Origin of the sequence: Citrobacter tructae (assembly GCF_004684345.1) — a bacterium.
GTDB classification, from domain to species: domain Bacteria; phylum Pseudomonadota; class Gammaproteobacteria; order Enterobacterales; family Enterobacteriaceae; genus Citrobacter; species Citrobacter tructae.
The window spans coordinates 3216256-3273926 of sequence record NZ_CP038469.1; the positions used below are offsets into that span (position 1 = coordinate 3216256).

At 52.5% G+C, this 57671-nt stretch carries 56 protein-coding genes and 1 pseudogene; 25 read left to right on the forward strand and 32 right to left on the reverse strand.

Translation table 11 applies throughout. The annotated features are described in order from the left end of the window. Positions 1-273: 273 nt before the first annotated feature. The 4 genes from E4Z61_RS16075 (at position 274) to fpr (ending at position 4605) form a co-directional block, all read left to right on the forward strand. The gene (locus E4Z61_RS16075; protein WP_032490558.1) at positions 274-1119 is read left to right on the forward strand and encodes an MIP/aquaporin family protein; all 846 of its coding nucleotides are present in this window, start codon (positions 274-276) and stop codon (positions 1117-1119) included. 23 nt (positions 1120-1142) lie between these two features. After that, a complete protein-coding gene (gene glpK / locus E4Z61_RS16080) occupies positions 1143-2651 on the forward strand; it encodes a glycerol kinase GlpK (RefSeq protein ID WP_135323634.1) in 1509 nt (502 codons plus the stop codon). A gap of 101 nt (positions 2652-2752) precedes the next feature. Continuing rightward, complete coding sequence (glpX, locus tag E4Z61_RS16085; RefSeq protein WP_135323635.1) at positions 2753-3763, forward strand: class II fructose-bisphosphatase; 1011 nt, start codon at positions 2753-2755, stop codon at positions 3761-3763. Positions 3764-3858: 95 nt separating this feature from the next. Continuing rightward, positions 3859-4605, forward strand: a complete 747-nt coding sequence (gene fpr, locus E4Z61_RS16090) for a ferredoxin--NADP(+) reductase (RefSeq protein WP_135323636.1) — start codon at positions 3859-3861, stop codon at positions 4603-4605. A 44-nt stretch (positions 4606-4649) separates the two neighbouring features. Here fpr and E4Z61_RS16095 read toward each other — a convergent pair whose 3' ends face one another. Further along, positions 4650-5081, reverse strand: coding sequence for a DUF805 domain-containing protein (locus E4Z61_RS16095; protein WP_135323637.1), 432 nt, complete (start codon positions 5079-5081; stop codon positions 4650-4652). A gap of 100 nt (positions 5082-5181) precedes the next feature. Here E4Z61_RS16095 and E4Z61_RS16100 point away from each other — a divergent pair, with 100 nt between their 5' ends. After that, entirely contained in the window at positions 5182-5781 is a 600-nt protein-coding gene (locus E4Z61_RS16100) for a YiiQ family protein (RefSeq protein WP_135323638.1), read from the forward strand. A gap of 109 nt (positions 5782-5890) precedes the next feature. Next, positions 5891-6658: a triose-phosphate isomerase gene (gene tpiA, locus E4Z61_RS16105; RefSeq protein WP_135323639.1), complete on the forward strand. Its 768-nt coding sequence runs from the start codon at positions 5891-5893 to the stop codon at positions 6656-6658. 41 nt (positions 6659-6699) lie between these two features. On the opposite strand, the gene E4Z61_RS16110 is transcribed toward tpiA, so the two are convergent. The 7 genes from E4Z61_RS16110 to cpxP all read right to left on the reverse strand — a co-directional run bounded on the left by E4Z61_RS16110 (position 6700) and on the right by cpxP (position 14406). After that, a complete protein-coding gene (locus tag E4Z61_RS16110; RefSeq protein ID WP_135323640.1) occupies positions 6700-8172 on the reverse strand; it encodes a DASS family sodium-coupled anion symporter in 1473 nt (490 codons plus the stop codon). Between the two features lie 113 nt (positions 8173-8285). Next, positions 8286-9590 (reverse strand): SLC13 family permease, encoded by a 1305-nt coding sequence (locus E4Z61_RS16115; protein ID WP_135323641.1) that lies wholly within the window; start codon positions 9588-9590, stop codon positions 8286-8288. Positions 9591-9662: 72 nt separating this feature from the next. Next, positions 9663-10412: a CDP-diacylglycerol diphosphatase gene (locus E4Z61_RS16120; protein WP_135323642.1), complete on the reverse strand. Its 750-nt coding sequence runs from the start codon at positions 10410-10412 to the stop codon at positions 9663-9665. Between the two features lie 103 nt (positions 10413-10515). Then, entirely contained in the window at positions 10516-11505 is a 990-nt protein-coding gene (gene sbp, locus E4Z61_RS16125; RefSeq protein WP_135323643.1) for a sulfate/thiosulfate ABC transporter substrate-binding protein Sbp, read from the reverse strand. Between the two features lie 203 nt (positions 11506-11708). Then, the gene (gene pfkA, locus E4Z61_RS16130; protein WP_117343655.1) at positions 11709-12671 is read right to left on the reverse strand and encodes a 6-phosphofructokinase; all 963 of its coding nucleotides are present in this window, start codon (positions 12669-12671) and stop codon (positions 11709-11711) included. A 184-nt stretch (positions 12672-12855) separates the two neighbouring features. Then, positions 12856-13758: a CDF family cation-efflux transporter FieF gene (gene fieF / locus E4Z61_RS16135; protein WP_135323644.1), complete on the reverse strand. Its 903-nt coding sequence runs from the start codon at positions 13756-13758 to the stop codon at positions 12856-12858. Positions 13759-13905: 147 nt separating this feature from the next. Beyond that, on the reverse strand, positions 13906-14406 hold the full coding sequence (gene cpxP, locus E4Z61_RS16140) for a cell-envelope stress modulator CpxP (RefSeq protein ID WP_135323645.1): 501 nt from the start codon (positions 14404-14406) through the stop codon (positions 13906-13908). A gap of 150 nt (positions 14407-14556) precedes the next feature. On the opposite strand from cpxP, the gene cpxR reads away from it, so the two are divergent. After that, the gene (gene cpxR / locus E4Z61_RS16145; RefSeq protein WP_135323646.1) at positions 14557-15255 is read left to right on the forward strand and encodes an envelope stress response regulator transcription factor CpxR; all 699 of its coding nucleotides are present in this window, start codon (positions 14557-14559) and stop codon (positions 15253-15255) included. After that, complete coding sequence (gene cpxA, locus E4Z61_RS16150; protein WP_135323647.1) at positions 15252-16625, forward strand: envelope stress sensor histidine kinase CpxA; 1374 nt, start codon at positions 15252-15254, stop codon at positions 16623-16625. Before cpxR ends, cpxA begins: the two co-directional genes overlap by 4 nt. A 63-nt stretch (positions 16626-16688) precedes the next feature. On the opposite strand, the gene yiiM is transcribed toward cpxA, so the two are convergent. Beyond that, positions 16689-17363: a 6-hydroxyaminopurine reductase gene (yiiM, locus tag E4Z61_RS16155; RefSeq protein WP_135323648.1), complete on the reverse strand. Its 675-nt coding sequence runs from the start codon at positions 17361-17363 to the stop codon at positions 16689-16691. Between the two features lie 151 nt (positions 17364-17514). Between yiiM and E4Z61_RS16160 the strand changes: the two genes are divergently transcribed. Continuing rightward, on the forward strand, positions 17515-18411 hold the full coding sequence (locus E4Z61_RS16160) for a dihydrodipicolinate synthase family protein (protein WP_135323649.1): 897 nt from the start codon (positions 17515-17517) through the stop codon (positions 18409-18411). Between the two features lie 42 nt (positions 18412-18453). Here the strand turns inward: E4Z61_RS16160 and kdgT are convergent, their stop codons facing one another. Together kdgT and sodA are read right to left on the reverse strand one after the other, a co-directional pair. Continuing rightward, positions 18454-19437 carry a 2-keto-3-deoxygluconate transporter gene (gene kdgT, locus E4Z61_RS16165; RefSeq protein ID WP_135323650.1) on the reverse strand — a complete coding sequence of 328 codons (984 nt, stop codon included), beginning with the start codon at positions 19435-19437 and terminating at the stop codon, positions 18454-18456. Between the two features lie 236 nt (positions 19438-19673). Then, complete coding sequence (gene sodA / locus E4Z61_RS16170) at positions 19674-20294, reverse strand: superoxide dismutase [Mn] (protein WP_096758838.1); 621 nt, start codon at positions 20292-20294, stop codon at positions 19674-19676. 256 nt (positions 20295-20550) lie between these two features. Here sodA and E4Z61_RS16175 point away from each other — a divergent pair, with 256 nt between their 5' ends. Together E4Z61_RS16175 and rhaT are read left to right on the forward strand one after the other, a co-directional pair. Further along, entirely contained in the window at positions 20551-21972 is a 1422-nt protein-coding gene (locus E4Z61_RS16175; protein WP_135323651.1) for an L-fucose/L-arabinose isomerase family protein, read from the forward strand. A 203-nt stretch (positions 21973-22175) separates the two neighbouring features. Beyond that, complete coding sequence (gene rhaT, locus E4Z61_RS16180) at positions 22176-23210, forward strand: L-rhamnose/proton symporter RhaT (protein ID WP_135323652.1); 1035 nt, start codon at positions 22176-22178, stop codon at positions 23208-23210. Here the strand turns inward: rhaT and rhaR are convergent. Beyond that, positions 23207-24055, reverse strand: coding sequence for an HTH-type transcriptional activator RhaR (rhaR, locus tag E4Z61_RS16185; protein ID WP_135323653.1), 849 nt, complete (start codon positions 24053-24055; stop codon positions 23207-23209). The two genes, rhaT and rhaR, sit on opposite strands and share 4 nt — an antisense overlap. Before the next feature lie 84 nt (positions 24056-24139). Further along, entirely contained in the window at positions 24140-24988 is an 849-nt protein-coding gene (rhaS, locus tag E4Z61_RS16190) for an HTH-type transcriptional activator RhaS (protein ID WP_135323654.1), read from the reverse strand. A gap of 303 nt (positions 24989-25291) precedes the next feature. Between rhaS and rhaB the strand changes: the two genes are divergently transcribed. From rhaB to rhaM, 5 genes are read left to right on the forward strand one after another with little or no spacing between them, the layout of a single operon-like run. Continuing rightward, positions 25292-26761 carry a rhamnulokinase gene (rhaB, locus tag E4Z61_RS16195; protein WP_135323655.1) on the forward strand — a complete coding sequence of 490 codons (1470 nt, stop codon included), beginning with the start codon at positions 25292-25294 and terminating at the stop codon, positions 26759-26761. Then, complete coding sequence (gene rhaA / locus E4Z61_RS16200) at positions 26758-28017, forward strand: L-rhamnose isomerase (RefSeq protein ID WP_135323656.1); 1260 nt, start codon at positions 26758-26760, stop codon at positions 28015-28017. Before rhaB ends, rhaA begins: the two co-directional genes overlap by 4 nt. 58 nt (positions 28018-28075) lie before the next feature. Then, positions 28076-28903 (forward strand): rhamnulose-1-phosphate aldolase, encoded by an 828-nt coding sequence (gene rhaD, locus E4Z61_RS16205; protein ID WP_135323657.1) that lies wholly within the window; start codon positions 28076-28078, stop codon positions 28901-28903. Positions 28904-28947: 44 nt separating this feature from the next. Continuing rightward, the gene (fucO, locus tag E4Z61_RS16210; RefSeq protein WP_135323658.1) at positions 28948-30096 is read left to right on the forward strand and encodes a lactaldehyde reductase; all 1149 of its coding nucleotides are present in this window, start codon (positions 28948-28950) and stop codon (positions 30094-30096) included. Beyond that, positions 30093-30407: an L-rhamnose mutarotase gene (gene rhaM, locus E4Z61_RS16215; RefSeq protein ID WP_135323659.1), complete on the forward strand. Its 315-nt coding sequence runs from the start codon at positions 30093-30095 to the stop codon at positions 30405-30407. Before fucO ends, rhaM begins: the two co-directional genes overlap by 4 nt. 47 nt (positions 30408-30454) lie before the next feature. Here rhaM and E4Z61_RS16220 read toward each other — a convergent pair whose 3' ends face one another. Then, positions 30455-31003: a helix-turn-helix domain-containing protein gene (locus E4Z61_RS16220; RefSeq protein WP_135323660.1), complete on the reverse strand. Its 549-nt coding sequence runs from the start codon at positions 31001-31003 to the stop codon at positions 30455-30457. A gap of 101 nt (positions 31004-31104) precedes the next feature. On the opposite strand from E4Z61_RS16220, the gene E4Z61_RS16225 reads away from it, so the two are divergent. Further along, on the forward strand, positions 31105-31764 hold the full coding sequence (locus E4Z61_RS16225; RefSeq protein WP_135323661.1) for an AzlC family ABC transporter permease: 660 nt from the start codon (positions 31105-31107) through the stop codon (positions 31762-31764). Further along, the gene (locus tag E4Z61_RS16230) at positions 31764-32087 is read left to right on the forward strand and encodes an AzlD domain-containing protein (RefSeq protein WP_135323662.1); all 324 of its coding nucleotides are present in this window, start codon (positions 31764-31766) and stop codon (positions 32085-32087) included. Before E4Z61_RS16225 ends, E4Z61_RS16230 begins: the two co-directional genes overlap by 1 nt. A 42-nt stretch (positions 32088-32129) precedes the next feature. Here the strand turns inward: E4Z61_RS16230 and E4Z61_RS16235 are convergent, their stop codons facing one another. Both E4Z61_RS16235 and fdhD read right to left on the reverse strand, forming a co-directional pair. Continuing rightward, on the reverse strand, positions 32130-32342 hold the full coding sequence (locus E4Z61_RS16235) for a YdgH/BhsA/McbA-like domain containing protein (RefSeq protein ID WP_045449244.1): 213 nt from the start codon (positions 32340-32342) through the stop codon (positions 32130-32132). Positions 32343-32494: 152 nt separating this feature from the next. Then, complete coding sequence (fdhD, locus tag E4Z61_RS16240; protein ID WP_135323663.1) at positions 32495-33331, reverse strand: formate dehydrogenase accessory sulfurtransferase FdhD; 837 nt, start codon at positions 33329-33331, stop codon at positions 32495-32497. Between the two features lie 194 nt (positions 33332-33525). On the opposite strand from fdhD, the gene fdnG reads away from it, so the two are divergent. The 4 genes from fdnG to fdhE are packed head-to-tail and all read left to right on the forward strand — an operon-like array spanning position 33526 to position 39049. Next, positions 33526-36576: a formate dehydrogenase-N subunit alpha gene (fdnG, locus tag E4Z61_RS16250; RefSeq protein ID WP_167817560.1), complete on the forward strand. Its 3051-nt coding sequence runs from the start codon at positions 33526-33528 to the stop codon at positions 36574-36576. 12 nt (positions 36577-36588) lie between these two features. Continuing rightward, the gene (gene fdoH, locus E4Z61_RS16255; RefSeq protein WP_135323665.1) at positions 36589-37491 is read left to right on the forward strand and encodes a formate dehydrogenase O subunit beta; all 903 of its coding nucleotides are present in this window, start codon (positions 36589-36591) and stop codon (positions 37489-37491) included. Then, positions 37488-38123, forward strand: coding sequence for a formate dehydrogenase cytochrome b556 subunit (fdoI, locus tag E4Z61_RS16260; RefSeq protein ID WP_135323666.1), 636 nt, complete (start codon positions 37488-37490; stop codon positions 38121-38123). The genes fdoH and fdoI overlap by 4 nt, the downstream gene beginning before the upstream one ends. Further along, positions 38120-39049, forward strand: a complete 930-nt coding sequence (gene fdhE, locus E4Z61_RS16265) for a formate dehydrogenase accessory protein FdhE (protein WP_135323667.1) — start codon at positions 38120-38122, stop codon at positions 39047-39049. The genes fdoI and fdhE overlap by 4 nt, the downstream gene beginning before the upstream one ends. A gap of 36 nt (positions 39050-39085) precedes the next feature. Here fdhE and E4Z61_RS16270 read toward each other — a convergent pair whose 3' ends face one another. Together E4Z61_RS16270 and E4Z61_RS16275 are read right to left on the reverse strand one after the other, a co-directional pair. Beyond that, the gene (locus E4Z61_RS16270; RefSeq protein WP_135323668.1) at positions 39086-39460 is read right to left on the reverse strand and encodes a type II toxin-antitoxin system VapC family toxin; all 375 of its coding nucleotides are present in this window, start codon (positions 39458-39460) and stop codon (positions 39086-39088) included. Then, complete coding sequence (locus E4Z61_RS16275) at positions 39460-39696, reverse strand: ribbon-helix-helix domain-containing protein (protein WP_205746870.1); 237 nt, start codon at positions 39694-39696, stop codon at positions 39460-39462. The genes E4Z61_RS16270 and E4Z61_RS16275 overlap by 1 nt, the downstream gene beginning before the upstream one ends. A 206-nt stretch (positions 39697-39902) precedes the next feature. Here E4Z61_RS16275 and E4Z61_RS16280 point away from each other — a divergent pair, with 206 nt between their 5' ends. Next, positions 39903-40817, forward strand: coding sequence for an alpha/beta hydrolase (locus tag E4Z61_RS16280; protein WP_135323669.1), 915 nt, complete (start codon positions 39903-39905; stop codon positions 40815-40817). Between the two features lie 39 nt (positions 40818-40856). Here the strand turns inward: E4Z61_RS16280 and fabY are convergent, their stop codons facing one another. The 10 genes and pseudogenes from fabY to yihU form a co-directional block, all read right to left on the reverse strand. Then, on the reverse strand, positions 40857-41798 hold the full coding sequence (fabY, locus tag E4Z61_RS16285) for a fatty acid biosynthesis protein FabY (RefSeq protein WP_167817561.1): 942 nt from the start codon (positions 41796-41798) through the stop codon (positions 40857-40859). Between the two features lie 44 nt (positions 41799-41842). Next, positions 41843-42280, reverse strand: coding sequence for a D-aminoacyl-tRNA deacylase (gene dtd, locus E4Z61_RS16290; protein WP_135323671.1), 438 nt, complete (start codon positions 42278-42280; stop codon positions 41843-41845). Next, positions 42277-43149, reverse strand: a complete 873-nt coding sequence (locus tag E4Z61_RS16295) for a virulence factor BrkB family protein (protein WP_135323672.1) — start codon at positions 43147-43149, stop codon at positions 42277-42279. Before E4Z61_RS16295 ends, dtd begins: the two co-directional genes overlap by 4 nt. Further along, positions 43143-43742 (reverse strand): glucose-1-phosphatase, encoded by a 600-nt coding sequence (gene yihX / locus E4Z61_RS16300; RefSeq protein ID WP_135323673.1) that lies wholly within the window; start codon positions 43740-43742, stop codon positions 43143-43145. The genes E4Z61_RS16295 and yihX overlap by 7 nt, the downstream gene beginning before the upstream one ends. A 75-nt stretch (positions 43743-43817) precedes the next feature. Beyond that, positions 43818-44711, reverse strand: coding sequence for an aldose epimerase family protein (locus E4Z61_RS16305; RefSeq protein ID WP_135323674.1), 894 nt, complete (start codon positions 44709-44711; stop codon positions 43818-43820). Continuing rightward, positions 44701-46067, reverse strand: a pseudogene (locus E4Z61_RS16310) (MFS transporter). Before E4Z61_RS16310 ends, E4Z61_RS16305 begins: the two are co-directional and overlap by 11 nt. Positions 46068-46170: 103 nt before the next feature. Continuing rightward, entirely contained in the window at positions 46171-47604 is a 1434-nt protein-coding gene (locus tag E4Z61_RS16315) for an MFS transporter (protein WP_135323676.1), read from the reverse strand. A 71-nt stretch (positions 47605-47675) separates the two neighbouring features. Then, complete coding sequence (locus E4Z61_RS16320; protein ID WP_135323677.1) at positions 47676-48686, reverse strand: zinc-dependent alcohol dehydrogenase; 1011 nt, start codon at positions 48684-48686, stop codon at positions 47676-47678. Positions 48687-48718: 32 nt separating this feature from the next. Beyond that, a complete protein-coding gene (locus E4Z61_RS16325; protein WP_135323678.1) occupies positions 48719-49606 on the reverse strand; it encodes an aldolase in 888 nt (295 codons plus the stop codon). 25 nt (positions 49607-49631) lie between these two features. Further along, positions 49632-50522 carry a sulfolactaldehyde 3-reductase gene (yihU, locus tag E4Z61_RS16330; protein ID WP_135323679.1) on the reverse strand — a complete coding sequence of 297 codons (891 nt, stop codon included), beginning with the start codon at positions 50520-50522 and terminating at the stop codon, positions 49632-49634. Between the two features lie 172 nt (positions 50523-50694). Here yihU and E4Z61_RS16335 point away from each other — a divergent pair, with 172 nt between their 5' ends. Beyond that, a complete protein-coding gene (locus E4Z61_RS16335) occupies positions 50695-51591 on the forward strand; it encodes a sugar kinase (protein WP_135323680.1) in 897 nt (298 codons plus the stop codon). Positions 51592-51630: 39 nt separating this feature from the next. Then, complete coding sequence (locus tag E4Z61_RS16340) at positions 51631-52419, forward strand: DeoR/GlpR family DNA-binding transcription regulator (protein ID WP_135323681.1); 789 nt, start codon at positions 51631-51633, stop codon at positions 52417-52419. A gap of 64 nt (positions 52420-52483) precedes the next feature. Here the strand turns inward: E4Z61_RS16340 and E4Z61_RS16345 are convergent, their stop codons facing one another. The 4 genes from E4Z61_RS16345 to typA all read right to left on the reverse strand — a co-directional run bounded on the left by E4Z61_RS16345 (position 52484) and on the right by typA (position 57612). After that, positions 52484-53749 (reverse strand): MFS transporter, encoded by a 1266-nt coding sequence (locus E4Z61_RS16345; RefSeq protein WP_135323682.1) that lies wholly within the window; start codon positions 53747-53749, stop codon positions 52484-52486. Positions 53750-53852: 103 nt separating this feature from the next. Further along, the gene (locus tag E4Z61_RS16350) at positions 53853-54833 is read right to left on the reverse strand and encodes a sugar phosphate isomerase/epimerase family protein (protein WP_135323683.1); all 981 of its coding nucleotides are present in this window, start codon (positions 54831-54833) and stop codon (positions 53853-53855) included. An 8-nt stretch (positions 54834-54841) separates the two neighbouring features. Beyond that, positions 54842-55552: a GntR family transcriptional regulator gene (locus E4Z61_RS16355; RefSeq protein ID WP_135323684.1), complete on the reverse strand. Its 711-nt coding sequence runs from the start codon at positions 55550-55552 to the stop codon at positions 54842-54844. 236 nt (positions 55553-55788) lie between these two features. Further along, entirely contained in the window at positions 55789-57612 is a 1824-nt protein-coding gene (gene typA / locus E4Z61_RS16360) for a ribosome-dependent GTPase TypA (protein WP_135323685.1), read from the reverse strand. Positions 57613-57671 lie beyond the last annotated feature (59 nt).

The following is a 57671-nucleotide window of genomic DNA, read 5'->3' on the forward strand; positions in this document are numbered from 1 at the left end:
CTTTTAATCTTTGTCCTGGCGACAAACCCCTTATAGCTCCAAAGTGTTAACATATTGGTTAATGAAATGATTCAGCTCACACTAATTATGTATAACAAATACCTCGTTGTGGCGCGAAAACGCTCATTTTGTTGATGCAGTACACACATTTTAATTTCGATATTTCTCGTTTTTGCTCGTTAACGATAAATTAACAGTGTGCCTACCGGGCTCCGGGGATGTCAGTGACCTTCTCGCACACAATAAACATTAATCTCTCTTCAGGATCCGATTATGAGTCAAACATCAACCTTGAAAGGCCAGTGCATTGCTGAATTCCTCGGTACCGGGTTGTTGATTTTCTTCGGTGTGGGATGTGTCGCTGCACTCAAAGTGGCTGGGGCTACTTTTGGTCAGTGGGAAATCAGTATCATCTGGGGTCTGGGGGTAGCGATGGCTATCTATCTGACAGCAGGTGTTTCTGGTGCACACCTGAATCCAGCGGTAACCATCGCACTATGGCTGTTCGCCTGTTTTGATAAACGCAAAGTTGTTCCTTTTATTATTTCGCAAATTGCCGGCGCCTTTTGCGCAGCGGCATTGGTTTACGGGCTTTATTACAATCTTTTCATCGACTTTGAACAAACCAACCATATCGTGCGCGGCAGTACAGAGAGCCTGGGTCTGGCTGGCACTTTCTCCACCTATCCGAACCCGCATATCAATTTTGTGCAGGCCTTCGCGGTTGAAATGGTCATTACCGCTATTCTAATGGGGCTGATTTTGGCGCTGACTGACGATGGTAACGGTGTACCTCGTGGTCCGCTGGCACCACTGCTGATCGGCTTATTGATTGCCGTTATTGGTGCTTCCATGGGCCCTCTGACCGGTTTTGCGATGAATCCGGCACGTGACTTTGGACCGAAACTCTTCGCCTGGATGGCTGGTTGGGGTGAGATTGCCTTCACGGGTGGTCGCGATATCCCTTACTTCCTGGTACCAGTGTTTGGCCCGATTACCGGCGCAATTTTGGGCGCATGGGCATATCGCAAACTGATTGGTCGTCATTTACCGTGCGATGTCTGCGCGATTGAAGAGAAAGACGCTGCGGCCAACACTCAACAAAAAGCTTCGCTGTAATGTGACTACGGGACAAAAAAATCATGACTGAGAAAAAATATATCGTTGCGCTCGACCAGGGCACCACCAGCTCCCGCGCGGTCGTAATGGACCACGATGCGAACATCGTTAGCGTTTCGCAACGCGAATTCGAGCAAATCTATCCGAAAGCAGGTTGGGTAGAACACGACCCAATGGAAATTTGGGCGACCCAAAGCTCCACGCTGGTAGAAGTGCTGGCGAAAGCCGATATCAGTTCCGATGAAATTGCAGCGATCGGGATTACCAACCAGCGTGAAACCACCATTGTCTGGGAACGCGAGACCGGCAAACCTATCTATAACGCCATTGTATGGCAGTGCCGTCGTACTGCGGATATTTGCGAGAAGCTCAAGCGCGACGGCATGGAAGAATACGTCCGCAACAACACCGGACTGGTCATTGACCCGTACTTCTCTGGCACCAAAGTGAAGTGGATCCTCGACCACGTAGAAGGCTCGCGTGAGCGCGCTCGTCGCGGCGAACTGCTGTTCGGTACCGTAGACACCTGGCTTATCTGGAAAATGACCCAGGGGCGCGTACACGTGACGGATTACACCAACGCCTCACGTACCATGCTGTTCAACATCCATACTCTGGACTGGGACGACAAAATGCTGGACGCGCTGGACGTTCCGCGTGCCATGCTGCCGGAAGTGCGTCGTTCTTCTGAAGTCTACGGTCAGACCAACATTGGCGGTAAAGGCGGCACACGTATTCCTATCTCCGGTATCGCCGGTGACCAGCAGGCAGCGCTGTTTGGCCAGCTGTGCGTGAAGGAAGGGATGGCGAAAAACACTTACGGTACCGGCTGCTTCATGCTGATGAATACCGGTGAGAAAGCCGTTAAGTCTGAAAACGGGCTGCTGACCACCATCGCCTGCGGCCCGACCGGGGAAGTGAACTACGCGCTGGAAGGGGCCGTGTTTATGGCTGGCGCATCCATCCAGTGGCTGCGTGATGAAATGAAACTCATCAGCGATGCGTTCGACTCCGAATATTTCGCCACCAAAGTGAAGGATACCAACGGTGTGTACGTGGTTCCGGCCTTCACCGGTCTGGGTGCGCCGTATTGGGACCCGTATGCGCGTGGCGCCATCTTCGGCCTGACCCGTGGCGTAAACTCCAACCACATCATCCGTGCAACGCTTGAGTCTATCGCTTACCAGACCCGCGACGTACTGGAAGCGATGCAGGCCGACTCCGGTATTCGTCTGCACGCGCTGCGTGTTGATGGCGGCGCGGTCGCCAACAACTTCCTGATGCAGTTCCAGTCCGACATCCTCGGTACCCGCGTTGAACGCCCGGAAGTTCGCGAAGTCACCGCGCTGGGTGCCGCGTATCTGGCGGGGCTTGCCGTCGGTTTCTGGCAGAACCTGGATGAGCTGCAGGAAAAAGCGGTCATCGAGCGTGAATTCCGCCCTGGCATCGAAACAACCGAACGTAACTTCCGTTACAGCGGCTGGAAAAAAGCGGTTAAACGCGCCCTGGCGTGGGAAGACCACGAAGAGTAATTAAGGTAACACAAGTGCGGGGGCAACCCCGCACACATCAATAATCCCCCTCCCTCCCCTGTGCTACACTTCGCGCCATTCCTTTCTGCTACGAGTTTGCAATGAGACGAGAACTTGCCATTGAATTTTCACGCGTCACCGAAGCGGCGGCGCTAGCTGGCTATAAATGGCTGGGTCGCGGCGATAAAAATACCGCTGACGGCGCGGCGGTGAACGCCATGCGTATTATGCTCAACCAGGTCAATATTGACGGCACCATCGTGATTGGCGAGGGTGAAATTGATGAAGCGCCGATGCTGTTTATCGGTGAGAAAGTCGGTACCGGTCTCGGCGACGCGGTAGATATTGCTGTCGACCCTATCGAAGGTACGCGCATGACAGCAATGGGTCAGGCGAATGCGCTGGCGGTCCTAGCGGTCGGTGACAAAGGCTGCTTCCTCAACGCGCCGGATATGTACATGGAGAAGCTGATTGTCGGGCCGGGTGCAAAAGGGGCTATCGACCTGAACCTGCCGCTGGAAACTAACCTGCGTAACATCGCCGCTGCACTCAACAAGCCGCTTAGCGAACTGACCGTGACGATTCTGGCCAAGCCTCGCCACGATGATGTTATCGCCGAGATGGCGAAGCTGGGCGTGCGCGTGTTTGCCATTCCCGACGGTGACGTTGCGGCCTCCATTCTGACCTGTATGCCAGGCAGCGAAGTTGACGTGCTGTACGGCATTGGCGGTGCGCCGGAAGGTGTGGTTTCTGCCGCTGTTATCCGCGCGCTGGATGGCGACATGCAGGGTCGTCTGCTGGCACGTCATGATGTCAAAGGTGACAGCGAAGAGAACCGCCGTATTGGTGAACAGGAACTGGCTCGCTGCCAGGCCATGGGTATCGAAGCCGGTAAAGCGCTGCGTCTGGACGAAATGGCACGCAGCGATAACGTTATCTTCTCCGCGACCGGTATCACCAAAGGCGATCTTCTGGATGGGATTAGCCGTAAAGGCAATATCGCCACCACCGAGACGCTGCTGATCCGCGGCAAGTCACGCACGATCCGTCGTATTCAGTCTATTCACTATCTCGATCGCAAAGATCCCGATGTGCAGGCGCACATCCTGTAATTGATTTGATCAATAGAGCCTTCCAGCCCATCCGGGCTGGAAATCTTTCGTGCAACGAACGAAGATAAGGCAATCAAAGCAAACAGGAGAACACCATGGCTGATTGGGTAACAGGCAAAGTCACTAAGGTACAAAACTGGACCGACGCCCTGTTTAGTTTAACCGTGCGCGCGCCGGTTCTCCCCTTCACTGCGGGTCAGTTTACCAAGCTTGGCCTTGAGATCGACGGCGAGCGCGTCCAGCGCGCCTATTCCTACGTGAATGCCCCTGACAATCCCGATTTAGAGTTTTACCTGGTGACGGTGCCTGACGGAAAGCTCAGCCCGCGTCTGGCCGCGCTTAAGCCTGGCGATGATGTACAGGTGGTGAGTGAAGCTGCAGGTTTCTTTGTGCTGGATGAAATTCCCGATTGCGATACGCTGTGGATGCTGGCAACCGGTACGGCGATCGGCCCCTATCTGTCCATTCTGCAACTGGGCAAAGATCTCGATCGCTTTAAAAATCTGGTGCTGGTCCATGCTGCCCGTTATGCCGCCGATTTAAGCTATTTGCCGTTGATGCAGGCGCTGGAAAAGCGTTACGAAGGGAAATTACGCATCCAGACGGTTGTTAGTCGTGAAATGGCCGCAGGCTCGCTTACTGGCCGAGTCCCCGCACTGATTGAAAGCGGTGAGCTGGAAAACGCGGTTGGCCTGTCCATGGATACCGCCACCAGCCATGTAATGCTCTGTGGGAACCCACAGATGGTGCGCGATACCCAGCAGTTGCTGAAAGAGACCCGGCAGATGACCAAACACCTGCGTCGTCGACCGGGCCATATGACTGCTGAGCATTACTGGTAAAGGTTTTTTGCCGGATGGCAGCGTAGCCTTACCTGGCCGACAATCTATTTCTGATCGGCTTTATACTTCACGTCCTGAGTATCCTTACCAAACTTATTCTCGCCCTGGGTGCCAACAAATGCGCCCAGGTCAATAAGCATGCCGACCAGAATCAGCGTGGGCACAAAACGTCCCACTATCCACGACAAGATACCAGGTAACATCACCCAGTTTCCCGCCAGCAGCATCCACGCCAGAACCATCAATAACGCCCACGCGCCAGAACGTCCCCGGTCATGCAGACGTTTTACTGTCACTGCCGCCGTCGGCCACAACAAACACACCAGGCAAAAGGCCGCCGTCTGAATATCGAGTAGTTTTTTACTCGCCAGCGAGAACAGAACCAGCATACCGACAATCCAGAGGCCGACCCAAATCCAGAAATCGCGGCGTCCGATACGCCCTTTAATTGAGAATAACCACTGCTGTATGGTCATGTAAGTTCCTTTATTATTACCTTCCAGAACAGTTTACCCTTTTGACAAGCCCGGCAGTTATCGTTTTAATCGTGGTCAGTCATAATGAAAGGTACGATTGATGAAGCAAGGATTTACTCTGTTTTTATTATTGTTTTCAGCCCTGACCGTAAGCACTGCGGCGCTGGCGGAAGAGCCCTCGGCGGCAACCACAGCCCCCTACCTGCTGGCGGGCGCGCCGACGTTTGATCTGTCGATCAGCCAATTTCGTGAAAACTTTAATACGCAGAATCCGAAGCTTGCATTGAATGAGTTCCGCGCCATCGACAGCAGTCGCGATAAGGCAAACTTGACCCGCGCTGCCAGTAAGATCAATGAAAACCTGTATGCGTCATCGGCCCTTGAGCGCGGGACGTTGAAAATCAAAAGCATGCAGATAACCTGGCTGCCGATTCAGGGGCCGGAACAAAAGGCCGCCAAAGCGAAAGCGCTGGAATACATGAGCGCCGTTATCCGCACCGTGGCGCCGCTATTGACCAAAGAACAAAGCCAGAAAAAGCTGCAAAAATTGCTCACCGCTGGAAAAGGTAAGCACTATTACGCAGAAACCGAGGGCGCAATTCGCTATGTCGTCGCAGATAATGGTGAAAAGGGGCTGACCTTCGCTGTTGAACCGATTAAGCTGGCGCTATCTGAAAACCTCGAAGGGTCGAATAAATGACAAAAAGCAAAGCCTTCGTGATGATCAATCTCTATACTGTTTCACAGACCATGCTGCCCTAAACGGGTGGCCATCTTCCTTAATTCGCTGACAAGCGTGGAGAAATGAAATGCGACATCCTTTAGTGATGGGTAACTGGAAACTGAACGGCAGCCGCCACATGGTAAACGAACTGGTTGCTAACCTGCGTAAAGAACTGGCTGGCGTTGCTGGCTGTGCAGTAGCAATCGCTCCGCCGGAAATGTATATCGACCTGGCGAACCACGCCGCTGCCGGTAGCCACATCATCCTGGGTGCGCAGAACGTTGACCTGAACCTGTCTGGCGCATTCACCGGCGAAACGTCTGCTGAAATGCTGAAAGATATCGGCGCGAAATACATCATTATCGGTCACTCTGAGCGTCGTACTTATCACAAAGAGTCTGACGAACTGATCGCTAAAAAATTCGCTGTGCTGAAAGAGCAGGGTCTGACTCCGGTTCTGTGCATCGGTGAAACCGAAGCAGAAAACGAAGCAGGCAAAACTGAAGAAGTGTGCGCACGTCAGATCGACGCAGTACTGAAGACTCAGGGCGCGGCAGCATTCGAAGGCGTGGTTATCGCTTACGAACCTGTATGGGCTATCGGTACCGGCAAATCTGCAACTCCAGCACAGGCTCAGGCTGTTCACAAATTCATCCGTGACCACATTGCTAAAGCTGACGCGAAAATCGCTGAACAAGTTATCATCCAGTACGGCGGTTCCGTAAACGCAGCTAACGCGGCAGAACTGTTCGCACAGCCGGACATCGACGGTGCACTGGTGGGTGGTGCTTCTCTGAAAGCAGACGCCTTCGCTGTGATCGTTAAGGCAGCTGAAGCCGCTAAACAGGCTTAAGTTGTTGCAAGGGGGGCATTGCCCCCCTTCTCATATCCGCGTTACCAGTATCCCAGCCAGTGCCACCAGAAAGCCCCCGTTATCCCCCAGATAGTCAGGTTAGCCACACTCATCACCAGTCCTGTTTTCCACCACTCAGCCAGCGTGACGTAACCCGATCCAAAAATGATGGGCGCGGTACCCGTACCATAGTGCGTGAGCGACATCATCAACGAGGATGAGAATCCCAGCATCAGACCAAGCAGCGCCGGAGGCGCACCGAGACCTAATCCCGCGGCGAAGAAAGCTGCAAACATGGCCGTAATATGCGCGGTTGTGCTGGCAAAAAAGTAGTGCGAATAGACGTAAAGCAGGATCAGCAACAGCGTGGCGATACTCCAGTGCACACCGAGATGATCGATGGCGCTCCCCACGCTGGTCGCCAGCCAGCCGACCAGACCCAGTTTACTCAGGAAGTCCGCCATCATGACCAGCGCGGCAAACCAGACTATCGTATCCCATGCCCCACGGCATTTTAGAATATCGTCCCAGCTTAATACGCCGGTCACTAACAGAATCGATAAGCCGATTAACGCTGCACTGGTGGGGTTCACGGTCCAGGCACTGCCCATGATCATCGCAGGAACCCCTGCCCACAGGCACAGCAGCAAAATAAAGACCGCAAGGGTGATTTTCTCTGCCAGTGAAAGTGGGCCCAGCGCACCCAGTTTTTGCCGGGCGAACTGCGGCGCATTCGGCGTGCGTGTAATGGCCGGTGGATAGAGCCACCAAATAATAATGGGCATCACGATCAGTGAGACGACCGCAGGAAGGAGTGCGGCGATGGCCCACATCCCCCAGGTCATATTCAGAACTCCATCCGTCCCCTTGGTCAAAAAGCTGACAATTAACGGGTTAGGCGCGGTTGCGGTAATAAACATCGCCGACGTGATCGGGTTAATGTTGTAGTTCACCAGAGCCAGATAGCGCCCCGTAGAACCATTTTCCTTATCTCCCGGCTGAGAACCCAGGCTCTCGGCAATCGCACGCATCACCGGGTGAATAATCCCGCCGCCGCGCGCGGTATTACTCGGTGTCACAGGAGCTATCAGCGTTTCCGCCAACGTTAACGCCCAGGCAATACCCAGCGTTCTTTTGCCAAACAGAGCAATAAACCCATAGCCAATTCGCGCACCCAACCCCGTTTTCAACAGGCTTTGCGACAGCATGATGGAGATACCGATCAGCCAGATCAGTTGGTTAGAAAAGCCACTCAGCGCATCACTCAGCGCCGCGGTAGGTTTACCAGGGTGCGTCACACCGGTCATTGCTACCAGCATAATCGCCACAATCGCGATAGCGCCAATGGGCATGGCTTTCCCGATAATCGCCGCGATAGTACCGATAAACAACGCCAGCAGGTGCCACGCCTCAGGGGTAACATCAGTGGGACAAGGGATAACAAACCAGATGATCAGCGTAATAACGATCGAAAAAATGGCGGGCCAACAGCGGATGGGGGTCAATCTGTCCATGAATCAATCCTTGAGTTTCCAGCACGCAAATCTGCGCTCCGGTATTAACCGGTATTGGCACGCATAATACAATTCACTCACTCACAAAACAAAAAATTAACATTATGGTAAAACTATAAGTTCCCCAGCACGCTAAACCACAGATAATCGAGCGGCAACAGAACCAAGTACGTTGCCGCAGCCAGCGTGATGCACAGCAGCATCCCGGTCCTTGCAGGCACTTTCCCGAGCGCCATTGCCACCACGATCGGCGAAGCCTGATACGGCAGTAGCGGCGTGGAATAGCCCAGCACCTGAATCATAATCACCGACAGCAGCGGAAACCCCGTCGCATCGGCAAAGCTCTGCGCCAGCGTGGTATACAGCGCCGGGACGCCGTTGGCGGTCATAATAAAATTGAGCGCGGTGGTAATGCCGGTTAGCGCCAGGAAGCTGGTAAACGGTTTTTCGGCATCCAGCGGCATTACCTGTAACAACGCCTCACCCACCGCGCGACCAATACCGGTTTGCGTGACGGTAATCGCCAGCCCCAAAATCCCCGCGACGTAAATACAGGTGCGGATGTTCACCCCGCTGGAAAACTCTTCCCCATTGATAAAGCCAACCCGAGGTAGCAGCGTAATGATCGCTGCCACTAACCCGGTCCACGCCGGACCGATGCCGTGCCAGCTTTCGCTGATCCACATCAGCAGCACCACTGCCAACATCCAGGCCAGCCGTTTTTCTTCACGGCTCATCGGCGCAGGCGGCGTGACATCGCGCGGGGCATGGGGCTTACCGGGAAACAGCCAGCAGATAAGTACGATGAGTACAGCGCCTTTAAGCCAGCCCAAAACTGGCGTATGCAGCAGCAAATAGGGAAGATAATTGAGATGGATACCGTAAGAGCCTTCCGCTGCACCGCTCATCACCAGATTCGGCACGTTAGCGGGTAAAATCGTCGCGGAAAGCTGGAAGGTACCAAAACCCACGGCCAGCGCCAGGCCATACCAGGCGCGTGTACCGTCGATAATGCCGGCACGTTTCGCCATTGCCGCGACAATCGGCATCAGCAGCGCGATACGCCCCATGTTGGACGGCATCACAAACGCCAGCGCGTAGCTCAGCAGCACCACGCTCGCCACCATTAACGGCCAGGAGTCGGTCAACCGGGATGACAACGCACGCGCCGCCCTGTCCGCCAGCCCCGTTTTACGGATCGCGATACCCAGCACAAAACCACTGAACACCAGCCAGAACGCCGACGAGGCAAAACCGCCGAAGATCACCTCCGGTGGCGCGATTTTGGCCACCATCGCCACGGCAAAGAAAATCAGCGCCGTGATGAACTCGGGCAGCAGCGAGGTCGCCCAGAGCAGGATGGTGATGCCAACCACCAGTGAAGGGATGAACAGCGGATGTGTAAACCAGAGCGACATGCCTGTCTCCTGTTGTTTTTTTCAACAAGAATACGGGGACAGGCAGAGCGAGTAAACGCCAGAATAGGTGGGTTACTGCAGGATCTGGCACTGATGATCCTGAATCTCCTCGGCGGAAGCGAGATTGAGCGACAGCAGATTGCGCTGGGTCGCCAGCAGAACAAAGGACTCATCGCTCTGGCGTACCATCGCCAGCGCATAACGGCCCATATGCTCACGCGCTTCCGGCACCTCTTCGGCCAGCATCATAAATGGGCTGCGTTGTGCCAGTTCATTTTCCGTGACGCGACGCGCCAGATACTCGTGCCCGCGCAGCCCGCCAGGTAACGGCAGCCAGCGGGTGCTGATTCTCGCCAGATTGTCATCCAGCTGCGCTCTGACATCGGTTCGCAGGCAGGAGATATGAATGTGGAAATGGTTTTGCGTACGGCCCGTCGGCGAGTTGATCGTCAGTGATACCGCCTTGTCCGGGATCTCCTGACCGTATTTTTGGCTCATGAAACTCCGCGCCTGCCAGGCGAGCCAGAAAAAGTTCGGCGTGCCTGATTGCAGCAGCAGCGGGCTTTCCGTGCCGTTGATGCGGTAAGTGGGCATCAACAAATATTGCAGAGGGCCATTACGGTCTTTGAACACCACGTACCCGGCCTCCGGCTTCACCTCCGCACACGGCGCAGGATTATGCCGTTGCAGCTGGTTCGGCAAGCATTGTCTAAGAACAATCTGGCGTAATGCATCCGGGTTGCCAGCAAATTTCCAGTAACCTATGCCCGCAGCGGCGGCGATAACCATCACCGCCAGTAAAAGATAACCTGCTTTTTTCATTACGCGTTTCCTGTATCCCATTGAGGGATAAGCGTAACGTAAAATGATGACAAATAAAAAAGCCCGGTCGCGTTATGCCACCAGGCCTATAAACACATCTGCCTTAGCGTTTACTGATTTGGTCAAACGTACCGCCGTTAGAGAAGTGTTCTTTCTGCGCTTTGGTCCAGCCACCAAACTCGTCGTCGATAGTGAACAGCTTCAGCTTCGGAAACGCATTTTCGTATTTCTTCGCCACGTCAGCATCACGCGGACGGTAATAGTTTTTCGCCGCGATTTCCTGGCCTTGTGGCGAGTAGAGATACGTCAGGTAGGCCTCTGCCACAGCTTTGGTGTCTTTCTTTTCCACGACTTTATCGACAATAGAAACGGTCGGTTCTGCCAGGATGGATTCACTCGGAGTGACGATCTCAAACTTGTCTTTACCCAGTTCGTTCGTCGCCAACAGAGCTTCGTTCTCCCACGCAATCAGCACATCGCCAATTCCGCGCTCAACAAAGGTATTGGTTGAGCCACGCGCGCCGGAATCCAATACTTCCACGTTTTTAAACAAAGCTTTGACGAAGTCCTGGGCCTTGGCCTGATCGTTGTTGTTGTGGTGCAGGGCGTAACCCCATGCCGCCAGATAGTTCCAGCGGGCACCACCGGAGCTTTTCGGGTTTGGCGTAATGACCGACACACCCGGTTTGATCAGATCGTTCCAGTCATGAATTTGCTTTGGATTACCTTTGCGAACCAGGAAGACGATGGTGGAGGTGTAAGGTGCAGAGTTGTCCGGCAGGCGTTTAATCCAGTTTTTATCGATACGACCACGCTCAGCAATGGCATCCACGTCGTAGGCCAGCGCAAGGGTAACCACATCGGCTTCGATACCGTTGATGACGGAGGTCGCCTGTTTACCGGAGCCACCGTGTGACTGGCGGATCACCACGTTATCACCTGTTTCCTGCTTCCAGTGCGCTGCGAATGCTTTGTTGTACTGTTCGTACAACTCGCGCGTTGGATCGTACGATACGTTAAGTAACTGAATATCCTTTGCCAGAACGCTGGTCGATGCCAGCAATAATGTTAACCCCACGCCCCATTTGTTCATCGCCCAGCTCTCTTATGTCATGTTGTGATGAGCAGAGCGTGCCAGAAAGAGATCCAAACATTAAAGAATAAAAAAAGATTTGCTATAACTTAGGGGAATAAATGAGGTAGGGGTTTACCTGATGGCGACTAGCGTCTTATACGGCTTATGCCGCGTACTCTTGTATGCCCGGTAAGCGAAGCGCCACCGGGCAATAAAAACAATCAGTACAGTTTTTTCGCGCAGTCCAACCAGTCACCTTTGAACGGACGCTTCATGTTCTCGATAGCATCGATGATGTCGTGGTGAACCAGTTGTTCGTTCTGAATACCGACGCAACGACCACCGTGACCTTCCAGCAGCAGATCAATGGCATACGCGCCCATACGGGATGCCAGAATACGGTCGTAAGGCACCGGAGAACCACCACGCTGGATGTGACCCAGTACGGTTGAACGCGTTTCACGGCCAGTTTCTTTCTCGATGTAGTGCGCCAGTTCGTCTACGTCACACATATGCTCAGTGATCGCAACGATTGCGTGTTTCTTACCTTTCGCGATGCCGGCTTTGATTTCAGCGACCAGATCGTCACGGCTGAATTCAACTTCCGGAACCACCACAAATTCACAGCCGCCAGCGATTGCTGCCGCCAGGGTCAGATCGCCGCAGTAGCGCCCCATCACTTCAACGATGGAGATACGCTGGTGAGAAGAAGAAGTGTCACGCAGACGGTCAATCGCTTCTACTACGGTACCCAGTGCGGTGAAGTAGCCGATGGTATAGTCGGTGCCTTTAATATCGTTGTCGATAGTGCCTGGCAGGCCGATGCACGGGAAGCCCATTTCAGTCAGACGTTTTGCACCCAAATACGAACCGTCACCACCGATAACAACCAGCGCGTCAATACCACGCTTCTTCAGGTTTTCGATAGCCACAGCGCGCACGTTTTCGTCGCGGAATTCCGGGAAGCGGGCAGAACCGAGGAAAGTACCGCCACGGTTGATCATGTCGGACACGCTGTAACGGTCAAGCTGAACCATACGGTCTTCATACAAACCCAGGTAGCCATCATGGATCCCCATGACTTCCAGTCCTTCCGTCAACGCTGCACGTACAACACCACGGATTGCTGCGTTCATGCCCGGCGCATCACCGCCGCTTGTCAACACACCGATTTTCTTAATCATGACTACCTCTGAACTTTGGAATGCAAAATGAAATCTACTGCCGGAAGTCGATTCCGCATATCGAAACGATCCAACGAATATGCAGATAGTATAACAATCACTTCCTGCTGAATTGATTCAGGTCAGGCCAAATGGTGGTAATTTATACACAAAATGCTGGCCCTGCTCACTTTTTAACAACGAATTATGAAAGCTCGAACATCTTGCCTTCCTTGGGTACGACTGAACAGGGGTCCTGATGAATAATGACATCCGATCCCGGAAAACGCCGCAAAATTGCCTGCTCAACCTGTTCAGCCACTAAATGCGCCTGAACGAGCGGCAGATTATCTTCCATTTCCAAATGGATCTGAATAAAGCGGGTCGGCCCTGACTGCCGCGTGCGAAGATCGTGAGCGCCGCTGACTCCCGGCCATGACGTCACAATATCAATAATTTCCTGACGTTCTTCATCAGGCAAGGCGCGATCCAGCAAGGATTGCACCGCCTCGTAGCCCATACGCAATGCGCTATATAAAATATAGATGCCAATCCCAAGCGCAAACAAGGCATCCGCACGATGCCAACCGTACCAGGCCAGGCCAAGCGCGACGAGAATCGCACCGTTCATCATAACATCAGACTGATAATGAAGCATATCTGCCCGAACAGCCTGACTTTGCGTACGCTTTACCACCCAGCGCTGAAACGTGACCAGTATGATAGTACAAATTAGCGCAATGACGGTGACGATCACCCCGACGCCCGGATCTTTCATCGGCATGGGTTGGACCAGATGCTGAATACCGGTCAAAAATAAAAACAGCGCCGAGCCAGAAATAAACATACTTTGCGCCAGTGCCGCCAGCGATTCAGCCTTCCCGTGTCCGAACGTGTGCTCATCATCAGCGGGTTGCAACGAATAACGCACCACCAACAGATTGGTTAATGACGCAGCGATATCGACCAAAGAGTCCACCAGTGCCGCCAGAATACTCACCGACCCGGTGTACCACCACGCAAAAATTTTGATCAAAAGTAACAGTGATGCCATCACTGTTGCCGCGATTGCCGCCCGACTCACCAGCCGGCCATAGTTTTGATTCATAAACACTCCTGCCAGGATATGCCGCTAGTATAACGGATGAAGTAAAACAGTCAGGCAATAACCGAGTGTCAAATTTTGGGCAAAAAAAACCCCCACATCATGTGGGGGAAGACAGGGATGGTGTCTATGGCAAGGAAAACAGGGTTACTACTGGGAACGTGAGTTGCTACTACTCAATAAATTCAACGATGAGCTTTTTTGCCATTGCGCCACGTCGCGCAGCTGCTCCATTCGTTGTTCATGTTTCTCATTTAAAACCGCTTGCTGCTCGGGCGTTAACAGGCGATACATCTGATTGCGAACCTTGGCTATTTCAACCTGGCGGGCAACCTGCTGTTGTGCCATCTTTTCTGCCTGAGCGCGCACAGCGCTTTCATCAAAATTCTCTGCGGTGACAAGACGATGCATTGTCTCCATTTCGCTAACATTAACAGGAGGCTGCTCATGTCTGGCCTGCTGCATTAAATCTCGCATCTGTTGACGTTGATGTTCGGTTAAACTGATACCGTCAAACATGTGGCTCTGCGCATTGCGTTGCGAAGAGTTTTCACCCAGGTGCCAGTGATCGCCTGTGACGACTTCAGCTGCATGGCTTAACGTACTGAGTGCCAGCGTTGAGGCCATGACGGCAGCGGTAACTTTGCCCATCACTTGCTCCCAAAATCTTTTCTGTCGCGATTCAACGAGAGACAGTTTACGATTCGGGCTGCAAACATGCGTCAGGGGGTGTAAAACAACGTAAAGTCATAGATTAGCGCCGCCTGATGACGTAATTTCTGCCTCGGAGGTACGTAAACAATGAATAAAATACTGCTAGTTGATGATGACCGAGAGCTGACATCCCTGTTAAAGGAGCTGCTCGAAATGGAAGGTTTCGATGTGCTGGTTGCCCATGACGGGGAGCAAGCGCTTGAGCTTCTGGATGACAGCATCGATTTACTTTTGCTCGACGTTATGATGCCGAAGAAAAACGGTATTGATACACTGAAGGCGCTTCGCCAGACACACCAGACACCCGTAATCATGCTGACCGCTCGCGGCAGTGAACTGGATCGCGTACTCGGCCTTGAGCTGGGCGCGGACGACTATTTACCCAAACCGTTTAATGACCGTGAACTGGTCGCGCGCATCCGCGCTATTCTGCGCCGCTCTCACTGGAGCGAACAACAGCAGAACAGCGACAACGGTTCGCCAACGCTGGAAGTGGACTCGCTCAGCCTCAATCCAGGTCGCCAGGAAGCCAGCTTTGACGGGCAAACGCTGGAGTTAACCGGCACCGAATTCACCCTGCTCTATTTGCTGGCGCAGCATCTCGGCCAAGTGGTTTCCCGTGAACATTTAAGCCAGGAAGTGCTGGGTAAACGCCTGACGCCTTTCGATCGCGCTATCGATATGCATATCTCGAACCTGCGTCGTAAGCTGCCTGAGCGTAAAGACGGACACCCGTGGTTTAAAACCCTGCGCGGTCGCGGCTACCTGATGGTTTCAGCTTCATGATAGGAAGTTTAACCGCACGCATCTTTGCCATCTTCTGGTTGACGCTGGCACTGGTGCTGATGCTGGTATTGATGTTACCCAAGCTCGACTCACGCCAGATGACCGAGCTACTGGACAGCGAACAGCGCCAGGGGTTGATGATTGAGCAACACGTTGAAGCTGAACTGGCGAACGATCCACCCAATGATTTGATGTGGTGGCGTCGCTTGTTTCGTGCGATAGACAAGTGGGCGCCGCCGGGACAACGGTTATTACTTGTTACGACGGAAGGACGCGTGATCGGCGCAGAACGCAACGAAATGCAGATCATTCGTAACTTTATTGGTCAGGCCGATAACGCCGATCATCCGCAAAAGAAAAAATACGGTCGCGTTGAAATGGTGGGGCCTTTCTCCGTCAGAGATGGCGAAGATAACTACCAGCTGTATCTCATTCGACCTGCCAGCAGTTCACAATCTGACTTTATCAACTTGCTGTTTGACCGACCGTTGTTGTTGCTGATCGTCACCATGTTAGTCAGCTCTCCATTGCTGCTTTGGCTGGCCTGGAGCCTGGCGAAACCGGCACGTAAGCTGAAAAACGCGGCGGATGAAGTGGCACAGGGGAACCTGCGTCAGCATCCCGAACTGGAAGCTGGCCCGCAGGAATTCCTGGCGGCAGGTGCCAGTTTTAACCAGATGGTGACGGCGCTGGAACGCATGATGACCTCACAGCAACGCCTGCTGTCGGACATCTCTCACGAATTGAGGACGCCGTTAACGCGTCTGCAACTGGGTACTGCGTTGCTGCGCCGTCGCAGTGGTGAAAGCAAAGAGCTGGAACGTATTGAAACGGAAGCGCACCGACTGGACAGCATGATCAACGACCTGCTGGTCATGTCGCGCAATCAGCAAAAAAATGCGCTGGTCAGTGAAACCGTGAAAGCGAACCATCTGTGGGGTGACGTGCTGGATAACGCCGCCTTTGAAGCTGAGCAAATGGGCAAGTCGTTAACGGTTAACTTCCCGCCAGGACCGTGGCCGCTGTACGGCAACCCGAATGCGCTGGAAAGTGCGCTGGAGAACATTGTTCGCAACGCCCTGCGTTACTCGCACACCAAGATTGAAGTGGGCTTCGCGGTGGATAAAGACGGGATCACCATCACTGTAGACGATGATGGCCCGGGTGTGAGTCCCGAAGACAGAGAACAGATTTTCCGTCCGTTCTATCGTACCGATGAAGCGCGCGATCGCGAATCCGGCGGTACCGGTCTGGGTCTGGCGATCGTTGAAACCGCCATCCAGCAGCACCGTGGCTGGGTGAAGGCAGAAGACAGCCCGCTGGGTGGTCTGCGTCTGGTACTCTGGCTGCCGCTGTATAAACGCTCGTAATTAAACCTGTTGTGCCGGGCGGCGACTTCGCCTTACCCGGTCTACGCTTCCTGCTGGGGGGAATTATTTCCCCCACAATCTCCGCGAATTGTCTTCGATTTTGCCGCTTAAACGGCGTTTCTGCATCGTTCTGGTCCAGCTTTTCGATAACCCCGCAGTCGACAGCAAACGGTGATACTGGTCGTTATCAAACGGCATATGCCAGGCAATGGCAATCGCCTCCTGCACGCTGACATCGCTCACACGAGACGCCAGCACCAGCGGCGCATCCGCCGACACCATGCCCGCCGCAATCACGCTGCACAACCAGCCGGTCTTGCCCGCATCCTGCATCTGGCTTGCCATGTCGCTAATGCCAAAATGGAAATTCAGCTTAAAGCATGGCGAGCGAGGCTGCGTGACCTGAATCAGCGCCTCTCCCCACTGGAAGATATCGCCGATATAGACATTCTCCTCCGTCAGCCCCTCTGTGGAGAGGTTCTCACCAAAAGCAGGGGCGACAAATAACTCCGCCTGTTCAGGAAAGGCTTGTCTCCAGTGCTGATAATGTTCACGCGGATAATGGCACAACGCGCGATCTGGCCCGCCGTGGATTTTCGTTTCCGCCTGTTCATCCCCCGTCAGACCCAGCTCAGTCAGCATCAGTTCGCCATCAACCTGGACCTTCGCAATTGCACTCGGACGGCTTCCCGTGTAATCCCGAATCTTGCCTGCAAATACATCAACCGGATATCGCATTTGTTCCCTCTCCCGATAACTTTTCCCCATTACACCATATTTATTTTACCCCAGTCGCTCAAAATGAGAGCACGGTTCACATGAAACTTAGGGACACATGCTATCAATGTAATCTTGTTTTGAAACATCATTTCAATTAAGGAGTCAACACGTGACGGGTCAATCGCAATTTGCTGGCGTCTGGTGTCCTTCCATTACGCCAATGGACAATGATGGCAAGATCGATTTCAACGGTCTAAGCCAGCATCTCAAACGCCTTACCGAGGCACAGATCGACGTTATTTTGCTGATGGGCAGTATTGGGGAATTTGCCTCCTTTACGCTCGAAGAGAGGCTGCTACTGATCCGCGAGGCCCGCGCTATGAGCTCGCTGAAGATGGTCGCCAACGTCTCATCCACCTGCCAGAATGATGTGCTGTTGATGGCGCAAGAGGCGCATCGCGCAGGATACGATGCCGTCATGATCCTGCCGCCTTACTATTACGGACAAACCGCTAAACAGCTACTGAGCTACTTCCGCCAGCTAGGGCAGAAGATTAGCGGCAAATGGTTTGCCTATAACTTCCCGGCACGTACCGGCTGTGATTTAACGCCTGAACTGGTTGCCACACTCGCCGCTGAGTTCCCGAACTTCGCCGGTATTAAAGACACAGTGGACTGCCAGTCGCATACCCGCAGCATGATCCAGACAACCCGCGCCGTGCGGGAAGATTTTGCTGTGCTCTCCGGCTACGACGAATATTACATTCCCAACCTGCTGGCAGGTGGCGCGGGGATTATTTCCGGTTTAAATAACGTGATGCCAGAGCTGTTTGTCCGCGCGCGTGAGGCGTTTAAGCAGGGCGACCTGGCGGCGTTGCGTGATATTCAGGATAAGATTGGCACCTACATGTCCATCTACGCCATTGGTGAGGATTTTGTCACCACCATTAAAACCGCAGTCTCACGTAAGTTTGGCTATTGCACCGGGGTTTCGCGTAATGCAGGTGGGGAGCTGAATGAAAGTGAGTGTCGAACTATTGATGAGGTGTTTGTAGTCAAAGGGTAAAACGGTTAAGCCGGACGGTACAGACCATCCGGCTTAATATCGTTACTTCACCGCACTGCGCATATCAATTGCCGCCGCCCTGGCTTTAGCTCTTTTCGACCAGATGGAGGTGATAATCGGTACGAGGATTGAGGTTACAATCACCGACGTCGCCACCAGAGAGGTAGCCGCCGGAGCCATTGGTTTAAACGCCGGGACCATTTCCGCAATCAGCACCGGCGTGGCGACCGCCGCACCTGCAGAACTGGAAGCCGCAATCCCCGCCGTGCCATCCCCTCCGCCGATCAGTTTATCAGCGATTATCAGCGGAATACCGGTGATAATAATCACCGCCACGCCCAGTAAGATCCCCAGCACACCAGTCTGAGCAATCACACTTAAATCAATGGTGTTACCCAATGCGAATGCAAAGAAAGGGATGAGTGTTTGTACCGCTTTACTGAAGAACTCGCGCAACTCAGGGTCCAGATTCCCCAGCGCGAAGCCAATCAGGAACGGCAATACCGCGCCGACAAACACATGCGGTTCAAACGAGGCAATCCCTGCGGTTCCCAGAATCACCATGGTCATCAGTGGGCCCGATTCCAGCGACATCAGGACAAACGCCCCAGCCTCTTCTTTGGTGCCGTACTGTTGCATAATCGATGCGTACAGCCCGCCGTTGGTCATATCCATGGCAGCCACCAGCGCCAGCGTGGACAACCCAGCGAAGAAACCCACTTCTACCCCATGCTCCGGAAGAATGCGTGAGGCTATCGCCGCAACCACCCATGCCACCAGAATCTTGGTTATCACTAACGTGCCAGATTTACGCAGCACGGTGCCGGTGGCGCTTAGCTTTATTGACGCCCCCATGCAAAAAAACCAGACGGCCAGAATCGGCACCGTCCCGGTGATCATACCGTTCGTAAAGGAGCCGAAGTATTTCCCGGCGCCGGGGGAAAAGGTGTGACACAGTGCGCCCAGAAAAAGCGGCACCAGCATCATTCCGCCAGGGATTTTCTCTATCGTACGTTTGATCTGCATTTCCATCACCTGTAGACATAAAAATGGGGCATTTTTTATGGGCGATTGCATCTTGCTTTTGAGATGCGCCCGTCTCGATGAAAAGAAGATAGACATTCGTAGAGATTATAAAAGTGATCCCACCCGCATAATAAAACCTTGTTTCAATTTAAGTGGATCATTGTTTTTATATTGATTTTGATCACAAAAAAACCCCCACAAGCATCGCTTGCAGGGGCATCATTAAAACGTAGAACTTATTTCTTCGCGGCGAAACGCGCTGCAGCTTCGTCCCAGTTCACTACGTCCCAGAACGCTTTGATGTAATCCGGGCGACGGTTCTGGAATTTCAGGTAGTAAGCGTGTTCCCAGACGTCCAGGCCCACGATCGGGAAGCCAGAAGCGCCAGAGATAGCCTCACCCATCAGCGGGGAGTCCTGGTTGGCGGTAGAAACCACAGCCAGTTTGTCACCTTTCAGTACCAGCCACGCCCAGCCGGAACCGAAACGGGTCGCAGCCGCTTTTTCAAACTCGGCTTTGAAGTTATCAACGGAGCCAAAGTCACGTTCGATAGCCGCTTTCAGGTCACCCTGCAGCGTAGTGCCGGTTTTCAGACCTTTCCAGAACAGGCTGTGGTTAGCGTGGCCGCCAGCGTTATTACGCAGTACGGTTTTCTTGTCTGCTGGCAACTGATCCAGTTTGGTGATCAGCTCTTCAACAGGCAGGCTAGCGAATTCAGGCAGGCTTTCCAGCGCAGCGTTAGCGTTGTTTACATAAGCCTGATGGTGTTTGGTATGGTGGATTTCCATCGTCTGCTTATCGAAGTGCGGTTCAAGGGCATCATAAGCGTACGGCAAGGATGGCAGTGTATAACTCATAATCATCTCCAGTATTGTCGGGCGGCCAGGTGTTAACGCCGCGTAAGCAGTTGGGACATTATAGTTAATTAAATGATATTGAAAATGATTATCAATGCCGTACTTTTTACATGGCTATTATGAAATGAAAGTGTGAGCATCACCGGGAAAATCAGGCGAATTTTGCCAACCCGCGCAGAAAACAGGCAGCAACATAAAGGACATGGGAGACAAAGCACGAGATAGTCTGCGGATTATCTCACGAGGAAATATTGCTATGTCTGTCAAAATCGCCCTTTTCGGCATCGGCCTCGACACATACTGGCCCCAGTTTACTGGTCTGGAGTCACGTCTTCAGGGGTATCTGCAAACGATTGATGAGCGCCTGACAGCGCAACACGCCACCGTCATTAACGGCGGCCTGATTGATAACGTCGACAAAGCCGATGCCCTTATCAGGCAATTGCAACAGCAGCCGGTCGATGCTGTCTGCCTGTACATCAGCACCTATGCACTCAGCGCAACGGTGCTGCCCCTGGTGCAGAGTATCAATAAGCCGGTCATTATTCTGGCCCTACAGCCGGAGCCTGGCCTGCCCTATTCGACGATCCGTCAAATCCCGGATCGGGGCGGGCGTACCGGAGAATGGCTGGCGCACTGCCAGGCCTGCAGCGCACCCGAGCTGGCAAACGTGTTTAACCGCGCGAACATCCATTTTCAGCTGATTGTTGGCGCATTGCAGGGCGATGAGTACGTTTGGCAACAAACGGCGCAGTGGTTACAGGCCCTGAACGCTCGTCAGATGCTGGCAAACTGTCAGGTCGGCGTACTTGGACACTACTATGACGGCATGGTGGACGTTTACAGCAATATGACGAATTTGTCCGCCAAATTGGGCGTGCGCTTTAAGCCGCTGGAAATGTGTGAGCTGGCGGAATATCGCGAGCAGGTCAGCGAGGCCGATCTCAGCGTCAAACGACAGGAAATGAACCGCGTGCTACAGGTGGACGCAGCATGTGAACCCGCAGAGCTTGACCGCGCGCTCGCCACAGCCTGCGCCATGGATAAACTCATCGACCAGAATACACTTGGCGCACTGGCCTATTACTACGAAGGCCGAAACGGTAATGCTTACGAGAATATCATCACCTCAATAATCCTCGGCAACACGCTGCTTACGCACCGTGGTATTCCCGTGGCAGGAGAATATGAAATCAAAAACGTGCTGGCGATGAAGATCCAGCAGCTTCTGGGCGCTGGGGGATCTTTCTCGGAGCCATATGGAATTGAATTTACTGATAATGTTGTATTGTGGGGACATGACGGTCCGGCACACCCGTTGATGGCGGACGGTCCGGTGAGTCTGGTGCCGCTACCGGTTTATCATGGTAAGCCCGGTAAAGGTGTGTCTATCCAAATGACCGTAAAACCGGGTCCGGTCACCTTTCTTTCGGTGATTGAAGATGCCGAAAACGGGGTGCGTTTGCAGTATGCCGAAGGTGAAGCGGTGGCGGGCGAAGTACTGGATATCGGCAACACCAACAGTCGCTATCGTTTCCCGTTATCGGCTCGTGAATTTACCACGCAATGGTGCCTGGGCGGTCCAGCCCACCATTGCAGTATTGGCCTTGGTCATCATGGCGACGTGCTGGAAAAACTCGCCTGGTTGCTGGGCATTCAGGCAGTAAAAATCGGCTAACCCGCGACATTTCCGCCCTTCTCAAAAAAGAGGGGCGGAACGGCAATTTGTGATCAACATCCCTTTCATCCCCTGAATTTTGCCAGCATTACCCATCCTGCGGCAGCATGCTGAAGGTTAATTCATTGCTCACTCTTTAGACTTTTGATCATCAAAACGGGTGATTTTCATCCAGCCAGATCGATAATTCAAAAGGAAACAGAATGGGTAACGCAATTACGATGGGGATATTCTGGCATCTTATCGGTGCCGCTAGTGCCGCTTGTTTCTATGCCCCTTTTAAAAAGGTACAACACTGGACCTGGGAAACCATGTGGTCCATAGGCGGCATTGTTTCATGGCTTATCCTTCCCTGGCTCGTCAGCACGATCCTGCTGCCGGATTTCTGGGCCTATTACAGTTCGTTCAGCGCGTCCACGCTGCTGCCGATATTTTTATTCGGCGCGATGTGGGGGATCGGTAACATCAACTATGGCCTGACCATGCGCTATCTCGGCATGTCGATGGGGATCGGTATCGCCATCGGCATTACACTGATTGTTGGCACCTTAATGACGCCAATCATTGCCGGTAAATTTGATGTACTCATCGGTACACCGGGTGGTCGTATGACCCTATTCGGCGTGCTGGTCGCCCTGATCGGTGTGGCGATTGTCACCCGTGCCGGACAGCTAAAAGAGCGCAAAATGGGTATCAAAGCCGAGGAGTTCAACCTGAAAAAAGGTCTGATACTGGCGGTGATGTGCGGCTTTTTCTCCGCCGGGATGTCCTTTGCCATGGATGCGGCTAAACCAATGCACGAAGCAGCCGCAGCACTCGGTATCGATCCGCTGTATGTCGCTCTGCCAAGCTACGTGGTCATCATGGGCGGCGGCGCGGTGATCAACCTGGGATACTGCTTCATTCGTCTGGCTAAAATGAAAAACCTGTCGGTAAAAGCCGACTTCTCGTTAGCAAAACCGCTGATTATCAGCAATATCCTGTTCTCAGCGCTCGCCGGTTTGATGTGGTATCTCCAGTTCTTCTTTTACGCCTGGGGCCATGCCAAAATTCCGGCGCAGTATGACTACATGAGCTGGATGCTGCACATGAGTTTCTACGTCCTGTGCGGCGGTATCGTAGGCCTGATCATGAAAGAGTGGAGTAATGCGGGTCGCCGCCCGGTCAGCGTGCTGAGCCTCGGCTGCGTGGTGATTATCGTCGCCGCCAACATTGTCGGTATGGGGATGGCAAGCTAGTCCTGTCGATTACTGAGATGACGCCACTGGCTGGGCGTCATCCCGGTTTCCCGCGTGAATACCACCGAAAAGTAGTTACTGTCCTCAAAGCCACAGCGCATAGAAATCTCACTAATCATCAACCGACTGTGCGTGAGCAGATACTGAGCATGGCAGACCCGCACCTGGCGAAGGTATTGGTTGATGGTCATCCCGGTTTGGCTGCGAAACTGCTGGCGCAAAACCCGCTCGCTACACTGTTCGCGCTCACAAAATTTGTCCAGTTCAAAGGCATGTTCATGGCTGCCGGCCAACGCGGTGATCAGTTTATCCAGCAGCGTTTCACTCGATGTCGCCGGGAGCGTATCCGTGGCATAACGATGACGTTTGAGGAGAGTCACCAGTTGCCCAAACAGCAGTTCTGCCATGTCATTACTTAACGGATCGCGCTGTTGGCTTTCATGCTCCAACTGGCTAATCACCTGTCGGACCAGGGTCATGCCGACACTGCCGAGCCGCCAGTGGGGCTGCCGCTGCGAGCCGTTAAACCCGGGGATCGCACCTTCCCACCCCAGGTTCAGCGTCAGCCGCTCCGGGCAGTAGATGATATTCTGCAAGACGAGGTCGTTAACGGAGGTATACGAGTGTTTATCTTCGGCGCGAATGTAAAACAGATCGCCACGGGTTATCCGGTACGGGCGATCGTTGAGAACATGTAGACCATTGCCGCGCCACACCATCACCAGTTCGCAAAACTCATGAGTGTGCTCGGCAAAGACATCCTGCGGATAACGATCAGCCACCGCGACGGCCTGCTGGTCATGGGCAAAGAATTCTGATTTTAGAAGGACTAGCTGATTCGTCACCACAATATTCCCTGCCGGATAGCGGCTTCTTAAGCCAATCATTACTAACAAATACGGCGGCAAAAAACGGTGATAGCTTTCGCGTTACTGGAGGCTGCTTCCCGTTATGACGTCACGGCCCTGGCGAATATCACGTGGCGACCAGTCAAACTCTCGGCGAAACAGCGTCGAAAAGTGATTACTGTCGCCAAAACCACAGCAATAAGCAATGTCCGTTACACTATCGTCACTGTGACGCAGTAAATGTCGTGCCTTGATTAACCGTAGACGATTGAGATAGCGCTGCGGCGTCAGCCCAGTTTGCTGCTTGAGCTGACGGTGCAGAGTGCGTAAAGAGAGTGAAAACTGTTCAGCCACCGTTTCCCAGCATACTTCGTCGGCAAAGTGATCTTCCAGCCACGCCATCAGGCGATTAATCCGCGCGTCGTTATCCGCTGCCGTGTCCATCAGGCTGCTTTTGCGTAACAACACCAGCAACTGCATAAACAGGATCTCGCGATTTGCCGCGGTCGGCGTATCCATCTCTTCACCAAGATGTACTATCTGCCCTATTAAATAATGAACTTGTTGCAATACGTTCTGATTCACGCGCCAGTGGGACGGATACTGACCATCTTGTTCCTGAGGCAACAGCTGGTTTAATCCGGACAGAAACTGAAACGCATCTGGGGAACGATACAGCACGTTCGTCAGACACAGGTTGTCAGTATGTTCATATAAATGTCTGTCATGATCGCGGACAAAGCATACCGTTCCGCCGCTAATGGTGTAGGGCTGCCCATTGAAAACATGAATACCTGTTCCATGCTCAACTATCACAATTTCATGAAAATCATGATGATGCTCGGGGAAAGCGGCTTGAGGAAGCCGCGGTTCAATAGCGACTGGCGCTTTACCTGCCGGAAAAAAATCCACGCAATGCAGTACGGTCATGATGACTTCCTTCCTGATCAAATGAACATAGCTGAATAGTAATTAAGCGTTATCCCCCTCACCTTAAATTTTTGACGCCAAAGTGCGTAAACACGGTTAATTCTTCAAGAAATGGCGGGAAACATCAGGAATTGCGGAAGGGGTCACATCAGGTAAAAACCGTCTCATTACCTCAAATTGTGAACACTATCACGTTCACCTTTGCCATGTTGCCAGCCGAGAATTGTGGCTGTCACTGGCGAGAAGGTACGTGTTTTCGCGGGTTCTTAGACTGAGTGCAATAAAACTCAGAAGGACCTCGCTATGACTCTTCGCCATTGTGTCGCTGTCGATCTCGGCGCATCCAGTGGACGCGTAATGCTGGCGCGTTACGACAGTGACCACCGCACTCTGACGCTGCGTGAAATCCATCGCTTCGTTAACTGTCTGCAAAAAACAGACGGTTTTGACACTTGGGATATCGACAGCCTGGAAAACGACATTCGTCTGGGGCTGAAGAAAGTCTGCGATGAAGGCATTCTCATTGACAGTATCGGCATCGATACCTGGGGCGTGGACTACGTCCTGATCGGTAAAAACGGTCAGCGCATCGGCCTGCCGGTTTCTTACCGCGACAGCCGCACCACCGGCGTAATGTCGCAGGCCTTAGCACAGCTTGGTAACAGCGAGATCTATCGCCGCAGCGGCATTCAGTTTCTGCCCTTTAATACCTTGTATCAGCTGCGCGCGCTGGTCGAACAGCAGCCAGAACTGATCCCACAGGTAGCGCATGCCCTGCTGATCCCCGATTACTTCGGCTACCGTCTGACCGGCGAAATGAACTGGGAATATACCAACGCCACCACCACGCAGTTGGTCAATATCAACACTGACGACTGGGATGACACCCTGCTGGCATGGACCGGCGCGGACAAAACCTGGTTTGGTCGGCCAACGCATCCCGGAAACGTAATTGGTCACTGGATCTGCCCGCAGAAAAATCAAATCCCGGTAGTTGCCGTCGCCAGCCACGACACCGCCAGCGCGGTAATCGCCTCACCGCTGGCCGATAACAACTGCGCCTATCTCTCATCCGGTACCTGGTCACTGATGGGTTTTGAGAGCAAAACACCGTATGCCAACGAGGCTGCGTTGGCGGCAAATATCACCAACGAAGGAGGCGCGGAAGGACGTTACCGCGTGCTGAAAAATATTATGGGGCTGTGGCTGCTACAACGGGTATTAAAAGAGCGGCAGATTACCGACCTGCCCGCGCTTATCGCCCAAACCGAAGCGCTACCGGCCTGCCGGTTCCTGGTTAACCCGAACGACGATCGTTTTATTAATCCCGCCAACATGAGCGCAGAAATTCAGGCCGCGTGTCGTGAATCCTGCCAACCCGTCCCGGTTCAGGATGCAGAGTTAGCACGCTGTATTTTCGACAGTCTGGCGTTGCTGTACGCAGATGTCTTGCAGGAACTGGCGAACCTGCGCGGCGAAGCGTTTAACCAACTGCATATTGTTGGCGGCGGCTGCCAGAACACCCTACTCAACCAGCTTTGCGCGGATGCCTGCGGTATTCGCGTCATGTCCGGGCCTATTGAGGCCTCCACGCTCGGCAATATTGGCGTCCAGTTAATGACGCTGGACGAGCTTAACAACGTCGATGATTTCCGCCAGGTGGTACGAGCCAACTACGACCTGACAACCTTCATCCCAAATCCTGAAAGTGAAATTGCCCGCTACCAGGCGCAGTTTCAATCAACACGACAGACTAAGGAGCTTTGCGCATGACCACTCAACTTGAACAAGCCTGGGAACTGGCAAAACTGCGTTTCGCCGCGATAGGCATCGATGTCGAGGCGGCATTACGCCAGCTCGATCGTCTGCCTGTCTCCATGCACTGCTGGCAGGGCGATGACGTCGCCGGATTCGAAAACCCAGAAGGCTCGCTCACCGGCGGTATTCAGGCTACCGGTAACTATCCAGGCAAAGCGCGTAACGCTACCGAGCTGCGTGCCGATCTGGAGCAGGCGCTGAGCCTTATTCCTGGCCCAAAACGTCTGAACCTGCACGCGATTTATCTGGAGTCCGACACCCCGGTTGCCCGCGACCAAATCAAACCTGAACACTTTAAAAACTGGGTGGAATGGGCGAAAGCGAACCAGTTAGGTCTGGATTTCAACCCATCCTGCTTCTCGCATCCGCTGAGTGCCGACGGCTTCACGCTGGCACACGCTGACGACAGCATCCGCCAGTTCTGGATTGACCACTGCAAAGCCAGCCGTCGCGTATCCGCGTATTTTGGCGAGCAACTGGGCACGCCGTCGGTGATGAACATCTGGATCCCGGACGGCATGAAAGACATCACCGTTGACCGCCTGGCACCGCGCCAACGCCTGCTTGAGGCGCTGGACGATGTCATCAGCGAGAAGTTCGACCCGGCGCATCATATCGATGCCGTCGAGAGCAAATTGTTTGGTATCGGCGCAGAAAGCTACACCGTCGGCTCCAACGAGTTTTACATGGGCTATGCCACCAGCCGCCAGACCGCGCTGTGCCTGGATGCGGGTCACTTCCACCCAACTGAAGTAATTTCCGACAAGATCTCCGCCGCCATGCTGTACGTCCCGCGCCTGCTGCTGCACGTCAGCCGTCCGGTGCGCTGGGACAGCGACCACGTGGTACTGCTGGATGATGAAACCCAGGCGATTGCCAGCGAGATCGTGCGCCATAACCTGTTCGACCGCGTACACATTGGCCTCGACTTCTTCGATGCTTCGATCAACCGCATCGCCGCCTGGGTTATTGGTACCCGCAATATGAAGAAAGCCCTGCTGCGTGCGCTGTTAGAGCCAACCGAACAGCTTCGTCAGCTCGAAGCCAGCGGCGACTACACCGCCCGTCTGGCCCTGCTGGAAGAGCAAAAATCGCTGCCGTGGCAGGCCGTCTGGGAAATGTATTGCCAACGTCACGACACCCCGACAGGCAGCCAGTGGCTGGACAGCGTCCGCGCTTATGAAAAAGAGATTCTAAGCAAACGTAGCTAACCCTTTTTGCCGGATGGCGACTTCGCGTATCCGGCATTGAATAAGACAGGTATAAACCATGCAGAACATTACTAATTCCTGGTTCGTCCAGGGGATGATCAAAGCCACTTCCGATGCCTGGCTGAAAGGCTGGGATGAGCGTAACGGTGGCAACCTGACGCTGCGCCTGGATGATGCAGACATTGCGCCATTTAGCGACAATTTCCACGAAAAACCGCGCTATATCGCCCTGAGTCAGCCGATGCCGCTGCTGGCCAACACGCCGTTTATCGTCACTGGTTCCGGCAAATTCTTCCGTAACGTCCAGCTCGATCCGGCGGCCAATTTGGGCGTGGTAAAAATCGACAGTGACGGCGCGGGCTACCACATTCTTTGGGGTCTGACCCACGAAGCCGTACCGACCTCTGAACTGCCCGCGCACTTCCTTTCCCACTGCGAACGCATTAAAGCCACCAATGGCAAAGACCGTGTGATCATGCACTGCCATGCAACCAACCTGATCGCCCTGACCTATGTGCTGGAAAACACCACTGCGCTGATAACCCGCAAGCTGTGGGAAGGCAGCACCGAATGCCTGGTGGTATTCCCGGATGGCGTCGGTATTCTGCCGTGGATGGTTCCAGGCACCGATGAAATCGGTCAGGCTACCGCACAGGAAATGCAAAAACACACACTGGTACTGTGGCCGTTCCACGGCGTATTCGGCAGCGGACCGACACTCGACGAAGCGTTCGGTTTGATAGACACCGCCGAGAAGTCTGCTGAAGTTTTAGTCAAAATTTATTCAATGGGCGGTATGAAGCAGACCATCACGCGCGAAGAACTGATTGCACTCGGTAAACGTTTTGCCGTGACGCCGCTGGCCAGCGCCATAGAGCTGTACTGATACCTCCCACCGCAGACAGGACGTTATATTTAAGGAGAATACTTATGAGCTTTATGTTGGCACTACCAAAAATCAGTCTGCATGGCGCTGGTGCAATTGGCGATATGGTCAACCTCGTGGCGAACAAGCAATGGGGTAAAGCGCTGATCGTCACCGATGGCCAACTGGTCAAACTGGGCCTGCTGGACAGTCTGTTTACTGCCCTGGATGCGCATGAAATGTCGTATCACCTGTTCGACGAAGTGTTCCCGAACCCAACGGAAGAACTGGTACAGAAAGGTTTTGCGGCATACCAGGATGCACAATGTGATTACATTATCGCTTTCGGCGGCGGCAGCCCGATCGATACCGCTAAAGCGGTGAAAATCCTGACCGCCAACCCAGGTCCGTCTACCGCCTATTCAGGCGTGGGCAAAGTCAAAAACGCGGGTGTACCGCTGATTGCCATTAACACTACCGCCGGTACGGCAGCAGAGATGACCAGCAACGCGGTGATCATTGATTCCTCGCGCAAAGTAAAAGAAGTCATCATCGATCCGAACATTATTCCGGATATCGCCGTGGATGACGCCAGCGTCATGCTGGACATTCCGGCCTCCGTCACCGCAGCCACCGGTATGGATGCCCTGACCCACGCGGTGGAAGCCTATGTTTCCGTCGGCGCACATCCGCTCACCGACGCCAACGCGCTGGAAGCCATTCGCCTGATCAACCTGTGGCTACCGAAAGCGGTCGATGAAGGTCACAACCTCGAAGCCCGTGAGCAAATGGCGTTTGGTCAGTATCTGGCGGGGATGGCCTTCAACAGCGCCGGTCTCGGTCTGGTGCATGCGCTGGCGCACCAACCGGGCGCGACGCACAACCTGCCACACGGCGTCTGCAACGCCATCCTGCTGCCGATTATCGAAAACTTTAACCGCCCGAACGCCGTCGCGCGCTTTGCTCGCGTAGCGCAGGCAATGGGTGTTGATACCCGTGGAATGAGTGATGACGCAGCAAGCACGGAAGCCATCAACGCTATCCGCGCACTGAGCAAGCGTGTGGGCATTCCGACGGGCTTCAGCCAGCTAGGCGTGACCAAAGAAGACATTGAAGGGTGGCTGGACAAAGCCCTCGCCGATCCGTGCGCGCCGTGTAACCCGCGCACCGCCAGTCGCGACGAGGTCCGCGCGCTGTATCTGGAGGCGTTATGATCCGCAAAGCCTTTGTGATGCAGGTGAATGCTGACGCCCACGTTGAGTATCAGCGTCGTCATAATCCCATCTGGCCGGAACTGGAAGCCGTACTGAAAGCCCACGGCGCCCATCACTACGCGATTTATCTCGACCAGGAACGCAATCTGCTGTTCGCCACCGTCGAGATTGAATCAGAAGAGCGTTGGAATGCCGTCGCCAGTACCGACGTGTGCCAGCGTTGGTGGAAGCATATGCGTGACGTGATGCCCACCCACTCGGACAACAGCCCGGTAAGCGCAGAGCTGAAAGAAGTGTTTTATATGCAGTAATTTGGTGAGCCGGATAAGGCGCTTATGCGTCGCATCCGGCATAACAATTAATTCTGTTCGGCTACCAGAATCGCCTGGGTATCAGGCTCCAGCGCTTTAAAGATATGCGCCTGGTCAGCGGGATAACAAATGTAATCCCCTTCACCTAACTCTTCCGGTGCGTCGATCAGTCCCACCAGCGCTTTACCTTGCGTCACAATAATGTGCTCAATCGATCCCGGCGGATGCGGGTGTGAAACGCGGTCGGCACCCGGCTGTGTCAGCAACAGATAGATATCCCGCCTGGCACCCGGTGGGCAGGCTGCCAGTAAAATTGCCTGATAATGAGCCTGTTCCGCCACCACTTTTGTTCCTTCACCCCGGCGTATCACCTGAGTCTTTTGCTCCAACGGCTCCAGCAGTCGCGCAAAGGGAATATCCAGCGCCACACACAGCGACCACAGCGTTTCCAGGCTAGGATTGCCATTGCCTGCTTCCAACTGCGAGAGCGTCGATTTTGCAATTCCCGCGCGACGGGCAATTTCTGCGAGCGACAGTCCGGTACGCTGACGCTCACGGACCAGGCTTTTCGCAATCATACTGATGGGTTGGGTCATACACGACTCCATGTTTTATATATCGAACGAAACGTTCGACTTGTAAATCAAACTGGTCGCGTTCATTATAATGGAAATTCGTTCGATATGGCTAAAGTAGGATGAAACATTATTTTTCCAGTCTCAAAGGCGACACCATAAAAGCGATCCTTTTAGTGTGTCTGGCGGTCGGTGTGGTGGGGATGTCTTATGGTTCGCTGGCGATGGCCTATGGCTTTCCGCTGTGGGTACCGTTTGTGCTCTCCATTACCGTGTTGGCTGGCGCATCTGAATTTATGTTTATCGGTATTATCGCCAGCGGCGGTAATCCGCTTGCCGCCGCAGCAGCCGGATTACTGGTGAATGCTCGCCACGTTCCGTTCGGCGTGACGGTACGCGATCTGGTAGGTACGCGTGCTGCCAGTTTTCTTGGCTGCCATATCATGAACGACGAAAGCGTGGTGTTCGGCCTGTCGCAAAAAACGCCGGAGCAGCGCAAAGCCGCCTACTGGCTGTGCGGTCTAGGTGTTGCTATTGTCTGGCCGCTGGGAACACTGCTCGGGGCGATGGTTGGCAAGCTGCTGCCCGCCCCGGAAACGATCGGTCTGGATGCCGTATTCCCGGCCATTCTGCTGGCCTTAGTGGTCCCGGCATTTAAAAACCGTACCACGCTGGTTCGTGCCTGTAGCGGGGCCGCACTGTCGCTCGCCGCCGTCCCATTTGCTCCGGTTGGCCTGCCAGTCCTGCTTTCACTGTTTGGCTTACTGACGAGGAAGAAATAATGGGCAACATGACGCTGTTTATCGTCGGTATCGCCATGCTATCCCTGGGAACGTATTTAATGCGTTTAGGCGGAGCGAAACTGGGGAGTCGTTTGGCATTTTCCGAGCGCTCACAAGCGCTGCTTTCAGATGCGGCAACAGTCTTATTGTTCTCCGTCGCACTGGCGACCACTTTTTACGAAGGTGAACACTTCGCCGGGATGGCGCGCGTTCTCGGCGTGGCATTTGCGGTGTTTCTCGCCTGGCGCAAGATGCCGCTGATTGTGGTGATTATCGCCGCGGCCGTGGCCACCGCGCTGTTGAGAATGGCGGGAATAAACTAAAAAAGCGCCTCGAAGGCGCTCTTTCTACAGTACTGAGATGACTTATTTCAGCAGTTCAGCGGTCATATGCACGCGGTTACCGGTATAGGCCTGGGTGATTTTGTAATCGCTGGCACCTGCACGTTCAGCCTGAGCGGCGATTTTTGCTTCAGCGCTGTCCAGTGTAGAACCGGTTGCGGTAACAGACTGAGCAGCGAAAGAACCGAATGAAGTAGCGAGAGCGATAACTGCGACAAAAGTTTTGATGCTTTTCATGATATAAATCCTTTCACTTAGTTGTTTGAGTAAGGCGACTTGCCTTGATGTGATAAATAATAGCCCTCACATCGCACAACTAAAAGCGGAAGGATTTGCCTGTTTTATTCAGTTTTATTGAATGAAATTTATTCGGTTTTATTGAATGAAATTTATTCAGCGATCAAACGTTCAGGATGCGTGTAGATCGTCGCCCTGCCCGGTTTGCAAAAACCCACCAGCGTCAGGTTACAGCGTTCGGCAACTTCAACGGCCAGCGTTGTCGCAGCAGAAACAGCAAACAGGATCTCCACGCCGCACATCGCCGACTTCTGCACCATCTCGTAGCTAGCACGGCTGGAGACTAATACCGCGCCTTGCCGCCAGGCTCCCTCTTCGATTGCACGCCGCCCGAGCAATTTGTCCAGCGCAACGTGACGACCCACATCTTCATGCCCTCCCGCCAGGTTTCCCGACGGTTGTACCCAGGCAGCCGCGTGCGTACAACCTGTCAGTTGCCCAACAGGCTGGAAATCAGGGAGATGCCTTAAGGCGTTATCGAGATGCGCCAGATCGAATGTCTGGGTAAACGGCAGAGGCGGGACTGGCTTGCCGATGTCATTGAGTTGCTCGACGCCGCAAACGCCACAACCGGTACGACCGGCCAGCGCACGACGGCGCTCCTTCAGCCCCATAAAACGGCGGCTGGAGAGCTCAACTTGCACCTCTAATCCGTTACAGGAAGGAACTACTTCCATTCCATAGATATCCTGCGGGCGCTCAATAATGCCTTCAGAAAGTGAAAAGCCCATCGCGAAATGCTCAAGATCTTTCGGGGATGCCATCATCACCACATGCGATATCCCGTTGTAAACCAGTGCAACAGGCACCTCTTCAGCGACCTCATCAGGCTGAGGATGTTGCAAATCCTCCCGTTTCCAGAGAGTCAACTGACGCGATCCCGTCAAAGTCGTCACATTTTTGATGTTTTCTTGAATAATCTTATTCACTTTCTTTTAACCATATTGGAACACACATACCAACATTGTGGTATTCTTTACAAATCCCTCCTGGACGGAGGGAAATTCACCCAATTTTGGACCTTTGCGGTCCCGTCCGCAAAGAAAAATAACAACCACTTCCCTCGCGAGCGCGATACACCAATGTGAAGGGAACGTGACAATGTCGAAACAAGGAGCGAACCATGCAGGTCAGCAGAAGGCAGTTCTTTAAGATCTGCGCTGGCGGTATGGCAGGCACCACGGCGGCGGCTCTGGGTTTTGCACCCGGTGTAGCGCTAGCGGAAACACGGCAATATAAACTGCTGCGTACCCGCGAAACCCGTAACACCTGCACTTACTGTTCCGTTGGCTGTGGACTGTTAATGTACAGTCTCGGTGACGGTGCGAAAAACGCCAAAGCATCCATCTTCCATATCGAGGGCGATCCGGACCATCCGGTGAACCGCGGCGCACTGTGCCCGAAAGGGGCTGGTCTGGTGGATTTCATCCACTCCGAAAGCCGGCTTAAATTCCCGGAATACCGTGCACCAGGTTCCGATAAGTGGCAACAAATTAGCTGGGATGAGGCATTTGACCGCATCGCGAAGCTGATGAAAGAAGACCGCGACGCTAACTACGTTGCGCAGAACGCTGAAGGCGTCACCGTTAACCGCTGGCTTTCCACCGGGATGTTGTGTGCTTCCGCATCCAGTAATGAAACCGGCTATTTAACGCAAAAATTCTCCCGCGCGCTGGGTATGCTCGCGGTCGACAACCAGGCACGCGTCTGACACGGACCAACGGTAGCAAGTCTTGCTCCAACATTTGGTCGCGGTGCGATGACCAACCACTGGGTCGACATCAAAAATGCCAACCTCATTGTGGTGATGGGCGGTAACGCCGCTGAAGCGCACCCGGTCGGGTTCCGCTGGGCGATGGAAGCCAAAATTCACAACGGCGCGAAGCTGATTGTGATCGATCCTCGCTTTACGCGAACCGCTGCTGTGGCTGATTTCTATGCCCCAATTCGTTCTGGTACTGACATTGCCTTCCTGTCAGGCGTCTTGCTGTACCTGCTGAACAACGAAAAATTTAACCGCGAATACACCGAGGCCTATACCAACGCCAGCCTGATCGTGCGTGAAGATTATGGCTTCGAAGATGGCTTGTTCACCGGCTACGACGCGGACAAACGCAAGTATGATAAAACCAGCTGGAACTACGAGCTGGATGAAAAAGGCTTCGCCAAACGCGATGTCACACTGCAACATCCGCGCTGTGTCTGGAACCTGCTGAAAACGCACGTTTCCCGCTACACGCCGGACGTCGTCGAAAACATCTGCGGTACGCCGAAAGCTGACTTCCTGAAAGTCTGCGAATACATTGCTGAAACCAGCGTGAAAGATAAAACTGCGTCGTTCCTGTACGCGCTGGGCTGGACACAACACTCCGTGGGCGCGCAAAACATCCGCACCATGGCGATGATCCAGTTGCTGCTCGGCAATATGGGGATGGCTGGCGGCGGCGTTAACGCCCTGCGTGGTCACTCCAATATTCAGGGGCTGACTGACTTAGGCCTGCTGTCACAGAGCCTGCCTGGCTACATGACGCTGCCAAACGAAAAACAAACCGACCTGCAAACTTACCTTGCCGCCAACACACCAAAACCGTTGCTGGAAGGTCAGGTGAACTACTGGGGCAACTACCCGAAATTCTTCGTCTCGATGATGAAAGCCTTCTTTGGCGATAAAGCAACAGCGGAAAACAGCTGGGGCTTCGACTGGCTGCCGAAGTGGGACAAAGGGTATGACGTTCTGCAGTACTTCGAGATGATGAACCAGGGCAAAGTAAATGGCTACATCTGCCAGGGCTTCAACCCGGTTGCCTCATTCCCGAACAAAAACAAGGTTGTGGCTTCACTGTCAAAACTGAAATTCCTGGTAACTATCGATCCGCTCAACACCGAAACATCCACCTTCTGGCAAAACCACGGTGAGTCGAACGATGTTGATCCATCGAAAATCCAGACTGAAGTTTTCCGCCTGCCGTCTACCTGCTTTGCGGAAGAAAACGGTTCTATCGTTAACTCTGGTCGCTGGCTGCAATGGCACTGGAAAGGTGCGGATGCCCCAGGGATTGCCGCCACTGACGGTGAAATCCTCGCCGGTATCTTCCTGCGTCTGCGTAAAATGTACGCCGAACAGGGCGGTGCAAACCCGGAACAGGTGCTGAGTATGACCTGGAACTACTCCACGCCGCACGAACCGGCTTCGGAAGAAGTGGCGATGGAGAGTAACGGTAAAGCACTGGCCGACATTACCGACCCGGCTACCGGCGCGGTTATCGTCAAGAAAGGCCAACAGCTTAGCTCGTTTGCCCAGTTGCGCGACGACGGTACAACCTCCAGCGGTTGCTGGATTTTCGCCGGGAGCTGGACGCCGGAAGGCAACCAGATGGCGCGTCGCGATAACGCAGACCCGTCGGGCCTTGGCAATACGCTGGGCTGGGCCTGGGCATGGCCGCTCAACCGTCGCATTCTGTATAACCGTGCCTCCGCTGACCCACAGGGGAATCCGTGGGATCCAAAACGTCAAATCCTGAAATGGGATGGGACGAAATGGAGCGGGATGGATATTCCGGACTACAGCGCCGCCGCACCTGGCAGTAATGTCGGACCGTTTATCATGCAGCCCGAAGGTATGGGGCGTCTGTTTGCTATCGATAAGATGGCAGAAGGTCCATTCCCGGAACACTACGAGCCGTTTGAAACGCCACTGGGGACTAACCCGCTGCACCCGAACGTTATCTCTAACCCTGCCGCCCGTATCTTTAAAGGCGACGAAGAAGCACTGGGTAAAGCGGATAAGTTCCCGTACGTCGGGACGACCTACCGTCTGACCGAGCACTTCCACTACTGGACCAAGCATGCGCTACTGAACGCCATCGCCCAGCCTGAACAGTTTGTGGAAATTGGCGAGAAGCTGGCGAATAAGCTCGGCATCTCCCACGGCGATACCGTTAAAGTCTCTTCTAACCGCGGCTATATCAAAGCCAAAGCGGTGGTGACCAAGCGCATTCGCACGCTGAAGGCTAACGGTCAGGATATCGACACCATCGGCATTCCGATTCACTGGGGCTACGAAGGTGTGGCGAAAAAAGGCTTTATCGCTAACACGTTAACGCCATTCGTCGGCGATGCAAACACGCAGACGCCGGAATTTAAGTCCTTCCTCGTGAACGTGGAAAAGGTGTAACGGAGACGACCTATGGCTTATCAATCGCAAGACATTATTCGTCGTTCCGCCACTAACGGTTTCACCCCCGCGCCTCAGGCGCGGGATCACCAGGAAGAAGTGGCAAAGCTTATCGACGTCACTACCTGTATCGGCTGTAAGGCTTGTCAGGTAGCGTGCTCGGAATGGAACGACATCCGTGATGAAGTGGGTAACAACGTTGGGGTGTACGACAACCCGGCCGATTTGACCGCCAAGTCCTGGACGGTGATGCGCTTCTCAGAAGTGGAGCAAGACGACAAACTGGAGTGGCTGATCCGTAAGGATGGCTGCATGCACTGTGCCGATCCGGGCTGCCTGAAGGCGTGTCCGGCGGAAGGAGCAATCATTCAGTATGCCAACGGCATCGTCGACTTCCAGTCTGAGCAGTGTATTGGCTGCGGCTACTGCATTGCAGGCTGCCCGTTCGACGTGCCACGCCTTAACCCGGAAGACAACCGCGTCTACAAATGTACGCTGTGCGTTGACCGTGTGGTGGTAGGACAAGAGCCGGCCTGCGTGAAAACGTGTCCAACCGGCGCGATTCATTTCGGCACCAAAGAGTCGATGAAAACGCTGGCAGGCGAGCGCGTGGCGGAGCTGAAAACCCGTGGTTACGATAATGCGGGTCTGTACGATCCGATAGGTGTTGGTGGTACGCACGTGATGTACGTATTGCATCATGCCGACAAGCCGAATCTGTATCACGGCCTGCCGGAAAACCCGGAAATCAGCGCCACCGTGAAGTTCTGGAAAGGCATCTGGAAACCTCTCGCAGCGGTCGGCTTTGCAGCGACATTTGCGGCCAGTATCTTCCACTACGTCGGCGTAGGCCCGAACCGTGCGGAAGAGGAAGAAGACAATCTGCATGAAAAAGACGATGAGGTGCGCAAATGAAACGACGTGACACCATCGTGCGCTACACGGCGCCGGAACGCATCAACCACTGGGTCACCGCCTTCTGCTTCATGTTAGCGGCAATAAGTGGGCTGGGCTTTTTCTTCCCATCCTTCAACTGGCTGATGCAGATAATGGGCACCCCACAACTGGCGCGAATTCTGCATCCGTTTGTCGGCGTGATCATGTTTGCCTCGTTTATCATCATGTTTTTCCGTTACTGGCACCACAATCTAATCAATCGGGATGATATCTTTTGGGCGAAGAATATTCGTAAGATCGTCGTCAACGAGGAAGTAGGTGACACGGGACGTTATAACTTCGGCCAGAAATGCGTATTCTGGGCGGCGATTATCTTCCTGGTCCTGTTGCTGGTGAGTGGAGTGATCATCTGGCGTCCGTATTTTGCGCCTGCTTTCTCAATCCCGGTGATCCGATTCGCGTTAATGCTGCATTCATTTGCCGCAGTAGCGTTAATTGTGGTTATCATGGTGCACATTTACGCCGCCCTTTGGGTGAAAGGCACCATTACCGCGATGGTGGAAGGATGGGTCACCAGTGCATGGGCGAAGAAACATCACCCGCGCTGGTACCGTGAAGTCCGCCAGAAACAGGAAAAGTCATCTGAATGAGTATTCGCATAATCCCGCAAGATGAGCTGGGTTCGAGCGAGAAACGCACGGCGGAGTACATTCCGCCGTTATTGTTCCCCAGACTCAAGAACCTCTACAACCGTCGCGCCGATCGTCTGCGCGAGCTGGCCGAGAACAATCCGCTGGGTGATTACCTGCGCTTCGCGGCGCTGATTGCCCACGCGCAGGAAGTGGTGCTGTACGACCATCCGTTACAGATGGATCTTACTGCGCGTATCAAAGAAGCGAACGATCAGGGCAAGCCGCCGCTGGATATCCAGGTTCTGCCACGCGATAAGCACTGGCAAAAACTGCTGCAGTCGTTAATTGCTGAGCTGAAGCCAGAAATGAGCGGTCCCGCGTTAGCGGTGATCGAGAATCTGGAAAAAGCCTCAGAGCAAGAACTGGAACTAATGGCCAGCGCACTGTTTGCTTCTGATTTTGCGTCAGTTAGCAGTGATAAAGCACCATTTATCTGGGCCGCGCTGTCGCTCTACTGGGCCCAGATGGCAACCCTGATCCCCGGTAAAGCCCGTGCTGAATACGGTGAGCAGCGCCAGTTCTGTCCGGTGTGCGGTTCAATGCCGGTTTCCAGTATGGTACAAATTGGTACCACTCAGGGGCTGCGCTATCTGCACTGCAACCTGTGCGAAACAGAGTGGCACGTGGTGCGCGTGAAGTGCAGCAACTGCGAGCAAAGCCGTGATTTGAACTACTGGTCACTGGATAACGAACAGTCAGCGATTAAAGCTGAAAGCTGCGGCGACTGCGGGACTTACCTGAAGATTTTATATCAGGAAAAAGATCCAAAAGTAGAAGCTGTTGCCGACGACCTCGCCTCACTGATGCTGGACGCGCACATGGAGCAAGAGGGCTTTGCCCGCAGCTCCATCAACCCGTTCCTGTTCCCGGGTGAAGGGGAGTAAGTCTTTTGTTGTATCGGGCGGCGAAAGTCGCCCGGGTTACAATTCGTATGGCGTCACCACGCCCGGTATTCCGGCAAAGTCCTTTGTATTACGCGTGACCAGTTCAAGGCGATGAACTTGCGCTGTCGCCAGAATAATGGCATCCGGAAGTTTCATCCCATACTCCTGGCGCAGAGCAACACTTCGCTGGGCAATTTCCTGCGATACACCAATAACGTTAAACGCGCTCATCGCAACGCGCGTGCGGTGCTCCTGATTATATTTTTTGGCACCCACCATCACTTCCATCCAGGTAATAAGGCTAATCGCATTCTGCGGTGGCCATGCTTCTAACGCTTGTTTTGCTTCGCGCCGCCCACTGAATAAGTCGATTAAAATATTGGTGTCAAAAAGTGCCGACCCATTAGCCATTACCACTCCTCACGCAGTTTGCGCTGGTATTCCACACCGTCTTCTTCACAGCCCTGCCACAAGCCAAGTGCATTGGAAATAGTCGTATTTGACTGTCTTTCCAGATACTGCTCAACAGCCTCTCGCAACAACTCCGCACGGGGAAGGTTGCGTTGCACTTTGAGATCGTCCAGTCGTTTAATCATTTCATCTGATAAATCGAGTAAAATTCTGCCCATATCCAGCCCAATCATCATACTTATATATATCTCTAGTATATCACTCAAGATTAAAATACGAGCAATTTACACCCGGTTAATTTTAAAGAGAAGAGCTCTGCAGGTGGTAAATGTACTTTTGCGAGCCACTTTCCAGAATCACTGACCAGGCAAACATCCCCATTTTCTTTTGCCAATATCCAGGTTATAAACCTGTATATCCATACAGATAAAGGAAGTTAAAAATGCCACTAGAAAACGGAATTTCACAGTTAGTTGACGAATTTATCGCGGCAGGGCGTCCCTCTTCGCGAGAGCAAAATATTGATGACCGGAGAACAGGCTATATTGCCAGTACGGTGCTCGCCGGTGAGAAAGAGATGCGAGTCAAATCAGAAGACATTGTGCTGGAAGGTATGATATTTCGTGTGATATCACCGCTAAACGCGACACGATCTCTACCTTGCGTTATTTATTACCATGGCGGCTGCTTTGTCAGCGGCGGATTTGCGACACATGATAATCAGCTAAGACAGCTCGCTTTTTACAGCGGCTGCCGGGTGATTGCCATGCAGTACCGCCTTGCACCTGAGCATACCTTCCCGGCAGCGCACGATGATGCTGAAAGCGGGGCAAATATCATCTGGAAATATGCAGAAGAACTGGGCGTAGACCGAGAGAACATCTCGCTTGCTGGCGACAGCGCTGGCGGACACGTGGCACTGGTCACTGCGCTACGTCTGAAAGCCACAAATCAATGGCAGCCTGCGCGACTCATGCTGATCTACCCTATGCTCGATGCCACCTCCAGCTTTGCCAGCTACATCACCAATGGGCAGGATTACATTATCACCCGCGACACGCTGCTTTCCGGCTACGAGATGTATATGCCACAGACTAACCTACAGCACGCAGAAGCCAGCCCGCTGTGGCGGGACGATTTCACCGGTTTGCCACCCACACACATCATTACTGCCGAATATGACCCGCTACGCGATGAGGGTGAAGCGCTGTACCAAAGGCTCCTGGAGCAAAGTGTGGAGTGCACTTGCCAGCGCTATCTCGGCGTCATCCACGGCTTTTTCCAGCTGGGAGGTATTAGCCAGACAGCGCGAAGTGCCATGCGGGATATTGCCTGGCGTGTTGCAACACGCGAATAAAACGCGGACAAGGTAGAATAAAGAGCAGAGATCTCCCCCCTACTCTTCTTCATTCCCGCCTTCTTCATAGGCGCCAAATGGCTTCGCGGGTAGCACAATGTACGTGCCTTCAAACACTACACCCGCCTTGTCATCGCCAAAAAGCTCAACCTGCATCTGAACTCGCGCCTTACGGCCTCGAGCCAGACGATCGAGATCGCCGCTCAGCGAACCAAGATCGGCAATGGCCGTCGGCTTCCCGGTGATCGCCCTACTGTATCGGATATGCGCGTCAGCGAGGATAATCGTCCCACCCAGATGGCGTTCACGCAGCATCAACCAGATAAGCCCCCAACCGGTTAACGTTGCCAGAGAAAACAGGCTCCCGGCGAACAGAGTATGGTGCGGGTTCTGATTTCCTGTCTCAGGCATCGTCGTAATAAATTTTTGCCCGGTATATTGCTGAATACGTACGCCCATTTTCTCGCTCAGCGGAATATGTTCGTACCAGGCTTGTTGGAGCTGTCCACACCAGTCTCCGCGATGAAGAATATCATCCAGTGTGGCGATGGGTTTGATCATCAAAAAGTGGCGCACTGGTGTGGTTTGCGGCGTGGTGATTTCTCCCTGACTCACAAATCCCAATTTGGCAAAAAATTCAACCGCATCTTCACGGGCGCTACAGGTCACACGCTTTACCCCTTCCTGACGCGCCACGGATTCAAGGGTCATCGCCATCAGCGTTCCCAGTCCTTTCTCCTGAACCGACGGGTCAACGGCCATAAAACGTATAGAAGCTTCGTTATCCGCATTGATGTAAAGACGCCCCACAGCGACCAGATTGCCCTCTTCATCCACCACCATCTGGTGATGTGCCATGGCATCCCAGGCATCCCGCTCAGATCCTTTTGGCTGATGCAATGGCTTACGCAGCATCTCCCAGCGAAACTGGTAGTAGCGCTCCAATTCCTCTTCTGTTTGCGGTACTCGAAGGTGATACATAGTTGTATTCTCTCTTGTTACCCGCGACCACGCCGGAAGCTGGTTCATACCTGTAACCAGAACGTCACGGGGCCATCATTAACCAGTGATACCTGCATATCTGCAGCGAATCGTCCGGTTTGCGTATTCATCTCCTGTTGGCGACAACGCTCAACAAAGTATTCATATAGCGCTTCTGCACGATCGGGCGAAGCGCCCTTTGAGAAGCCCGGGCGCATGCCGCGTTCGGTATCTGCCGCCAGCGTAAACTGCGACACCACCAGCACGCTGCCGCCTGACTGCTGCACATTCAGGTTCATTTTGCCTTCGGCATCGCTGAAAATTCGATAGCCGAGCACGCGTTCGCACAAGCGGTTCGCTTTTTGTTCGTCATCATCCCTTTCGACACCTAATAAGACTAAAAGTCCTGGGCCAATTTCACCCGTCACCTCGCCCTCCACGGTGACGCTGGCACGGGTTACGCGCTGAATCAATGCAATCATGGTTGGTCTGCTTCTTCTTGTTCTGCGGCTTGTTTGAGTTTGCGGTATTCACCGAGAGTGACAGTTATTTCTGCGCCTAGCAAGACGATACACCACGTCCAGTATACCCAGACGAATAAAATGGGGATCACCGCCAGTACGCCGTAAATAAGCTGATAAGACGGAAACATCGTGATATAGAGCGCAAAGCCTTTCTTCCCGGCTTCGAACAAAACAGCGGCAACAAAGGCACCAATAACTGCATCGCGATTGGGTACGCGCGTAGTCGGTACAATGCTGTAAAGCAGCCAGAACGAGAGCCAGGAGAGCACTAGCGGCAGCATCCTCAGAACGTTATCAATAACGGTATTGAGTTCGCTGGCCCAGCGCAGGGACAAAAGATAAGAGCTGATCGCCAGACTGGCCCCCGCCAGCAGCGGACCCAGCGTTAAAATCATCCAGTAAACGGCGAAAGAGTACACTTTAGGTCGCGTGCGTTTGCTGCGCCAAATGGCATTCAACGCGCTGTCGATGGCATACATCAGCAATAGCGCCGTCACAATCAGCCCACATGCACCGACGGCCGTCATTTTGTTCGAGTTAGCGACAAACTGTTCGATATAGCGCTGAATAACGTCGCCGGTGGCCGGGATAAAATTAGCGAAAATAAAATGTCGTAGCTGAATGCTGACGTCGGAAAACATCGGAAATGCGGCGAAAAGAGCAAAAACAACGGCGATAAGCGGCACTAACGAGAGCAGTGAGACGTAGGCAAGATTACCTGCCAGCGTCGTCATGTTGTCTTCGTCAATGCGTTGCCATAATAGCTTCAACCAGGCCCGTACAGGACGCGTATGGTGCCTGGCTTTTTGATGCACGTTTTTTAGCATAGCAACTTCACGAAATAGTCAGGAATAGTCGTTTTATCGACGACCTGGATGCTGGTGATCCCTAACTGGTTAGCCCCTTCAATATTATCGGCGTTGTCATCAAAAAAGACCGCATCCGCGGCAGAAAAACCTTCGGACTGCAGAACATGCTGGTAAATCCGCGCTTCTGGTTTACGCATGCCAAGTTCCTGAGAAAGATAGATATGGTCCGCCGCCTGACGCACTTCAGGATACTCATCCGGCCAAAACGTTGTATGGAGACGGTTGGTATTCGACAGCACGACCACTCGGTGTCCCTGTTCGCGTAGCTTATGCATGATGTCGATGACTTCGGGGCGTAATGCAACGAAAACGGCCTGCCAGCCGTGGGAAAATTGCTCATAACTCAGCGGCAGCGCCATGTCGTGACACAGCGCCTCGGCAAAGGCCTCATCGGTTATTTCCCCCCGCTCATGCTGACGAAAAGCCTCCCCCATGGTGAAACTTTGCTTTAGCGAAGCCAGCGGTACACGGCTCAGATCGCTCCATGTGCCTAACACGCGATTGAAGTCGATATCGACAATCACATTACCCAAATCAAAGATATAGAGCATGTCCTTCTCCTTACTCGCCGTGGATGAATAACTGTAGCGGGAAAGGAGAAGTTTGACTATGTGTGCCGACAGCGATTATTTACCTTCATCGTTAAATTGCCAGCGCGACTCAATCACCAGCGGAAGTCCTGCGCTAACAAACTGCGGTGTTAGATTAATGGCATTAGGTGCCTGAGTGAGTGGATTAACACATGTCGCGTCGGGTTGTTTATCGAAGACAACCAGGCTTTGTGCCGCCGATGTCATCACCATGCTCAGCATGCCTGGCCATTGTAATCTGACATTCAGACCGGATGAAAAGCCGAAGCAGTCATCCCACGGGCCCGATTGCGGGGGAACCTTCTTACCTGTTGGCAATTCGTTGCTCCCGGCCTCTTCCTGCCAGTCGGCATTAAATAGCACCTGCAACTCTGCGTCTTCATGCAGTGGGTCAAGGTGTTTAGCAAACCAGGGATGCCAGCCCGCTGATGCTGGGAATGAGTCCGATACGGAGTGAATTTCAAGACGCAGAATTAGCGCGTCATCCTCAAGAGTCAGCATTTGCAGAACCTCGCCCTCCCAGGGCCACGGTGACCCCAACGGCATACGCAGCATCACCGCATCCGCCTTTTGTTCTACGACTTCCCACGCTGAATAACAGGCCATACCATGCAGAGCATGAGGCGGCTTATTAGCCGGCAAAAGATACTGGTTTTCCCCCAAGTTCAGCGTCGCATAGCCAAGTCGTCCCGCCCAGGGCACCATCGGGAAGCAACCGTATTGAAATGCCCTACGCTGCGATTCCCATTGCCGTAACACTTCAAAACCAAACGCCTGTAATGACGTGATTCGGGCGCCATCTTGCGGGAAAAGTTGCAGCCGTATATTGCCTTTTTCAAGCAGAACAGATTCCCCCACGGGCCCCAGCCAGGGGGTATCAAACGCACGCTGTAATGCTTGTCGATATTCGGAATTCAGTTCAGTGTTCATATGATTGTTCTCTGATATTTCGGTAAGAAGTTAATTCGTATTAGCGTCATTTTTATTGTCTGAATGTGGCTCGATAAGCCAGACGCAAATAAATGAGAGTATTGAGATAACAAACAAAAATAGTGCGACATACCACGGCTTACCACCACCCAGGGCCAGCAGGCTGGACGCAATTAGCGGGCTTAACCCGCCCAAAATCGCGGAGAACTGATAGGCAAATGAAAGGCCTGTGTAACGGACCCGGGTACCGAACATGCGAGTAAACAGCGTGGGCTGTACAGCAAACATCATCGTTGGTCCGAGGTTATAACCCAGGATCATACTGCACCAGATAATGAGTGTGCTTTTCGTGTCCAGCAGCAGGAAAAAGGGAAAGGCAAACAAGATGCAAAAACCTGCCCCAAACAGATACATTTTCCGTTGCCCAACGCGATCAGAGAACCGGCCAATCAGGGGACAACTCACAATGCCAATCGCCGAGGCGATAAGCATACCGGTTAGCGGAATATCCCTTGATAACGCAAGCTGACTGGAAATATAGACAATTCCAAAAGCGTTAATGATGTTGGACGAAACGCTCTCAGCCAACCTGGCACCAAGCGCCAACAAAATATTACGAGGGTGTTTACGGAAGAGTTCAATCAGCGGCGGTGCCAATTTTTCATGTGACTTGGCAGATTTCTGTTTTTGAAAATCCAGCGTTTCTTCGGTATGAAGTCTAATGAACAACCCGACAATCAGCATGATGGCAGAGAGCCAAAATGGGATACGCCATCCCCAGAAAAGAAACTCCTCCTGAGTCAGGAAGTGATTACATAGTGCGAACACACCTGTCGCCAACATAATCCCAACCGAGGCCGCCGTTTGCGGGAGCGAACCTAAAAAACCACGTTTTCCTTCGGGGGCAGATTCAATAGTCATCAACGCCGCACCGCCATACTCCCCACCCAAGCCAAATCCTTGAATCAGGCGCAGAGCCATCAATATAATCGGTGCCCAGATACCAATGTCCTGGTAGGTGGGTATAAAACCGATTAAGAACGTTGAGGTACCGACGATACCTAATGTCCAAATCAACGTTATCTTGCGGCCAACTTTATCGCCAAAGTGGCCAAAAACAATGCCCCCAAGTGGGCGCGATAAAAAACCTACGCCAAAGGTCGCAAATGCAGCGATCAACCCAATAAACGGATCGCTGTTAGGGAAAAATAGCGGGGCGAAGACCAACCCTGCTGCGGTTCCAAAAATAAAAAAATCGTACCACTCCATCAACGCACCGGCAAAACTGCCCATGACAACGCGTCTCATGGCTTTGCCGGATAGTCCTTCTTTTGGTACCTGTTCACTTTCAGCCATAACTTTCCTCTCCGGGTCGGCGAGAAATCTGCGGAATAACCCACTGACTAAGTGGAAGAAACTTTTTTGAAAGTGCGCCGACTTACGCCGACGCGCTTACTTACTATTTCTCCAGTTCAGCCAGAACCTCGGCATCTTCAGCGTCAACATTGGCGCCAAGGGGTTCCCACTTAATCAATACGCATGTCAGGAATCCGAGGAAAGGAACGATCGCCAGCCAATAGAACGCTTCCGTCTTTAACGCGCCCCACAGCATAGGCCAGAAAATCAGCCCAGCAATCGCCCCGGTGCGCATAATGGCACGTGCGAACCCAACCCCAGTCGGACGAATCGTTGGCGGATAAGACAGCGTGGCGATGGTCATCCCTAAGCCTCCAGGGCCTGCTGAATGGAAGAAAATAATGGCACCTAACAGACCTAAAGAAAGCCATGGGTTTGTCGTTGCCAGCGCACCTAACGCCAGCAGCGCTATCGTCACGATGGCGAAGCCATACATCGACTGGAGACGTGTGCCTAAACGCTGGAGGATAAGTGATCCGATTAGCCCGCCGGTGATCCCACACAGCGCGTTCACTACCGCAGAGCCACTAAGCGCACCGGTTAATCCTCCGCTCAATATCCCTGCCAGGGTCAGCGGCAAATAAACGCCCACGGCGTTGTATTGCCAAGCCTGCATGGTGGCCACGACACAGCCAAGGATGGTCCGTTTGCGATAGCGTGAATTAAATAAGATGCCGTATCCGCCATGAAACTTACTGTCTGTTTGTTCCGATGAGGTATTACCACGTTGTGACGGATCCGCAACGCGAGCATGAACACCATAGCGCTTGGCCAGAATGCCGCAGGCCTCATCATAACGTCCGACTCGCGCCGCCCACATGGCGGATTCACCAATAAAAAAGTATCGCAGGATCATGATAATGACAGCGAAAATCGCCCCAACGAATATCCCGTAACGCCATAATTGTTCTTCAGCAATGCCCGACAACAGCAGCGGGAGCAGCACGAGATAAACAACGGTGGTTGATACATACCAGGCCATTTGCCAGAGGTTGACTGACGAACCCGTTTTCTTAGATGTTGAACCACGCAGCTCTGCGACAGCGTTCGTTGCTAGTGGAAAATCAATACCCAGACCAAACCCCATAATTACGCGACAAACCAGCACCCACCAGATGTTGGGTGCTATCGCGACGGCCGCAGCACCAATCGTGCACAATCCCATCCCGATGATAAATGCGCGCTTTTGACCAAAGCGGTTAATCACGCGGTTCGCCAGTAATCCGCCAATCAGAGCCGCGACTAAAACAGAGGCGTTAACCGTTGCCGCAAGCCCCGGTGAAATACCGAATTGCAAGGCAATATATTTGTTACCAAACCCGACCATCGCCGCCTGATAAGCATCAATAAGGATGCCTCCGAGGGCGATGAAAATAATGCCAACGCTGGTATTCACTGCTGAATGTTTATTAACAATATCAATCACGTCCTGTGGACGACCAATTGAATAAGGTGCAGGACTGGTGACGTGACTCATCGCAGTATCCTTTTTTTCATTGTTGTAAGGTGGCGCTGTCGTGAAACAGCGCCAGACAGAGGGTTACACCATCAAGCCTCAGCAAACTGCAGCATGACTTTTATCGAGTCATTTTGCTGCGCACGTTCAAATGCTTTTGCCGCATCTTCAACCGGGAAAAGATCGGTCACCAGTTCACTGGTATCAAAGCGTCCATCCGCCAGCCACTCAATTACCGCATCGAAATCTTCTGGGATATACATGCCGGAATTCAGCAGGTCGCGTTCGAAACGCTGCATCATAGGAAGCGGAATTTCACGAGGGCCACTCGGTACACCCATGCATACCACTGTTCCCCCGGCATAGACGTGGGTAAAGGCATCATTCAGTGTGGCCTGAGCAGCAACAACATCTACCGCGCCTGTAAAGCGCTCCTGAGGATCCAGTTCACCCGGGGCCCAAACCTCTGTCGCGCCAAGTTTTAACGATAACGCACGCTTGGCAGCATCAGGTTCGATCACGGTGATTTTTCCCGCCCCCATAATGCGCAAAGCCTGAACAATGGATAAGCCAATGGTTCCTGCGCCAATCACTAACACACTCTCCAGCGAAGCTTTCGGCATCCGGCTCACACAGTGACGCGCACAGGCAGCCGGCTCGGCAAAGGCCAGTGCTTTCAGCGGCAGAGAGGCAGGTGCAACATGGCAGTTTCGCGCCGGGACAATATGCTGTGAGCGAGCAAATCCTGGCGCGCGGAAACCAGCAACCTGCGGCGGCTCGCACAGATTGAAGCGACCCGCCTTACAGGCACGGCACTCCATACAAGCCATAATCGGATCGACAACAACATGATCGCCCGTTTTGACATTTGTCACCTCACTGCCCACTTCCGTTACGCGTGCTGCAATTTCATGCCCAGGCACAACCGGAGGTTTTGCAAATGGATGACCACCTTTTAGTACATGCAGGTCAGAGCCACAAATTCCGTAGAATACCGGAGCGATGCGAACTTCCTGCGGTTTAAGTTCCTGGTGCGGCAGCTCAATATACTGGGTCGTCACTTTCCCAATATCAGAAAAGAGAACTTGGGTAATTTTTTCCATGGTTCTGCTCCAGATTCACTAAGAATGGGTGATTAACGCTGAGAAATACCTTCATCCACAATTTCAGCAAGACGTTGTAAACGTGGGACAGACACATCACGCAGCATCGTTTGCGGATCCTGTGCACCCACGACCGACGCCCACACAGCACGCCCAGCCAGGAACCCGGAAGCACCACCCTTCATGGCGATGCGCACTGCACGACCAAAGATATCGGCATCAACCCCAGAGGAAAGAATGACCCATGGCATTTTCATATGTTCATGAAGCTTTTGACATGCAGTAAGCAGGGTCTGTTCGTCGCCCTTGCCACCTAATGGCATTTCGACTTTATAGAGATCGGCATCAGTACCGCCAAGTTCAGCCGCAGCGGCGAGAATGGCGCTTTCACGATCGAATTCCCAACCACGGCGTGGAGGGCGGACGACCGGTTCGATGATGCTCACCAACCCGGCGCTACGACAACGTTGGACAAACTCCTCGACCATAGCCAAACGAGCTTCTGCCGGTTCATCTTCACGCCACAGTACCAGCAGTTTCATTGCTTTCGCGCCCATCTCACGGGCTTTATGAGGGTCAATTGCCATGTCGATTTCAACGCTATCAACCGGAATACCATTGCCAGGGACAAAATGGTCAGCCGCCACAATCAGACCACAGGAATCGGCTATCGCACCTTGTGACACGATCTGTTCGAGACAAAATTGTTTATCAGCAAGCACCGCTGAAGCATAGGGTGACAGAATCTGGGTTGCCGCAACTTTAAAGTCAGTTAATACGCTGTCGGCAACCGGTTTTGGATGCCCGGAAGCAGCGAACATCAGGCGCATCGCCTCACGTTGATCGACAGCCAACATGGCAAATCCACCGCCTGGACGAGAAATATCTTTCAGCGTGTATGGGGTATTGTGGGAAGACATAGTAACTCCTGTGAACGTTTAAAATTTAAAGAGAATCTGGTCGGCCAGCCTGCTGACGAACCTGAGATAACAGCGCGCTCCAGTCCTGACGGCCTCTGCCATTTTCACTGGCGCTGGCGTAATAAGTTTCTGCCGCCATCCCCATATTGAGCGGGGCACCCGTCTGATTTGCGACATCAACTGCGATGCGCAGGTCTTTCAATGCCAGGTCCACCATAAATGCCGGAGATAAATCGCCCTTCAGCACTTTTCCTGGCCAGGTTGTCGTAAAGTGTCCTTTGCCTGCGGCAGTACCGCTCATGACCTTAATCGCGACATCCAGGCTTAATCCCAGGGACTCGCAAAGCACTGCGGCCTCCGCTGATAAGGCATTCAGCGCAATGCTCATGTAGTTGTTGATGAGCTTCACGCGGATCCCCATTCCAGGACCACCTGCTTCCACCAACTCATTGCCCATACACATCAGAACAGGACGCGCACGCTCAACCTGTTCAGACGTCCCCCCTGCGAGAATCAATAGTGTTCCATCGGTGGCGTTGACAGAGGTTCGACCCACTGGCGCATCCATCATGCTGATGCCTTTTTCTTGCATCTCATGAATCAACGCATCGGTCTGAAGGGGATGGATAGTGGACATATCAATCACCAGCGCATCGTGGGACACGCTTTCGCTCACACCATCTTTGCCTAGCAACACGTGCCGAACGATGTCGCCATTTGGCAGCATGGTGATAATAAATTCGGCGCCTTTAGCGGCCTCTGCTGGGGTTTGGGTGGCAATCGCACCTTTTTGTACTAACTCCGTAACGGCCTGCTGGTTTACGTCAAACACGCGTAATGTATGTCCGTGTTGCAACAGGTTGTTAGCCATTGGGCTGCCCATCTGTCCCAATCCCAAAAATGCAACGGTTGTCATGAACGGTCTCCTGCCTCAGGTTGACAAAATAATTACAATTAAAAACTCATTTTCGTCTGTTTTTGAGCATATTTGTAATTTATGACTAAAAACAAGACATGCGTCACTAATTTGATCATTTATGTCATTAAAATGAACAAAAGAAGACAAGTTCACATAGGACCTAACAAATATGACCAGAATTGCATGCGTTGGAATCACCGTTCAGGACCGAATCTATTCTCTGAACAACCTGCCTGATGGCGGGGGGAAATATCAGTCAAATCAATATATGGAGACAGGGGGTGGCCCGGCGGCAACAGCAGCAGTGGCAATTGCCCGACTCGGTATCGACGTCGATTTTATTGGCCGCGTGGGTGACGACAGCTGTGGGAACACATTACTGAACGAGCTTCGCAACTGGGGTGTGAATACACAATTCTGCCGTCAATACCCCAATGCACGTTCATCGCAGTCTGCAATTTTGGTTGATCAGTACGGGGAGCGCATCATAGTAAATTACCCGAGTCCTGACCTGGACACGGATGCACAGTGGCTGGAGTCGATTGATTTTACTCGCTATGACATGGTTCTGGCCGATGTACGCTGGCATGAAGGAACATTAAAATCCTTCAAGCTGGCGCGTGCCGCTGGTGTACTGACGCTGCTGGATGCCGATATGACTCCGCAAGACATTACGCCATTAGTGGCACTTGCCGATCATGCGGTTTTTTCTACTCCAGGACTTAAGCGAATGACCGGATTGGATGATGCAGGGCAGGCTTTAAAAATGGCCGCCAGTCACACAGATGGTAAAGTTTACGTTACGTTGGGTGGAGAGGGATCACTATGGATTGAAGAGGGAGATTTATGTCAACAGACCGCATTTTCTGTCAATGTGGTAGATACAACCGGGGCAGGGGATGTTTTCCATGGCGCCATGGCGGTTGCCCTGGCAGAGAAAATGCCGACCGAGAAAGCGATTCGCTTCGCAAGCGCAGTGGCAGCGATGAAATGCACGCAGCCAGGTGGACGAGCCGGAATTCCTAATCGTGCGCAAACCGAATCATTTTTGTCACTTTATGCGTAAAATAGCCAGTATTTACGGGGAAGAAGTCCAGGAGTATTCATGAGCATCATTGAAGTCACCGGTAATCCGCGACACGATCAACTTGTTCATTACATTACAGAACGCGGCTATATGAATATCGAAGAGCTGGCGCAATTGCTGGACGTTTCCACGCAAACGGTGCGCAGGGATATTCGTAAGCTTAGTGAGCAGGGTCTGATCACTCGCCATCATGGGGGAGCCGGACGCGTATCCAGCATCATGAATACCGCCTTCGAACAACGAGAGTTGTCACTTACCCAGGAAAAAGAAGCGATTGCGGAGGCGGTTGCCGATTATCTCCCAGAGCGTTGTACGGTTTTTATTACCATTGGTACAACGGTGGAAGCGGTCGCGCGAGCGTTGCTAAACCGTCGGGATCTACGCATCATCACAAATAGCCTTCGCGTCGCGCAAATCCTGTATAAGAATCAAGATATTGAAGTCATGGTACCCGGCGGAACATTACGTGCACATAATGGCGGTATCGTTGGGCCAGGGACGGTGAACTTTATTGAAGGGTTCCGTGCTGACTATTTGATTACCAGCATTGGTGCGATTGAAGAAGACGGTACGCTGCTGGAATTTGATGTTAACGAGGCGCTTGTCGCCAAGACCATGATCAAACATACGCGAAATACGCTATTGGTTGCCGATCACACTAAATTCTCAGCATCAGCCGCTGTGTCTATTGGTAATATGCGTAAAATACGGGCATTTTTTACCGATGCCCCACCGCCAAATTCTTTCAAGCAATTACTTGATGTAGAGAATATTGAGCTGGTCATTGCAGATCAGGAATCCTCCTGATTTTGTTGATAAAAAAGCCGCTGATTGTCAGCGGCTTTTTCGTTCTATCCGATAGAGAAGCGCATCACGCCTCTGCAGCTTGCAGCATTTTCTTTCTTTCGCTAATACGCTTAACCAGTAAAACAGAAGCGATCGCACCGCAGAAAGCGAAGCAGGCCATAATGCCAAACACAATTTTGTAGCCGAGAAGTCCTGGGTTCAAATCCAGAATGTATCCGTACATACTGAAGCAGAACATCGCCGGGGCATAGCCGATAAAGCTACCAAGCGCCATTGCCGCACCCGTTTGATTCTCTGCGATTTTGGCTTCGCCAATCGGGGCAAAGAATACGGCACGCTGGGTAAATACAATGGCACCGAAGCCCAGCGTACACACCATCCCTAAATAAACCGGCATACTTTCATGCGGTAGAACCATCAGCAGCAACAGCACCACTGTGCTGATTATAAATGTATAACATAAGTATTTACTCGGTGATTTCAGGATTTTATCCGAGATCATTCCACCAATCGGACCACCCACCATTTTCAAACAATATTGGTTAATGATCCCATAAGCCCCCACCAGCGCGACGGGCAGCATGTAAATGTTTTTCAGGAACGGGATGAAAAACGTTAATCCGCAATACACGGCGTAAACAAAAAAGACGTTGAAGGCGATTAACCAAATGGTCTTATCCTTCAGTACCGACGACATACTCGGATTTTTAGGCGCATCTTCAGCATCATGGATTTTTGCTGCGGGAATTTCTTCTTTATCGTTCAGAACAAAGAAGATGATGATCCCGACCATAATGACGATTGCAGAGTAGAACCAGATACCGGCCTTGAACCCCAACAGTCCGCTGCCAAACCAGGCAAAGACGGCCAGTGCAGAAAACGCGACGATCGTATCAACAATACCGCGACCCGTTTCAAAAAAGCCAAACAGACGCCCTTGTTGTTCACTGGTGCCAAGTCGACTAACAGACTTTAATAACACCGGCCAGTTCATCATGTCACAGGTAACACCAAACAGCGCCCAGACAAAGAGGATCCCCCAATAGCCAGGCATAGTGGTCAAATAAACCCCCAGCAACCCCGTAGCAATAAGGGAAAGAGACATGGTGTATTTACGCGGAAGTTTATCTGCAAAATAAATAGATAAGAAAAAACCCACGGTAGTCACAAATGAGTTCACCGACATCGCGTTACCAATCTGACCGTTTGTCAAATGGAAGTATTCCTGCATAGGAATATAGAACGCATCTTTCAGTGAGGGTAATTTATAAATTGTACCGCCACACAGTGTTAACAGGCTAAAAAGTGCCCATTTCTTTTTTGTGAGCATAGCATCCCCTAAATGATTAATTAAATCATTTTATTTAAAAAATAAATGTCTGCCCATTCACCTGGAATGGATTATGAATCCTAAAAAAAGACGTTAGAGATTATTAATTAGTTAGAATGTGATGCGCCTCATTTTTAATTTGCTGTAGCACGCTACGCACAAATTGTATTTGTTGGATGGCATCATTTTTTTCTTTAATCAAACGAGCTTCGAGAAGCTCTGGTTCCGGCAGCGGCGTTTCACTCATCTGGCGCCATGGGATCCACGGATTGTCACCTTCATTGTCGAAACGAAATGCCGGAGCATAGTAATCAACTTCTTCTTCCAGCCCGTAAGCCGTTACCTGCGGCTTCTCATCACCTAAGCAGATAAGCCTGGTCAGCAGATCTTTAAATGGCATATCCCCCTGACCCGAGGTACATGCTTTATGGCCCAGCCCCGCGTTCTCATTAACAATTAACGCATCTTTAATATGTACCTGGGTAATATGTGGTGACATCGTGTCTAGCGCCATTAATGGATGCTCGTTGGCATTAATCATATTAGCAAAATCAAACAGTAAAGAGAGCGATTCCATATCACTGTTCTGAATTAACGACACCAGTTCATGACTCTTTAAATCTTCATGCTGCTCTAAGGTAAAGGTCAATCCGCTATCCTGATAGCTATCGCGCAGATATTTGATATCCTGAGTAATTATTGCAATTACTTCCTGAAGATTACCTTCGTAGCGTGGATAAAATCTAACTGAAGAGGCACCAATTTTTAATGCGATAGAAACGGCCTGGTCAATGGCCTTTTTATCAGAAGAACTGGTCTCAATATGAAGATCAAGCTGTAGCTTACGCGCTTTATCGCCAAATGCAGACAGCGCATTATCGTTCATATTTTCAAGAGAATAGCGTTCGCCATCAAGAACGTGGATTTTCACACCACGCAGATTATTTTCACTGGCAATATCTAATAAATCATTTGGTAATATGCGCTCAACACGCATATTCAAATGATAAGCATAGGCATGAAGATAAAGGGGAAGGCTATCTACACGCGCCAGAATTTTATGTGCATTATCTTTAGTGACCATAAACGTACCTACAAGTTAATGAAGAGATCAACTGCTTCAAATCGCCAATACTCAATATCTATTTGTACGATGTTGCCATCGCTGTCAGCCCGATGTTTTTCAATAAGAATGGCAGGCATCCCGGTAGAACCACCAATAAACTTACTAATATCGCCGGCCATTCTGACGGGTTTAAAAGCCAGTTTTTTGATTACGGTTTCTTTTTTATATTCATTTTCCCATACGGAAGAAAATGACTGACTTTCAAGTTGCTCAATAAACCCCGGAGCAACCTTCGGGTTGATAAACGTTTCGTGGTAGAAAACTTTATGACCTTCAAGCGCTCCCCAACCCGTTATCCGATACAGTTCATCAGACGGCGTTGCTGACACCAGTGGCACAGCAACTTCCGGGTACTGAGAAACCCGACTTTTCTCGATAAATCCCCAAGAAGGTTCTCTACCCTGCTCAAGCGCTGCACGCTGAAAGCTTGCTGATAATTCCGGGCTGTAGTTAAAGCGCGCCTGCGTGACGAACCATCCTTTGCGATCTTTACGAAAGATTTTGGATTCTGACTCGAGATTTAATAGTGCCTGACGTAACGTCATGCGCTTAATCCCCAGCAACTCTCCTAACTCTCTTTCTGAGGGGAGTTTTCCACCTGGGGTGGTGATCCCATCTTTTAACCAACGATCTAACTTCTCTTTCGCATTCTCAACGGTTGACTGATTACTCGTCATTGTTTAATCCATTTGGTTTAAACCAGTTGGTTCAATCATACGCTGACGATAAAAAAGAAAGCAAACAACCGCGTTGAGCTTTAGAAAGATTTGTGACCAAGCTCTCTTAAGGCAGACATCTTGAGGGGAGAATATTTCACAAGGCAGGGAATCAGCGTAAACCCGCTTGAGACCAGGGATACAGGCAAAAAAAACCCCGCCTCGTAAGGCAGGGTCTTGTCATTAAATCGCGTTAATCAGTCTTCTTTCGGACCACGGTTCGCGCGTTTACGATCGTTTTCAGTCAGGTGACGCTTACGAATACGGATAGACGTCGGCGTGACTTCTACCAGTTCGTCGTCATCGATGAATTCCAGAGCCTGTTCCAGAGTCATTTTCTGAGCCGGAACCAGCGTGGTTGCTTCATCAGTACCAGAAGCACGCATGTTGGTCAGTTTCTTACCGGTCAGGCAGTTTACAGTCAGGTCATTAGAACGACTGTGAATACCGATGATCTGGCCTTCGTAAACTTCTGCACCGTGACCCAGGAACAGCTTACCGCGGTCCTGCAGGCTGAACAGTGCAAACGCAACTGCTTTACCCTGGCCGTTGGAGATCAGAACACCGTTCTGACGCTGACCCACTTCACCTGCACGAACGTCGTCGTAGTGGCTGAAGGTGGAGTACAGCAGACCGGTACCGGAGGTCATGGTCATGAATTCTGAACGGAAGCCGATCAGACCACGGCTTGGGATCACGTAGTCAAGACGTACACGGCCTTTACCATCTGGATTCATGTTTTTCAGGTCGCCTTTACGCTCGCCCAGTGCCTGCATGACAGAACCCTGGTGCTGCTCTTCGACGTCCAGTGTTACGTTTTCGAACGGCTCTTGTTTACGGCCATCGATTTCGCGGAAGATAACTTTCGGACGGGAAACCGCCATCTCGAAACCTTCACGACGCATGTTTTCAATCAGAACGGACAGGTGAAGTTCACCACGACCAGACACGCGGAATGCGTCTGCATCCGGAGTCTCTTCAACGCGCAGCGCAACGTTGTGTACCAGTTCTTTTTTCAGGCGGTCAAGGATCTGACGAGAAGTAACGTACTTACCTTCTTTACCACAGAACGGAGAGGTGTTGACGTTGAAGAACATGGTAACGGTCGGTTCATCAACAGACAGCGCTGGCAGCGCTTCAACATTCTGCGGGTCGCAGATGGTGTCGGAGATGTTCAGTTCGCCCAGACCGGTGATCGCGATGATGTCGCCAGCTTCTGCAACGTCACTCTCGATACGCTCAAGACCCAGATGGGTCAGAACTTTACCGACTTTACCGTTGCGAGTTTTGCCTTCGCTATCAATGATAGTGATCTGCTGGTTCGGTTTAACTTTACCGCGCTTGATGCGACCGATGCCGATAACACCAACGTAGTTGTTGTAGTCCAGCTGGGAGATCTGCATCTGCAGCGGGCCATCAAGGTCAACGTTCGGAGCCGGTACACGGTCAACGATAGTCTGATACAGCGGGGTCATATCTTCCGCCATATCTTCGTGATCCAGACCTGCGATACCGTTCAGCGCTGAAGCGTAAACGATCGGGAAGTCCAGCTGTTCGTCGGTTGCGTCGAGGTTAACGAACAGGTCGAATACCTGATCCACAACCCAGTCAGGACGCGCGCCAGGACGGTCAACTTTGTTGATAACAACAATTGGCTTCAGGCCATGAGCAAAGGCTTTTTTGGTCACGAAGCGCGTCTGCGGCATCGGACCGTCCATTGCATCAACCACCAGCAGTACGGAGTCTACCATGGACATTACACGTTCAACTTCGCCACCGAAGTCGGCGTGTCCCGGGGTATCAACGATGTTGATACGGTAGTCATTCCACTTGATAGCGGTGTTTTTAGCGAGGATGGTAATCCCACGCTCTTTCTCCAAATCGTTGGAGTCCATCACACGCTCTTGGGTTTCGGCACGAGAGTCGAACGTACCAGATTGTTGGAGCAGCTTGTCTACCAGGGTGGTTTTACCATGGTCTACGTGCGCGATGATGGCGATGTTACGCAAATTTTCGATCACAACTTTGCCTCAGGCATTTTAGAAATAGCGCGTTATTGTACACGGATTAATCGCAGTAC

Coding starts and splice junctions, on each gene's coding strand:
- E4Z61_RS16075 (WP_032490558.1), top strand. CDS start 274: ATGAGTCAAACATCAACCTTGAAAGGCCAGTGCATTGCTGAATTCCTC.
- glpK (WP_135323634.1), top strand. CDS start 1,143: ATGACTGAGAAAAAATATATCGTTGCGCTCGACCAGGGCACCACCAGC.
- glpX (WP_135323635.1), top strand. CDS start 2,753: ATGAGACGAGAACTTGCCATTGAATTTTCACGCGTCACCGAAGCGGCG.
- fpr (WP_135323636.1), top strand. CDS start 3,859: ATGGCTGATTGGGTAACAGGCAAAGTCACTAAGGTACAAAACTGGACC.
- E4Z61_RS16095 (WP_135323637.1), bottom strand. CDS start 5,081: ATGACCATACAGCAGTGGTTATTCTCAATTAAAGGGCGTATCGGACGC.
- E4Z61_RS16100 (WP_135323638.1), top strand. CDS start 5,182: ATGAAGCAAGGATTTACTCTGTTTTTATTATTGTTTTCAGCCCTGACC.
- tpiA (WP_135323639.1), top strand. CDS start 5,891: ATGCGACATCCTTTAGTGATGGGTAACTGGAAACTGAACGGCAGCCGC.
- E4Z61_RS16110 (WP_135323640.1), bottom strand. CDS start 8,172: ATGGACAGATTGACCCCCATCCGCTGTTGGCCCGCCATTTTTTCGATC.
- E4Z61_RS16115 (WP_135323641.1), bottom strand. CDS start 9,590: ATGTCGCTCTGGTTTACACATCCGCTGTTCATCCCTTCACTGGTGGTT.
- E4Z61_RS16120 (WP_135323642.1), bottom strand. CDS start 10,412: ATGAAAAAAGCAGGTTATCTTTTACTGGCGGTGATGGTTATCGCCGCC.
- sbp (WP_135323643.1), bottom strand. CDS start 11,505: ATGAACAAATGGGGCGTGGGGTTAACATTATTGCTGGCATCGACCAGC.
- pfkA (WP_117343655.1), bottom strand. CDS start 12,671: ATGATTAAGAAAATCGGTGTGTTGACAAGCGGCGGTGATGCGCCGGGC.
- fieF (WP_135323644.1), bottom strand. CDS start 13,758: ATGAATCAAAACTATGGCCGGCTGGTGAGTCGGGCGGCAATCGCGGCA.
- cpxP (WP_135323645.1), bottom strand. CDS start 14,406: ATGGGCAAAGTTACCGCTGCCGTCATGGCCTCAACGCTGGCACTCAGT.
- cpxR (WP_135323646.1), top strand. CDS start 14,557: ATGAATAAAATACTGCTAGTTGATGATGACCGAGAGCTGACATCCCTG.
- cpxA (WP_135323647.1), top strand. CDS start 15,252: ATGATAGGAAGTTTAACCGCACGCATCTTTGCCATCTTCTGGTTGACG.
- yiiM (WP_135323648.1), bottom strand. CDS start 17,363: ATGCGATATCCGGTTGATGTATTTGCAGGCAAGATTCGGGATTACACG.
- kdgT (WP_135323650.1), bottom strand. CDS start 19,437: ATGCAGATCAAACGTACGATAGAGAAAATCCCTGGCGGAATGATGCTG.
- sodA (WP_096758838.1), bottom strand. CDS start 20,294: ATGAGTTATACACTGCCATCCTTGCCGTACGCTTATGATGCCCTTGAA.
- E4Z61_RS16175 (WP_135323651.1), top strand. CDS start 20,551: ATGTCTGTCAAAATCGCCCTTTTCGGCATCGGCCTCGACACATACTGG.
- rhaT (WP_135323652.1), top strand. CDS start 22,176: ATGGGTAACGCAATTACGATGGGGATATTCTGGCATCTTATCGGTGCC.
- rhaS (WP_135323654.1), bottom strand. CDS start 24,988: ATGACCGTACTGCATTGCGTGGATTTTTTTCCGGCAGGTAAAGCGCCA.
- rhaB (WP_135323655.1), top strand. CDS start 25,292: ATGACTCTTCGCCATTGTGTCGCTGTCGATCTCGGCGCATCCAGTGGA.
- rhaA (WP_135323656.1), top strand. CDS start 26,758: ATGACCACTCAACTTGAACAAGCCTGGGAACTGGCAAAACTGCGTTTC.
- rhaD (WP_135323657.1), top strand. CDS start 28,076: ATGCAGAACATTACTAATTCCTGGTTCGTCCAGGGGATGATCAAAGCC.
- fucO (WP_135323658.1), top strand. CDS start 28,948: ATGAGCTTTATGTTGGCACTACCAAAAATCAGTCTGCATGGCGCTGGT.
- rhaM (WP_135323659.1), top strand. CDS start 30,093: ATGATCCGCAAAGCCTTTGTGATGCAGGTGAATGCTGACGCCCACGTT.
- E4Z61_RS16220 (WP_135323660.1), bottom strand. CDS start 31,003: ATGACCCAACCCATCAGTATGATTGCGAAAAGCCTGGTCCGTGAGCGT.
- E4Z61_RS16225 (WP_135323661.1), top strand. CDS start 31,105: ATGAAACATTATTTTTCCAGTCTCAAAGGCGACACCATAAAAGCGATC.
- E4Z61_RS16230 (WP_135323662.1), top strand. CDS start 31,764: ATGGGCAACATGACGCTGTTTATCGTCGGTATCGCCATGCTATCCCTG.
- E4Z61_RS16235 (WP_045449244.1), bottom strand. CDS start 32,342: ATGAAAAGCATCAAAACTTTTGTCGCAGTTATCGCTCTCGCTACTTCA.
- fdoH (WP_135323665.1), top strand. CDS start 36,589: ATGGCTTATCAATCGCAAGACATTATTCGTCGTTCCGCCACTAACGGT.
- fdoI (WP_135323666.1), top strand. CDS start 37,488: ATGAAACGACGTGACACCATCGTGCGCTACACGGCGCCGGAACGCATC.
- fdhE (WP_135323667.1), top strand. CDS start 38,120: ATGAGTATTCGCATAATCCCGCAAGATGAGCTGGGTTCGAGCGAGAAA.
- E4Z61_RS16270 (WP_135323668.1), bottom strand. CDS start 39,460: ATGGCTAATGGGTCGGCACTTTTTGACACCAATATTTTAATCGACTTA.
- E4Z61_RS16275 (WP_205746870.1), bottom strand. CDS start 39,696: ATGATGATTGGGCTGGATATGGGCAGAATTTTACTCGATTTATCAGAT.
- E4Z61_RS16280 (WP_135323669.1), top strand. CDS start 39,903: ATGCCACTAGAAAACGGAATTTCACAGTTAGTTGACGAATTTATCGCG.
- fabY (WP_167817561.1), bottom strand. CDS start 41,798: ATGTATCACCTTCGAGTACCGCAAACAGAAGAGGAATTGGAGCGCTAC.
- dtd (WP_135323671.1), bottom strand. CDS start 42,280: ATGATTGCATTGATTCAGCGCGTAACCCGTGCCAGCGTCACCGTGGAG.
- E4Z61_RS16295 (WP_135323672.1), bottom strand. CDS start 43,149: ATGCTAAAAAACGTGCATCAAAAAGCCAGGCACCATACGCGTCCTGTA.
- yihX (WP_135323673.1), bottom strand. CDS start 43,742: ATGCTCTATATCTTTGATTTGGGTAATGTGATTGTCGATATCGACTTC.
- E4Z61_RS16305 (WP_135323674.1), bottom strand. CDS start 44,711: ATGAACACTGAACTGAATTCCGAATATCGACAAGCATTACAGCGTGCG.
- E4Z61_RS16315 (WP_135323676.1), bottom strand. CDS start 47,604: ATGAGTCACGTCACCAGTCCTGCACCTTATTCAATTGGTCGTCCACAG.
- E4Z61_RS16320 (WP_135323677.1), bottom strand. CDS start 48,686: ATGGAAAAAATTACCCAAGTTCTCTTTTCTGATATTGGGAAAGTGACG.
- E4Z61_RS16325 (WP_135323678.1), bottom strand. CDS start 49,606: ATGTCTTCCCACAATACCCCATACACGCTGAAAGATATTTCTCGTCCA.
- yihU (WP_135323679.1), bottom strand. CDS start 50,522: ATGACAACCGTTGCATTTTTGGGATTGGGACAGATGGGCAGCCCAATG.
- E4Z61_RS16335 (WP_135323680.1), top strand. CDS start 50,695: ATGACCAGAATTGCATGCGTTGGAATCACCGTTCAGGACCGAATCTAT.
- E4Z61_RS16340 (WP_135323681.1), top strand. CDS start 51,631: ATGAGCATCATTGAAGTCACCGGTAATCCGCGACACGATCAACTTGTT.
- E4Z61_RS16345 (WP_135323682.1), bottom strand. CDS start 53,749: ATGCTCACAAAAAAGAAATGGGCACTTTTTAGCCTGTTAACACTGTGT.
- E4Z61_RS16350 (WP_135323683.1), bottom strand. CDS start 54,833: ATGGTCACTAAAGATAATGCACATAAAATTCTGGCGCGTGTAGATAGC.
- E4Z61_RS16355 (WP_135323684.1), bottom strand. CDS start 55,552: ATGACGAGTAATCAGTCAACCGTTGAGAATGCGAAAGAGAAGTTAGAT.